The following is a 57,671-nucleotide window of genomic DNA, read 5'->3' on the forward strand; positions in this document are numbered from 1 at the left end:
GATTTGCTGTGGTGAAAATTTACTCTTTCTCATACTGCTTAAATTTAAGATTTTTATTCTACTTTTAAACAGTTCGGTTTTATGGGAAGCTTACACTAAAATGTCTGCGAATTGGCATAATATATTTTCAGTTTATAATATAGAAGAAGAAAAAAAATTATCCAAAGAGCTAATTGAATTTATTAATAATAATTCAAATGAATTAGCAAAGACAAAGATTGACAAAGATTACCCAGACACAAAATCAGCACAAGACTTTATACGTACAATACTACTTGAGAATAATTTCAATAATGATAGTTATAAAGATTTACTAAAAGCTGTCCCTTACATTTATCCATCTTTAGATTTTGGGCAATTATCTCTTGAAAAGGCTAAGTCATTAGTCCAAAATAAAACTCTAATTGTCAATAGTGATAACTATAGACTTCTTAAAGATAATTTTGGAGATTATTACATTTCATTAATTGAAAATGACATTGAAAAATTTATTGAAAAAATAGATACTTTCCAACTTGATAATTCTGACAGATTATTGATTTTAGAATCAGAAAAAATCTCTATAAATCAAAAAGTTGAATTTATAAATTATCATACTCAAACTGTTTTCACAACAGAAATTGAATTATTAAATCAATTAGGAAATTTGTTGAGTTCAAATTTAGAATTGAAAATTGATAAGGAAATTATTAATTCAGTTTTACTTAAAAGCAATTTAAAAGCCTTAAGCAAAATAAAAATTTTTAATAAATACAATTCTTTATTTAATAATAGTGAAATTGAATTATTTCTTACGTCACTTGGTGAACCATACTCAACCATAACTGAAAACGGTAAAAGACCATTAATTGAATATAATGATTCGAATGAATGTTTTATAAAAACATTGGTTCAAAAAAAATCTATATCCAAATATGAGGTTGAGAAAAGAGGAATTAGAATATCAACATTTAGAAATAAGTAAAGTGCAAATCGAGTAGACGGCTCCGACTAAAATAGTAGGAGTTCGCCTCTCACACCAACGTACGTACGGGTCGCGCCTGCCTGACGGCAAAGGTAGGTATACGGCGGTTCACCAGATTGTAGTCTGCACCTAATTTATATGCACTTATAAAACTTCTCCTATATAACTGCCTTATAACAATGACGTTTGGAAAGTCTTTTTTAGAAATGTATTTTTAGGCTTCTTTGATGAGAGACATCTTAGAAATAAACAACAATCGACAAGGTTAGAAACTAATTTAGTGTAAACTCTAATCTTTAACTTGTGTAAAAGATGTCCCTAAACGAACGGCTTAAAAATGAATAATACTCAAAAAACAATATTAATATATTTTTTACTCCTTTGGGTTTCCAAAGAAATGATAGCTTGTACTTGTGGATTATCTAGATTATCCGAAAAGCAGAAATGGGCAATAGAGAATTCGGAATGTATATTCATTGGAGAAGTTTTTGAAATCGATAAACATAATCAAACATACAAAATAAGAGTATCGGAATCATTAGATGGTGGAGATACTCCTAATAATATCTATTTAGGAAAAAATTGGAAAACTTGTACTCCCTATATTAATGAAGAAGGAAAATGGATAGTTTATGGGTCTATGGAAGATGGTTTTTTAAGATTGAATCTTTGTGGTATAAGTAGAAGTTTTAATTATCCTGTGATATATCCTACGCCACCTCCGCCTCCTGAATTAAACGAAAAACCTAAAAGTAAAATAGAACGTAAAAATGACTATCAAAAACGAAAAGAAAAAAATATCGAAAAAGGACTAGCTGAATTGAATGCGGAAATTGATGCTTTGCGAAAGTTAAGGGATAAAAAACAGTAGCCAGCTGGTAACATTATATATGAAATCAGAGCAATTTAGTGCCAGATCGAAAGGTCATTTCCTTTGTGCAATGGCGCTAAAGTTTTATAAAAAATAAAAATGCGCAGATAAATCAATTGGCTCAGGTGTAATTGCCTTGCTCCGATTCATATATTTAGCTTTTGTACAACCTAAACAAACCAAATGAAAAACCAATTTTTGATATTAATTTCAACTCTACTGTTATTAAGTTGCGGTGGACAAGAAAAGAAAAAAGCAACGGTTGACAACGATACTGAGATAGTTGAGAATGCAAAAGAGCAAATTGATTCCTTGACAACGTATGAAAATCATAACTCAGTTGGCAATAATATTATTGAAAGATACTTCCCTGAAGAAAAGGAGATAGCAGAATTTGACACAATAATTTCTGAATCCAACTTAAAAATTTCAATTCAGAGTAAATATCTTGATTCATATGTGACAAACGAATTTGAAATTGAAGGATTTAAACATATCGACAAATATAGAGACAGCGAAAAACACTTACTAATCAAAAAAACAAATGAAATCCTTATTGACACTGTTTTCAAGAAACGTGATTTTATCGAACTGACCGGACCGGAATTTTTAAAAATTGCTGACTTTCACGGTTATTGGTTCAACAAAATTAAAAATGACACGATTGAATTATTTGGAGTGATTAGCAAGCCAGAAACCGATTGGTCAGTAGCATTTTATCACTATCTCGATCTGCGAACCAAAACTTTTGAAACCAAAGAAGATATTAACGAAGAAATATAAAAAATGCAGCACACAATCGAGTAGACGGCTCCCGCTTCGTAACCTCTGCTGACTTCACGCATAGTATCAAAACTATAACAGCTACAGACTCAAAAAAATATGTAGTTTAGTGATAATTTAAATCAAAAACCTCACTCCGGTTAGTAACTATGTGTTACCTCTTACTATTGATATTAAAGAAAGCTAGTTGCCAAAGATTTTTATTTTACAATATTTAGTTATCTTAAGGAATACTGTGGTGTACTCCTAGAGTATTCTTCAATTTTTCATACTAAAAACAATATAGTGATTTATTTTATCTACTATGTATGTACGTGTGTTACCTTCTAATTTAACAACTTACTGGGTAGATACCCCAACTGTCTTTTGAAGGCAACTGTAAAATGTTGAGGGTTTTTATAGCCCACCTCATAGGAGGCTTGAGCAATCGTATATCCATGATTTAAGATCAGCTCTGTTGCTTTTTCGATCCTCAAAGAAGTAATATACTTAAACACCGGGATTCCATAAATTTGTTTAAAAACGGTTTTAAACTTGGAGGTATTAAAACCTGCTAATTGAGATAGTTTCTCAATGGTTAAGTCTTCTTTTAGATTTGTCCTAATATAATCTTCTATGCTACTTACACGCTCTTTATCTTCATCTCGTATTTTTTTACGCGAGCCCAACGATCGATTGGATGTTAAGGACACCAAAAGTAATTCTGCTAACTTAGATTCTATATAAGATTGTCGAATAATACTCTCAAACGAACAGGTAAGCAAATCTTTAATAATATTTCTAAGTTGATTGTTAATCATCAAACCATCATCAAAAAAAGAGCAAGGCTGGTCTTTTTTTAAAGCTTTTTGGTATTTTTTCGAACTTTTTAAAATACCTGTTCCCATTTTACTCTCCAAAAAAGATTTAGTAAAGTAAACATTCAGTACTTGGCTTTTATCGCTAGAATATTTATATACATAAGTGGATTTCGGAATGTAAAATAGGGTATATAAATTTTTACCTAAAGTAAGCGCTGTGGATGCATCTTCATGTAAAGCAACATGTAATTCTCCTTCTAATACATATTGAAGTAAAAATACGGGTTGATTTTGAACTACTTGTACAGTATGACTTTCAATATCTGTGGAAGTATAATCTTGAAAAAGTACAAACGTCTTATCTACGTGAATTTCTTTGACAGTGCCAGTGACACCACCTGTAAACTCTGAATGTTCACCTTCTGACAAAAAAGAAATTTTAAAATCTTTATTAAAGCTCTTCACCAATTCTTCACCAATACATGTTGAGCTTTTGAACCGAAATTCCATTTCATCTTTTTACGTTATAATAAGTTCTTTTTACGTTATTAAGAATTAATCTAAACAACATACATTTGCAAATATAAAATTATTTTTATTAAGTCTAAATAAGTGAATTTAAAATTACTCCTTTTCGCCTTTACAAGTACACTATTTGTATACTCACAAGGTAATCGCAATCGTGTCTCAGGTCAAATTTTTGATAGTTTAGGTCAACCCCTATTTGGAGCAACGGTTGTTCTTGATAAGAATACTAAAGCAACGGTCACGAGTGATGATGGTTTTTATGTATTTAACAATTTATCACAAGGCACTCATGTATTGAAAGCTTCTTTTATGGGATTTTTTTCTAAATCAATAGAAATACGTTTTGAGGCAAATGAAATAAATCAAGAGGTTACACAGAATTTTTTTTTAAAAGAGAATGTTGAAGCACTGCAAGAAGTAAATATTCAAAGTAAAACAGAAAAACGCAGAATAGAAGAAAAAGGATTTTCTGTTAGTGTTTTAGAAACTAAGGAAGCGAGTCAAAGAAATATTCAAACTAACGAATTATTAAAAACTAGTGTGGGTATAAATATTCGTCAAAATGGAGGGTTGGGTTCAGATGTACAATATAGTTTAAATGGTTTATCTGGGAATGCTGTACGCATATTCATTGACGGAATTCCCATTTCATTATACGGTTCTTCTTTCAACTTAAACAGCATCCCTCCTGCTATGATTAAAAGAATTGAGGTATATAAAGGTGTAGTTCCGGGATATTTGGCTGATGACGCTTTGGGCGGTGCCATTAATGTTATACTTCATAAAGGAACTAAAACCAACTTAAATACTTCTGTTTCCTATGGATCCTTCAATACATTTACAACTAATATGAATGGATTGTATCGTTTTAAAGAATCTGGATTCACTGTTAAAGCTTCTGGATTTTATAATTATTCTGATAATGATTACAAGGTTTCTGGTAGAAGCATTGTAGTAAACGGTTTAGGTGGTGTACAAACTCCTATAACCGCTAGAAGATTTAATGACGCCTATAAATCAATTGGTGCTGTGGCTCAAATTGGTTTTACTAATGTAAAATGGGCTGATCAGTTTTTTATTGGTATAACGGGTTCAGACGATTATAAAGAGATTCAACATGGTGTCTTTATGACTACGATCCCTTACAAAGGCAGGTTTATGGAGTCTGATGCACTACTTACAAGCCTTACATATCAAAAGAAGAATATCTTTTTAGACGGCTTAGATTTTAATGTACATGGTTTATATGGTAAGAGAAATCGTGTAGTAAATGATACCACCGCTATAGCCTACAGTTGGAATGGAGAACGCGCTATTGATTTTAGAGGAAATGAATTTGAATATGCTTGGGGTTCTCAACAAGAAGGCGGACCCACATTAACCAAAATAGAAAGAAATGTAGCCTCGGTTAGAACTGGTCTTTCATATGCAATCAATGAGCATCATAAAATTTTGATTAATCATTTTTATAGCCAAATTGATCGCGAAGATAGTGATGCTCTGCAGTCTGTTTTAGAAAACACTTTTGTCGGTACGAGAGACCTTCAAAAAAATATATTTTCTGCGACATACGAAGTGCAAGCATTTGCGGATAAACTAAAGGCAAATTTGTTTGGGAAATACTACCAACAAAAAACGGTAAATATTGATCCGTCTATTGTATCTGATGCAAATGGGAATAACCAAATAGTTGATGAAATTATCACCAGCAGCACTACTAATAATGGATATGGTTTTGCTTTATCCTACACATTTTTACCCAACATCACGATAATTACTTCGGCAGAAAAAGCCATTCGTCTGCCTGATGAAACTGAAGTATTTGGTAATGATGGAGATAACGTTGTTGCCAACCCTAGTATAAATCCTGAACAAAGTGATAATTACAATTTTGGGTTTAGATTTGGAAGGTTTGAAATAAAAAAACACGACTTCTCTATAGCTACCAATTTCTTTACCAGAAATATAAAAGATAGAATTGGTTTACCTATTGAAAATTCTTTAAACGTCAATGACGAAACTATACTATATGTAAATCAAGGAAGTGGTACCTCAAAAGGAATAGAAGCACAAGTAAACTACGTATATGATGCTAATTTTGGGTTCAATTTTAATGTTTCTCGTTTTGAATTAAAGGTAGTAAACAAGGGAATAGAGATAGATGCTCCTAACACTCCATTCTTTACAATGAATGCAGGTATGCGTTATTCGATTAAGAATTTTATCAAAAAACAAACGCATTTAAATCTTTTTTACAATGCATACTTTACAGAAGCGTTTTCCTTTTTGCCTCCTCAGGGAGAAAATACTTCGGGAGCTGAGTTTTTCGAAGTTCCGCAACAATTAGCACAAGATATAGGTGTTAGCTATACATTTCCTAAAAACAATTTTGTACTAAGCTTTGATGTTAAAAACATCTTTGATGCTACCCTATACGATAATTTATCTGTGCAAAAGCCAGGTAGAGCATATTACCTAAAACTGAATTTTTTTATAAATAAATTTTAAAAACAATCATATTATGAAAATTAAATTTTTCAACCTCAGAACGATATCCGTAGCTTTAAGTACACTAGTACTTACCGTTAGTTGTAGTGATGATGATTCGATTTCTATAGAAGAAGAAAAACAAGAAAATAATAGATGGATAACCGTTGCCGCCGCAAGTATGGGAGATAACCCAGGAGACGGGAACGGTGGAACTTTAATATATGCATTGAATAGTGAAGATGCTAAGGATCCTACAAAATCTATTGCTCCTTTTGATAATGGATTAATAGTACCCTCAAACAGAACAGCTAGATTGCAATCATCCGAAGATGGTAATACTATCTTTAATATTAGCTACGCAGGAGACACAGGGGGTAACTACACGAAGTATGAAGTTAAGGGTAGGAATGAATTTACACGCGTTGGTTCTGAAATAAACATTTCTCAATATGTAGGATCTGCACCAAGATGGGTGAAATTATTTGATGGAGATAAAACGGGTGCTGCTGTATATGTCTCTACAGAGAATATAATTGATGATAAGGGCACTGATGATGTCACTGATGATACGTATGTACGTACAAATGCAAAAATTGGAGTTGTTACATTAGATTTAGAAAATTCTTTAATCAAAGAATTTCAAGAGCACGATGTCGCTTTAAGTCCAGAGGAAGAAGCTGCTGGGTATTATATCTCAAGGATTGACATGCCTGTTTTAAATGAAGCTGGTGATAAATTGTATATAGGAGCACGTGTTAGCAAAGTAGATCCGTTAACTGCTGAGCGTGATACGGATTACGAGATTTTAGGTTCTAAAACTATTGTATTGGATTACCCTTCCTTATTAAACCCATCGGTAATTACATCTACCGTAGGTATTGGCAATACAAATGGATACAGAAGTATTAATGCTTTTCTATACAATGGTAGCGTATATCAAGCAAATCAAGCAGATCCTAATGGTTCTCATATCTTAAAGATTGATTCAAACAATGAATATGATAACTCATACATTTTCAATCTTGACGAGGCTTTAGGAGTACAAGATGCTTATATTCTTGCATGGAGACCGGCAGCTAATGGTAAAGCAGTAATTGCTTATCGTCATGCTGGATCTGCAGAAGGTGTTGCTGGTGCACAAGGATTTTTTGCTTTAGCTGACTTAAATGCTAAAACAGCACAAAAAATTGAAGCCATACCTTATGATCCTGATTTTTACCTATTTCAATACCAAGGTTTTGTTGTAGATGGAACAGAAATCTATCTTACACAAGCTCCTGTAGGTAAGAACGGAAATATTTACGTTGTAGAGACCGAAACTGGCGAGATAACCAAAGGTGCTGAGCTGGTTAATAAAGAAGGAAGCCACTTTATTGGAACTTTTTAAGTCCGTACCAAAATTTTAATTTATAAATTCCTTTCTATTCACAATCAGAAAGGAATTTAATCAATACTAAGTAATATGAAAAAATCCCTTGTTCTGCTGCTGATAATTCCAGTTTTTATCTTTGCGCAAAAACAACAAAATACCAACGAACTTCACAACAGGTCGTTTTGGAAAACAAAACCAGATGTCACAACTGTGAAACAAAAAATTGACGAAGGCAATGATCCAGTAACACTTAATGCAGCTGCTTTTGATGCTATTTGTTTTGCGATTAGATCAAAAGCTCCTGTAGCAACGGTCGAATATTTACTATCCATAGCGGGAAACGACATAAATAAACCTACGCATGATGGAAGAAGCTATTTGATGTGGGCAGGTGCTACTGGGGATATTGACATGATGAAATTATTGATTAAAAAAGGTGCCGATACAAAGATTGTGGGTAGCCATGGTTTTAATTGGTTTACGTTTACTGTAAATGCAGGTTATGATACATTCGAAATCTACGACTTAATGGTATCCAATAATGTAGATTTAAAACAAACTAACCGTGCTGGAGCCAATGGGCTTTTACTAATTGCACCGCATGCTAAAGATGATAAAATCATCAAATATTTTCAAGATAAAGGCTTAGACATCAGCGCTACGGACAAATTTGGAAATAACATACTTTTTTATGCTGCCAAAGGAGGAAACACCACACTTATTAAAACCTATATTGCTCAAGGTATTGATTACAAAAAAGAAAATACACTTGGAGAGAACTTGGTACTATTTGCAAGTCAAGGACGTAGAGGTTACAGCAATCCTATAGGAGTTTTTAAATTCCTTGACAGCTTGGGCATTGATATGACTAAGACCAATCACCAAGGAGAGAATGCATTACATAATATTGCATCTAATACTAAGGATGCTAATATTATAGATTTTTTTATTGATAAAGGGGTAAATGTATATCAAAAGGATAAAGAAGGTAATACCGCTTTTCTAAATGCAGCTAGAGGAAACAATCTTTTGGTTTTAAAAAAATTAACCCCAATCATCAAGGATATCAATCATCAAAATGCAAAAGGATATGCTGCCATTACCTTTGCAACGCAACGCATGAATGTGGAAACGTTTCAATTTCTAAAAGAAAAGGGAGCAAATTTAAATAGTACAGATACCGAGGGTAATAATTTATACTATCATTTATTTAATGCGTATAACAAAAGAAACAGTAAACATTTTGAAACGTTTGCCAAGGCTTTAACTGATGCTGGAGTTTCACTTAAAAATGCTTCTAAGAAAGAGCATCCGTTACATATCGCTATTGCCAAAAGAGAAAACAAATTGATTAAGAAAGCGATAGCGTTAGGCGCAGATGTAAATCAACAAAATAGTGATGGTTTAACTCCTCTACACTTAGCAGCTATGAAAGCAAATGATATCATGGTTTTAAAACTTCTTATTAGCAAAGGTGCAGATACTAAAGCACTTACTGATTTTGAGGAAAGTGCCTATGATTTAGCTTTAGAAAACGAACTACTCAAGAATAAGGATATTACTTTTTTAAAATAATTTAAAATAATACAGTAACATGAAATTTTATAAATATATTTTTTTCGTAGTTTGCTTATCATGCATGGCATTCACTACCCTAGAAAACACAGCACCAAAACCAAAATACAAATGTATGGTTCAGTTAAAAAACTATGAAGGTGAAGGTGCTTATGTTGTGGTTTCAGTGATAGATAAGAATAATAAATACATAAAAACATTACAGATTTTAGGTGATGATAAAAAATGGTATCCAGATCTTCCTACATGGTGGTCCTTTTTTGAAACGGTTAAGGATACCAACGTAGATGCTACTACAGGTGCAACCATTGCAGGTGGAGAACGTTCTATATTTTCCTTTGAACTAAACGAAGATGATTTACAAGCTGGTAATAAATTAAGATTTGAAACCGCTGTAGAGCATCAGGAATACTATGAGAAGGATTTAGAAGTTTTGTTAGAAAACAATAACTTAAAAAATAAATTCGAAGGAACCGGATATATTCGTTACGTTAGAATACTACCAAATTAATTATAAATATGCTTAACAAGTTATGGAGATACAGTCATTTAGGCTTGACTGTATCTTCTTTTCTATTTTTACTATTAGCAACTATAACGGGTTCTTTTCTGGCATTTGAACCCATTTATGACAAACTACAACCTTATCACATTAACGAAGGTGAAGATGTAACTTTATCAGAATTAATAACAAATCTACATAATCAATATGATGAGATTTTAACTATTCAAGTTGATAAAAATTACTTTATAAAAGCTAGTGTATTCAGTATGGATGAAGCTGGTGGCGGAGAATTCTACATCAACCCATTTAATGGAAATAAAATTGCCGACATACCCCCAAAAAAGCCATTTTTTGAGTTCTTAACCAATTTTCATCGCTCGTTATTTTTAAAAACTCCAGGAAGAGTTTTTGTGGGTATTACTTGTTTTTTTTTGTTTTTAATAGCTATTACAGGTTTAGGTTTAGCCATAAAAAGACAAGGAGGCTTACTAAAATTTTACTCAAAAATTATTAATGATAAGTCTATACAATATAATCATGTCGCACTAGGGAGATTCCTGCTGATTCCTATTATTGTTATCGCCTTGTCAGGTACGTATTTATCAATGGATAGATTTTCATTGCTACCCACGGTAAAAGAAATTGCTCATCAACATACGCTGGCTACTAAGGATGCCCTCCCCTTTTTCGAATTTCCTATTTTTAAAAATACCTCCTTAAAAGATATTCAAAAATTAGAATTCCCTTTCTCTACAGATGAAGAAGATTTTTTTGTGCTAAACCTACACGACAAAGAAATAAAAATCCATCAAAAAACTGGTGAAGTCGTAGAAACAATCAATTATCCCATAACAAAAATGATCGCAATATTAAGTTTTGATCTCCATACAGGTGTAGGAAGTATCTTTTGGTCCGTAGTGTTATTTATAAGTTCGCTTTCTATACTATATTTTCTATACTCTGGGAGTATCATTACTTTTCAGAGATTACGATCTTCGATTAGTAATACGTTTAAATTCAATCAAGCTACTATTATAATCCTTGTAGGATCAGAAAATGGAAATACAAAACGTCTAGGAAAAATTTTGCAACAATCACTGGTAAAGGCTGGTAAAAAAGTTTTTTTAGATACCTTAAATAATTATCGACAATATGAGAATATCGATCAACTACTAATTATAACTTCTACTTATGGACAAGGAGAACCCCCCAGTAATGCCGGTTTATTTTTAAATAAACTACAAAGCATTAAAATTATTAAACCTTTTAGTTGCCATGTCATTGGATTAGGGTCCTATTCATATCCGCTATTTTGCGAATTCGCCAAAAAGATTTATAGCAAAGCTTTATTGCATAATGATATTAATGTTCCTTCATCAAATCCTCTATTAATTCACAACCAAAACTATCAACAGTTTAGAAAATGGGCTTTAGATTGGGCTTCTTCTTTAAAAATCAACTTAGAGCTCCCCATGGAGTTAGCCACTAAAAAAGAAAAAGAAACTAGTTTCAAGGTTATTGCAAAACAGAATGTCATCGACCCCTATGATGAGACGTTTAGACTAACCTTAACGACCAAAAAGCTTAAAAAAGTTATTCCTGGGGATTTGATAGGATTTACACCATTTGATGAAACGCAAGAACGTTTATATTCAGTTGGTAAATGCAGCAATGGGGATTTGTTATTAAGTGTAAAAAGACACCCTAGCGGCGTATGTTCTAATTTTCTAAATGAATTAAAAATAGATCAAGAAGTAAAGGGGAAAATTAAGAAGAATGAAGATTTTTATCTCCCAACAAAGAGCCCACAAATAGTATTGATCGCTAACGGAACTGGAATTGCACCTTTTCTAGGTATGATTCATCAAAAATCACAAACTCCTATACGTTTATATTGGGGAACAAGAACCAAAAAATCTGAAGAATTATACAAGCATCAAATCGATAAATCTTTACAAAAGAATAGATTGTATCAGTATCACGTAGCCTATTCTAAAGAAGACAGCCCTTATAACTATGTTCAGGATTTAATTTTGAGAGATGAAAAAACAATGGCTACACTACTATCAAGTGGAGGCACTATAATGATTTGCGGATCTATTATCATGCGTGATTCGATTTACACACTTTTAGAAAAAATTTGTAAAAAATACTCACTTCAATCTCTAGAGTTCTATTTAGGTAAAAAGCAAATTGTAACTGATTGTTATTAAACTGTACTTTATTAATATAATGCACATTACGCAACAGCCTCTACAAAATAGTGAATATCTAGTGTTTTGTAGAACGGGTATCATCTTGTAAAAAGTAAGCGAAGTTAATTTTGACATAACTCGAGTTTATTGAATTCGCATGACGGCCTCGGTACATTTAAACCATGGACTTATATAAGTTATAAACCAGTAAATTTAAAAAAAATACAAGCACTTGCTAGTTGTATTAACCCAAAAACTTACCTAACGAAGCGGGTTGCTGTAGTAACCATCCGGTAAGGCTGTATCGTGGTTTGTTGGATGCCACCACACGATGCGGGACATCAGCACTCTTAAACATAACACACCTTGCTTCAATAGGTTCGACAAGCAACGATGTGCCGTCTTTTAGAAAAATTTCCAACTCACCCCCATCTCCTTTTTGCCAGCCTTTATTTAAGTACATGACCATACTAATCGTTCGATTGCTTCGGGTATTAAATTGATCTATGTGTTTTTCATAATAGCCACCTTTAGGATAATGTGCTAAATGAAACTCATATCCAGATAAACCGAGAAAACAATACCTGTTATAAATATGCATAGTTTCATCAACCAAATTCCAAAATTCATTTACCTCAGTGTCTCTTTTTCGGTCAAGCCAATACGTATAGTCACCGCGTATATCCTGCCGAATCACATGCTCTCCCATTGCTCCTATTCCAGCCTTGTTAAACGCTTCAAGGTGAGATAGAAAAAATGATCGAATGGTATTAAACCTATGTGGATCCAAAAAATTATCTACTATTACATAATCATTATGAGAAAGCTCATCCATCCAGGAGAGCCAATCCTCTAGCTTGTGGTAATTGTTCAATACATCAAAAAAGTCCGTAAATATACAGTATTATCAAATAGAAAAATCAAAAAATGCACCTATCGCGATATCTATCCTATGTGAAGCACTCTCCTAAGTTCTCAACTATGTTATTTCTATCTTAGTTACCTCATAGTAGTGATTTTACCCAATTGAAATACCTGACATTCCGCTTTACTATAGTTCATATATCAACAAATAAGTAACCCACACAGTCAAAATCTCCCAACGTCTCAGCATACTATCCTAACACTAAAATTATTGATTCAAAATAATTATGTAATTTATAGAGTACTGTACATCATCTGGTTTCTCTATAGATGTTGTCACCAAAAAAGTTGAATAAATAAACTGTACCTTTAGCAGACATCGAATATATAACACCAATAAAGCTCTTTAATAAATGAAACAAAGTCTATCCTATTATATTACGTTGTTGGTGATCAAGTTAAAAGGAATAAAGAATAGTTTTAGCAAAGATCCTATAAATGTAAAAAAGATCAGAAAAGATGATGTTTATTCCCAAAAAAGCAAGTTTTTTAGAGAGAATACACTCTCCGTTTTTAAAGTTTCGGACACTTTAATTACCGAGGTTGGATTAAATAAAAATTCTCCAAACTTAATTATATTCATTCACGGAGGCGCCTTTATCTCCGGTCCGGCAAAACATCATTGGGATACAGTAAAAGCAATTGCCAAACAAACCAATCACAAGATTTGGCTATGCCAGTATCCAAAAGCACCAGAAAACAAGATCACAAAAATATCAGCCAATATAGATCATGTGTATACCCAAGCTATAGAAAACTACGCGCCCGATAAAATTTCGCTAATTGGAGATTCAGTCGGCGGAACCTTAGTGACGACTTTAATTCAGCGCCTAAATAGTAAAAATACAACATTGCCCGGCAAAATAATTCTTATTTCGCCTGTCATGGATGCAACTATATTCAACTCAGAGATAGAGAGCATAGACCCGATCGATCCAATGTTGTCTAAAAAAGGCGTGCTGAGTGCAAAAAAAATGTGTGCTGGCACAATGGATTTAAAGAATGTGATGATGTCACCTCTTTATGGTTGTTTTAATAACTTTCCGAGAACTGTATTATTTCTGGCACAGAATGACATTACCTATCCCGATCAAAAAATAGCAGCGCAAAAATTAATCGAAGCAATACGAAGGTGGAGATAATTTTAGGATCAAATATGCCTCACATCTGGCCATTACTTCCTATAATGAAAGAAGCAAAAAGATCGTTACAGCAACTGATAAGGATTCTCAAAAATAATGCTTCATAGCAAAATACATCTTTAATAGTCTGAATCGTAGGCCTCTCTAAAAAAACAACATGATTATCGGTAATAAATAACATACTTTCCTCTTTTGAAAAAAATGAATGCTAGCCTCTATTGAAAAAATTCAATTTAAATGTTTAATTTTAAAAGAAAACAGTAACGATGATTGTTCTCTTCTAATCCAAAAATATACAATGAGAATTCTAGACGGCAAAGGATTAAACGATTGTGTTTGTGGACAATCAAAACGGATGCCGAATTGTGATGGCTCTCATAAACAAATAGCAAAAGCATTGTAAATTTGCTACATAACAAAACAGTTCAACAGTAACGCACTGTACCTAACACCAAGAAACATTGATATTTGAAAATCACATTTTAGAAAAACCATTAGCAGCATATATTGAATCTATATTCTACTATAAAGGGTATAAACCTGATCATTCCGTCGAACGGGTTGTGCCCACGGGACACGTTTTTATCATATTTGAATTGAATGGCTTTGAATATCATACCTTTGACAGCGACACGCTACAACCCAATGGTAGTTATAAAAACGTTTGGGTTTCCGGGATGCACAAAGAGTACTTATCGATTTCTGCACATCAAAATTCTGAGATGTTGGTGATTCAGTTTAAAACAGATGGCGCCTATCCATTTTTACAATTGCCAATACATAAATTAAACAACAAAGTTATAGCGGCTCAAGAGCTATTTGGAGCAGAAATCTTAGTACTAAGAGAACAGATTTTGAAAGCAGAGAACGCCACAGAAAAATTCAACTGGGTTGAAGCCTGGTTAACCCAAAAAATTGCCGTGAATAAAATACCTGATGGCACTGTGGTAAATGTTCTTAAACAACTTAAAACTAAACCCCTTACTGATAGTAGGGAGATTATTGCTTCCTATCCTAATACTCAAAAGCATCTTATTCATCAATTCAAAAAGTATTTCGGCTTAACACCAAAAGTGTTTCACAGAATTTTTAGATTTAACGAACTACTTAAAAAACTACAAAACAAGCAACCGCTCATATGGGCTCAAATTGCCTACGAATTTGGGTATTCTGATCAATCACATTTTATAAAAGAATTTAAAGAGTTTTCAGGATTTAATCCACAAGAGTTCATCAAATCAGGATTTCATGAGGAAGAAGAAACAAATTTCTTTCCTTTAGATAGAAAAGGTTAATTTTTTACTATTGCATCCTTCAGGATTTTTATAATTTGTGAGCTGTAAACTAAAAATCATGAAAAAACTGTTACTTCAACTAATTCTCGCTTGCCTACCTTTGGTAAATATCGCACAATCCTCAAACCAAGTTATTGACGACCGAATCATAACGGTTGTGGATTCTTCGGACACCAATAATATGGTGTTAAAACAGTCTTTTGAAGTCAATGTACCTCTCGATTCTGTTTGGAATGCCTACACTACGAAAAAAGGCTGGGAAAATTGGGCTACAGCCATCGCTGATGTTGACTTTAAAATAAACGGAATTGTAAAAACCAACTATAACGAAAATGGCAAAATTGGAGATGAATCTACGATTACCCTCCACATCATAAACTACGTTCCAAAAAAAATGCTCACACTACAAGCGGAACTCACCAAAAATTTCCCCGAGTTTATGAAAGAAGATGAAAAAGATTTATTTAACATGATACTCTTTGAAGAAAAAGGCCCTACTAAAACTAAAGTTATTTCATATGGTATCGGTTATAAACTTAACGAGAAATATAAGTCTTTGATGAAATTTTTTATACAAGGCAATGCGCAATCCTACCTCAATCTTATATCCTATTTAGAAACCGGAAAACCTTCTGTTAACTATTAGAAGCTATCGAGAATAATTAGTATGCATAACGATTCGATAAACGAGTAAGAGTAAGAAAAACGCATAAAGACTGTACTTTATTTATGCACAGCTTTAGATTTTTTTTTAGGATTCACCAAGTAAAGCCAAAGTTTCCTCACTCCATCCAACACCAGCAGTTCACTGAAAATGAAGGTCCTTAAAATTGTGTATTTTGTACATTGTTAAAAAAAATTGCAACATTCTTGATCAGCAACAATGCTTCAACAATATTGATAGAAACTAACTAACAATTCGCCTGATAATAAAAATTGGATTTCACTCCGCCAAGTCTCCTGACCTCCCGACATAGTATTTATACATTTAAAGCTACAGATTCCAAATAAGTCTCTGGTTTAATCATGATTCAAACCATATTTTCACTCTGCTAAGTAAGCTCGTATTGTTGTAAGTACTCAAAAAGCAAGTCAACCCTTATACAGAAACTATTATTTTATACATACTAAATAAGATTTTAACAGGTTTATCTGATAATTTGGTATTGCTTGTATAAAAAAGAATATATTTAACAAAATTTAACTTTCCATCAATGAAAAAATTTATCACCTACATTGCGATTTTTTGTTTATTAAGTTGCTCGAGCGATGATCAAGACAAGCAAAACTCTATAAGTATTCAGCTTAATTTCGATCAAATAAGTGAATATGCAAACGATTATACTTTTTCTGATTTTAAAATAAAAATATATTCTACGAAAGAAGATTATTTTAATGAAACGAACCCTGTCTTTTCTGGTGATTTTGATACCACCGGCGCTATATCAATATCAGAAAATATAGCAGCCAAAAGTTATTATGTGGATATCTATTCCACCGATAAAGTGTTGAGTAATTGGGAGCCCAGTGATCTGGATGTAGACAGTTCGAATATCATTGTCTTTTATCCCAGTAATGGTGGTACCGATTTTTTTCAAACAGTATACATAACAGATACTATAAAAGTTATGGGTACTTGGAGCTTTTCTACGTACGACTATACGAATTCTGATAACCCGGAAAAAACTATTAAAACGAGCTTGTCAATAAACAAAGATTTTACGGTGCAATCCCATGAAAGTTACAATGATATTGATTTGGTGTTAAATTTCGAATTAGAATCTTACACATCTCTTAATATTACCAATATTGAACCTGATGATCAAAGCTATCCGGCCTTATATACTAATAGAAATGCGCTATCGCTGCAAGTCGATGAACTGGGTTTCTTATATTTTTACAACTATGCCGGTGAAAATACTATATATTCAAAAAATTAATAACTTGTACACAAAGATTCACTACTTTACTATATAGTATTGTGGTATAAAAGTTATACACTAAGAAATAAGTAGTTTACCTATAAATATGATTAAATCTTCAATACACTTACCAGCCTTGGGATGCATAAGTGTTCAAGTATGAAAAAATATAGTTGCTATCCTATCTAGATGCTATTACTAAAACTAACTAAAAAAACAACTGACTGATGGAAAAAACCTGGATCCTAGTACTATCGCTTTTTTTAATCATCACTTTTTTTTTCTGGAAATTTACCCACGGATATTTCAAAAAAGAATATGGCAAAAGGCTCTGGAATCAGTGGACTACCCGACTTTTTTATTGGCAAGGTGTGATATATACCAGTACCGGAATCACAATTTTACTATTCTTTATTCTTAAATGGTTGAACGTTGTGACTTTCTAGCTCTTTTTAGAAATAAAAGTAATGATGTGCATCTACTGGCTGTTCTATAAAATATCAACTCAACGTTATATTTCCATTGTACAAGGTCTGCTCACTTGACGCCATAGTATCTGTATATTCTCCAAAATTCAAAGAAATTATGTAGTTTAGTAGTCATCAACTGTATAATTTTAAAACCCTCGATTTCCATTGCAAAATTTAAAGAGTATATATGGGACATAAAGAAAACATTTACTTTGTTTAGCCCCGATGTAAAATTAGATCTTCAGTAATTATACTTCACTACGAACTACAATTGAAAAACACCATCATCTATACAGTTATTTCAAATCCATAAACAATCCCATTTATGAAAAAACATTTCCTTTTCGTATCATTAGTAATACTTGCTTTTGCTTGCAAAGAAGAATCAAAACCAAGCGCTTTTGTATGGACATCATACGATGAATCAAAAGAATTGACTGAAAATGCGGACCATGAATCTGTGAGAATGCAATTTAAACGAATACAGTCAGAATTACTCGACAAAAACAAACTGCTCAAAACCATTTCAAATCAGCTTGATACATTTGCTGAAGAAGACTACCAACAATTGAAACCGCTAATTTTTGAACAGGATATTGTTACCATACAGTCACACATTAAGTCCGGAAAACTTACATATGAATTGTTGACTAAATGGTATCTGTATAGAATTGCTAAGCATGAGAGCGATAAAAATAAAATGCTGAACGCTGTCGTAGCTATTAATCCAAATGCGGTTAGCGAAGCACGCGAAAAAGATAGTTACAAAGCTGCCAATAATCACCCCATTTACGGAATGCCAATTTTATTGAAGGACAATATTAATACAGACCATATGCCCACCACGGCGGGAACGCATTTACTAAAAAACAATCGTCCAGCTGATGCATTTATTGTTGAAAAAATTAAAGAAAATGGCGGAATTATTTTAGGTAAAACAAACCTAAGCGAATGGGCGAATTTTCTATTTTTAGGTGGGCCTAACGGGTACAGTGCCGTAGGAGGCCAAACCTTGAATGCTTATGGTCGCCGAGTTTTTGATACGGGTGGTTCCAGTTCGGGTAGCGGAGCTGCGATGGCAGCCAATTATGCGGTTGCTGCTGTTGGTACCGAAACGTCAGGCTCCATCTTGTCACCGTCAAGCAGCAGTTCGCTTGTAGGGCTCAAACCCACTGTAGGGTTGTTGAGTCGTAGCGGAATTATACCTCTATCCAGCACCTTGGATACCCCGGGCCCAATGACCAGAAACGTCATTGACAACGCTATTTTACTCTCAGCTATGAGTGGTGAAGACCCTAAAGATGCGGTAACTAAAAATAACCCCAAGAACAGATCCTATTTAGACAATCTTAAGTCGGGAACATTAAAAGGATTACGCTTTGGTGTTATTACTACCTTACTTAACGATACTGTTTATCAACAAGCAATATCAAAACTGGAAGCACAGGGTGCTATTGCTGTCGAATTTGAACCGATTGAAGTCAATTTTGATGGGTTTGGAGATTTACTAAGTGCCGATATGCGTAGAGATCTACCGGCGTATTTGAATACCTATGCCTCTGATAGTATAAGTGTGCGATCTATGAAAGAAATTGTTGCATACAATAAAACGGATTCTGTAAATAGAATTCCGTACGGTCAAGCCCGCTTTTTGCGCGCGACTACGGTAGATCTTACTGATGAAGAACTAGATCAGTTACGCACACGATTACACGAAGAAGGTAAACGTTTTTTTGACACGCCCATGAATGAGCATTCCCTGGATGCCATTTTATCAATTGATAACCAAAATGCGGGATATGCCGCTGCGGCCAAATATCCTTGCCTTACCGTTCCTATGGGATATAGAGAAACCGGTAAACCAACAGGCCTTACTTTTATCGGAAAACGATATGAAGAAGATCAACTTTTAAAAATGGGCTATGCTTTTGAGCAAGCTACTAAAATGAGAAAGGTCGCAAAAACGTATGAATAGAACATGTTGTCGAGTATTGAGAAGTGTTATCAAGAAATACTAATCTTTTTGATCCCTATCAATTAGACAATGAAATTTAAAAAGATTATAACATCCTCTATGCAAAATAAACTTGTTCTTTTAATTATACTAAGTACAACCTTACTTTCTGCTCAAGATAAACCATCGGTTTTTAAAAAAAATCCTTTTAAGCAGGTAACCTTACATTTTAGAAATGGCGATACTCTCAAGGGTATCGCCAAATTGAATAATTTTAATAAGATAATATTTAAAGAGAACGTAGACGATAAAAAACAGATTTACGATCATAAGAAGATTCGAGGTGTAACTATTTATATGGATACGGTTATAAGAAACTTTGAATACAAAATTATAAGAGAAAAAACTATTCGAGGAAAGGCTGACATCCGCTACAATTTATTAGAACCAGTAATGCAAGGAAAAGTTTCAATTTATATTAACGACTATGAAGCTAAAAAAGGAAATCTTCTAGGGAAAAATATAGGGTATACTAATTACGATACGGTTCATAGTTTTTACATAGGCAAAGGAACATCCGATGTTGTTGCTCCTTTAGGCAAAGTTGTCAGCGCATCACATTGGTTGAATTTTGGTCAGGGTACTACCGTTAGAAGTTCAAATGCTTTTCTTAAATCATTTAATTTAAAATTTTTTTACTCAAATTCGGTTTACACAATAAGTGATCTGGATATTAACCCAAATTCAAAATATTTTAAGAAAATTGCCAAACAGTACTTTAAAGATTGTCCAGAGCTTATTTTTAAAATAGAATCCGGCTTTTTTGATAAAAATGGGTTAGTATCTGTCTTGAATTATTATAACAAATCTTGTGAAAATTAAAGTGGCCTAATTATCATATTACTAACTAATTAAAAGCCTCATAACTTGTCGACTACTATTCTGTCATAGATCCAAAAACCCAAAAGTCTTATAAATAAAAACCCAACCCATTTCTCTGAATGGCTTGGGCTTTATAATATCTTATAAATATGTGTTTTTTCTAATTTAAATAGTCTAAAACGTTAGTCTCTATCCGTTTTTCAATCGCATTCACATCTGCTTTCTCAAAAATTTCTCCGGTGATTTTTTCATACAATTCAATATACCGATCTGATACAGATTTAATATACTCCGCTGTCATTTCAGGAATCTGCTGACCTTCTTTTCCTTGAAAATCATTTGCGATTAACCATTGCCTTACAAATTCTTTGGATAACTGCTTCTGTGCTTCTCCTCTTTCCTGTCGCTCCTTGTAACCATCTGCATAAAAGTAGCGAGAAGAATCCGGTGTATGGATTTCGTCTATCAAAACAATCTCATCATCCTTTGTTTTTCCAAACTCATATTTTGTGTCTACCAGAATAAGTCCTCTTTCTTTTGCAATAGCAGTACCTCGCTCAAACAGCTTACGTGTATAGTCTTCCAATATTAGATAATCAGCTTCACTTACAATCCCCTTTGCTAAAATAGCTTCTCGCGAAATATCCTCATCATGCGCTCCATTGTCAGCTTTCGTAGAGGGAGTTATTATCGGGGAAGGAAAACGATCGTTTTCTTTCATCCCTTCGGGCATGGCCACACCACAAAGTTCACGCTTACCGGCTGTATATTCGCGCGCAGCATGACCTGAAAGATAGCCACGTATAACCATCTCTACTTTAAACGGGGTGCATGCTTTCCCAACGGCAACATTAGGATCCGGAGAGGCAAGCAACCAGTTAGGGACGATGTCTTCGGTGGCTTTCATCATCTTAGTCGCAATCTGATTTAAAATCTGACCCTTAAACGGAATCCCTTTTGGCATCACTACATCAAAGGCTGACAAGCGATCAGTGGCAATCATAACCAAGAGATCATTGTTCAAAGTGTATACTTCTCTAACCTTTCCTTTATACACGGATTGCTGTCCGGGAAACGTATAGTTTGTATCTGTAATTGTGTTCATGAATAGTAAAAATCTATGGTGTTGTGTTGTTGTTTAGTAAGCTGTTTATTCGTTGCGGTGTTCAATTTCTTTATACGCGGCAATTACCTTTTTCACCAATCGGTGGCGTATCACATCTTTATCGTCCAAATGGATGATACCAATACCTTCTACATTTTTAAGCACCAGTAACGCTTCTTTAAGTCCCGAAATGACACGACGTGGCAAATCAATCTGTCCCGGATCCCCCGTGATAATAAATTTTGCATTTTTACCCATTCGCGTTAGAAACATTTTCATTTGAGCATGTGTGGTATTCTGCGCTTCATCTAAGATCACATATGCATTATCAAGTGTACGACCACGCATAAAAGCCATCGGTGCTATTTGAATCACTCCTTTCTCAATAAAACTCTCTAACTTCTCGTGCGGAATCATATCCCGTAGCGCATCATACAAAGGCTGCATATACGGATCTAATTTTTCCTTAAGATCTCCCGGCAAAAAACCAAGGTTCTCACCTGCTTCTACAGCAGGTCGAGTTAAGATAATACGCTTTACCTGCTTTTCTTTTAATGCTTTTACAGCCAATGCGACACCGGTATAGGTTTTCCCGGTTCCTGCAGGACCAATGGCAAATACCATGTCGTTCTTAAAAGTTGATTCAACCAACTTGCGTTGATTAGCAGTCTGTGGTTTTATTAATTTTCCTCCGGTACCATGAACTAAAATCTCACCGCTGATGTCAGAAGTTTCATAATCCGCTTTGCTCTGACTGGTTAAAACCCGTTCGATTACATTTTCATCAATCTTGTTGTACTTAGCAAAATGCTCAGTTAGCATGGTAAAACGTGCGTCAAATTCTTCCAGTAAATCTTCATCGCCGTAAACTTTGATCTTACTCCCGCGTGCTACAATTTTTAGCTTCGGATAATATTTTTTGAGAAGTTGTATGTTACTATTCTGATCTCCGAAAAGCTCTCTCGGATTTATCTCTGTCAGTTCTATAATAAGTTCATTCAAAAGCTATAGAAATTTTAGTATGAATTGTTTGTTGGATTAACTAAGTTTGCTGAAGTTATTTGATGTTTTCTAAACCGAAAAATGTACAGTAAACCTGTTGTTTATAACGATTTTGAAAGCATTGCATAACTTCATAACAAATTTACATTTTTTTGAGCGCTTATAACTAAAAGATATTAACAATTCTCGCACATGCCGATCATAACTTTAACTACAGATTTTGGACTCAAAGATCACTTTGTCTCTGCGGTTAAAGGGGCTATCCATTCAGAATTGGATCAAATCACTATTGTTGACATATCACATGACATTTCGCCGTTCCATATAACCGAAGCGGCATACATTCTTAAAAACGCTTACAAATCCTTTCCCAAAGGAACCATTCATATCATCGGTATTGATAGTGAATTGAGTCCGGAAAATAAACATATTGCGGTATTACTAGACGATCACTATTTTATTTGCGCTAATAACGGCTTAATTAGTTTAATTGCATCAGAATATCGACCTGAAAAGACTGTAGAAATTAATATTCATGATGCCATTGGTACTAATTTTCCGGTTCTTGACGTTTTTGTTACCGTAGCCTGTCATATTGCTCGCGGTGGTACGCTTGAGGTAATTGGTAAAACCATTACGGATTTAAAAATGATCAAAGGGATCACACCCATTGTCAATGTGGGGGATAAGCAAATTGTCGCGAGTATTTTATATATTGATAATTATGGCAACCTGATTACGAATGTAACTCGCAAGTTTTTTGAAGATGTCGGCAAAGGACGTAACTTTAAAATAATGGCACGTACAGCTGTATTTGAACATATTTACGAGCAATATAGTGATGCGATAAATTTTGATATCGAAAAGAGCAAACGTGAAGAAGATGGTAAAAAGTTAGCGATATTTAATTCATCGGGCTATCTTGAGTTAGCGATATACAAGAGTAATCCAAGAACCGTGGGAGGCGCTTCAAGCCTGTTTGGCCTGCATTATCAGGATACGGTAAGTATCATTTTTGAAGAAGAGGACGTTTAAATAAAAGAAAGAAAATATGATTATCCGAATTGTAAAAATGGGATTCAAAACCGAAGGTATTGAAGAGTTTTTGGCAATGTTTGACACTAAAAAGGGCAAAATAAACGGTTTTGAGGGATGTACTCACCTTAAATTATTACGGGATATTCACAATACAGATCAATTTTTTACCTATAGTCATTGGGAATCAGAGGCTCATCTTAATGCGTATCGTGACTCCAAATTATTTAAGGATATTTGGGCAAACACCAAAAAACATTTTAATCAAAAACCTGAAGCCTGGAGTGTACAGGAATATTAATATACTTGCTCCATAACATTACAACGTTTCAAATCGTATGATCGCAATACTACAAAAAGAGTTTAATTCATTTTTCACCTCCACCATCGGTTATCTGATTATTGCAGTGTTCTTGACTATATCCGGACTTTTTCTCTGGGTATTTAAAGGACCCTACAATGTTTTTGATAGTGGTTTTGCAGATTTGACTCCTTATTTTGAATTGGCACCCTGGGTACTATTGGTGTTGGTTCCTGCAATCACCATGCGTAGCTTTGCTGAAGAAAAAAAACAAGGTACGTTTGAATTGTTACTGACCAAACCACTGACATTATTACAGATTGTGCTTGGTAAAGTACTGGGTAATTTCTTGTTAATCTTAGTCGCTCTACTCCCTACCCTATTGTATCTGTTTACGATTTTTCAATTAAAGAACAGCACAGACATTATAGATATCGGCAGTTTTACAGGATCTTTTATAGGATTGCTATTATTGAGTGCTCTCTATACCGGTATTGGTGTTTTCTGTTCCGCACTTACAGATAATCAAATTACTGCTTTTATATCCACTTTGTTAGGGTGTTTTATCATGTTTTTTGGTTTTGATGCTTTAGCCTCTTTGATAAAAACAGATGACTTTACGTCTATCTTTAATCTTATCGGGATTCAATTGCATTATGATCGTATTAGCAGAGGGGTATTAGACACGAGAGATATTCTCTATTTTTTAAGCGTGATTGTTGCTTTTGTGTGGGCGACCATAGTAACCATTTCTAAAAGAGGTCCCGGTAAAAAAATCAAATTGATTGCAGGAATTGCCATTGGACTCGTAGTAATAAATACCATAACCACTTCTTTCTACCAACGTTTTGATTTGACATATGATCAGCGTTTTACCTTATCGGAAGCAACTACTAATTTGTTGGAAGATACTGCGGGAATTGTAACTATTGATGTTCTTCTAAAAGGCGATTTTCCTTCGGAATTTAAGCGACTGCAAGCTGAGACTCAACAACTCCTCGAAGAATTTAGTGCACATACTAACAACTTACAGTATGCTTTCACCAATCCGTTGGAAGAAGTAGATTTTCAAGCTGAAACATTACAGCAATTACAGGAATTTGGATTAACTCCCATGGAAGTGAGCGTACAGGAAAATGGTAAAACTAATATTGAAACACTCGTACCTTGGGCTATATTGAGTTATCAAAATAAAAGTGTAAAAGTTCAGTTGATCAAAAACACGATCGGAGCCACCTCAGAAGAGCGTGTAAATGCATCAATACAACAATTAGAATATACCTTTGCCGATGCATTAACCAAACTATTACACCCTAAAAAACATAAAATTGCCGTGTTAAAAGGAAATGGGCAATTGCCCGACGTGCATGTTGCAGATTTTATTAAAACGCTTCAAGAATATTATTTTGTTGGCGCCTTTACCCTAGATTCTGTAAGCAGTAATCCTCAAAAAACGCTTACCGAATTAAAAGAATTTGATCTGATCATCAATGCCAAACCTACAGAGGCATTTACAGAAAAAGAAAAGTTGGTGATGGATCAATTTGTCATGAATGGTGGTAAATCTATATGGCTAACAGAGACGGTGTCAATGGAGCTGGATAGCCTTTTTAATCCATCAGGCAGTGCGCTGGCCATGATTCAGGATCTGCGTTTAGGCGATATGTTTTTCTCTTACGGAGCACGTATCAATCCGGTCTTAGTGAATGATTTGTATTCAGCTCCGATAGTACTCGCTGCAGGAGAGACGAATGAAACACAGTTTACTCCCTATCCCTGGTTTTTTAGCTCGTTGACCAAACCCACCTCAGAGCATCCTATTGTAAAAAATATAGAAGCTGTCAAATTTGAGTTTTCAAATCAAATTGACACACTGGCCAATGCGATCGATAAAACTATTTTACTTAGCAGTTCTGCTAAATCAAAATTAGAGGGAATTCCACAAGTAATCTCTTTAGATATAATTCGTCAAAAACCTAATCTGAATACCTATACGGAAGGGCCACAAAACCTTGCAGTATTGTTAGAAGGATCCTTTAAATCCACTTATAATAACCGCGTTAAACCATTTACCTTAGATTCAATCAAAGAGCAAAGTGAACCGACTGCTATGATTATCGTTGCCGATGGTGATGTTATTAAAAACAGTACACGCAAAAATCAACCCGTCCCGTTGGGATATGATCCCTACATGAATTTGCAATATGGGAATAAGGAATTTTTACTCAATGCTGTTAATTATCTATTGGATGATTCCGGTTTAATGACGGTGAGAGGTCGTAAAGTAAATGTGGCATTTCTTGATATCGAGAAGGTAGTAGCAGATAAAACTACCTATCAGCTGCTTAATCTTGGTTTACCTTTGTTGTTATTAGCTAGTTTCGGCTTCCTGTTCTCTTTTCTTCGTAAACGAAAATACCAACGATAAAGCTCTACTACCCATATCATTTTCCATGAAAATATAGTATATTGATACGCATTTCTTTATAAGTAATTTACATGGAAGATTTAGAATGAATTATAAGTATTAAGAAGCAATTTAAATACTACAAAGCATTGGGCGACAAAGCTATTGATCGGGTTTCAAACGCTGATCTGTTCGAGCGACCGGATTTTTTTTCTAATAGTATCGCTATAATAGTAACATCATTTAAGCGGCAATATGACATCTCGTTGGACTGATTTTTTAACCAGTGATGGTGAAAAACCTTGGAGAAATCGGGATATAGAGTTTGAGGATGTTTTGAAAACTAAAGAGGAAGTACTACATCATTGGAATACCGGCTGGCATTGTTTGTTTGAAGCCATCGATTCAATTACCCAAACAACAATTCACACCCCCATTTATATCAGAAATGTCGCACATACCATTCCCCAAGCCTTAAACCGACAACTCGCCCACTATGCCTATCATATCGGACAAATTGTATATCTGAGTAAACTCTCCCAAGGTAACGCATGGCAATCTCTTTCCATTCCAAAAAATGCGTCTACGTCGTATAACAAAACCAAATTTGCCAAACCTCGCCATACGGGTCATTATACAGATGATTTCCTCGGATATCAATTCGAATCAAAAATTAAATACTTTTTAATCAAAAAAGTAAATAACTCCCCAAGGTTTGTTAATAACTATGCTTTTATCCATACCAAAATCCTTACAGATTACAATTATATTTGCGTAAATCGTACATAACACGTCACACATGAAATTTATAGTATCGAGTTCATACTTATTAAAGCAACTTCAGGTATTAGGTGGAGTCATAAACAACAGCAATACGCTCCCAATTTTAGATAATTTTCTATTTGAATTAGATCAGAACAATTTAACGGTTTCCGCATCAGATTTAGAGACTACCATGTCTGCGAAATTGGATGTAGAATCTTCAGATACCGGTACAATTGCAGTACCCGCAAAGCTACTTTTGGAAACCTTAAAAACTTTTCCAGAACAACCCTTAACGTTCGTATCAGGAGAGAATAATACGATTGAGATCAGCTCTAATCACGGTAAATATGCTCTGGCCTTTGCTGATGGCGAAGAATTTCCCAAAGCAGTTGAATTAGAAGATCCTAGTTCGACAGAGATGTTGGGTGATGTACTGGCTACAGCGATTAGTAAAACAATTTTTGCTACCGGTAATGACGATTTAAGACCGGTTATGAGTGGCGTATTCTTTCAGTTTTCTACCGAAGGCTTAACTTTTGTTGCTACAGATGCGCACAAGTTGGTAAAATATACCCGAGAAGATATTAAAGCGTCGCAAGTAGCCGAATTTATCATGCCTAAAAAACCTCTGAATCTTTTAAAGGGAATTTTAGCAGGAAGTGACAGCAATGTAGTGATCGAATATAATGAATCAAATGCAAAATTCACGTTTGATGAAACACAGCTGATTTGTAGGCTCATTGATGGAAAATATCCGAATTATGAAGCCGTAATTCCTAAAGAAAATCCAAATAAATTAACCATTGCCAGAAATCAATTCCTGAATTCTGTACGCAGGGTTTCTATATTCTCTAATAAAACAACACATCAAATCCGTTTAAAGATTGCGGGTGCTGAACTTAATATTTCAGCAGAAGACATCGATTATTCAAATAAAGCCGAGGAGCGATTAACCTGTGATTATCAAGGAGATGATATGCAGATTGGTTTTAATTCCCGATTCTTAAGCGAAATGCTTAACAATCTTAATGCCGATGACGTACAGTTAGAGATGTCACTTCCTAACCGCGCAGGCATCCTTACTCCTGTTGATGGTCTGGATGAAGGTGAAACGGTAACGATGCTCGTTATGCCCGTGATGCTTAACAGCTAAACGTTTTATAACATATCAAAATTAACAAAAGGTTCAATCACACTTATGATTGAACCTTTTTAATATGTGATATATTGTAAGTAACAAAATGACTTGCCCGGTATATTATTTATGATCCTTCCTTAAAACTTTATATCTTTAGTGTTTAAAAAATTCATTTTGATATGAAACTTTCAATTTTTAAGTACTTTATAGGTGTTTGTATACTTACTACAAGTTTTTCTATGCAGTCACAAAACGTATATAAAGATCAATTTGCTCATACCTATTCTATAGTTGCCAGAGATATGGTTACAGGTGAGATGGCGGTGGGTGTTCAAAGTCATTGGTTCTCTGTTGGCAATCTGGTATCATGGGGACAGTCGGGAGTGGGTGTGGTCGCTACACAATCTTTTGTGAATCCAGCCTTTGGTCCGGAAGGACTAGCCCTAATGAAAAAAGGTACCTCAGCTACCGATGCTCTCAAAGAACTCATTGCTAAGGATAGCGGCAAAGCCTATCGCCAGGTTGCGTTTCTCGATGCTTCTGGAAATGTTTCTGCCCACACGGGAGATAATTGTGTGGAATCAGCGCATCATATTGTTGGAGATAATTTTTCGGTTCAAGCCAACATGATGCTCAATGATAAAGTTGTTCCCGCAATGGCAGAAGCCTATAAAAATCATGCTGATTTACCGCTAGGCGAACGTGTTTTAAAAACACTGCAAGCAGCTCAAAATACCGGCGGAGATATACGTGGAAAGCAGTCAGCAGCATTGATCGTTGTCAATGCCAAGCCCGCAAAAAATTCGTGGCAGGATAAAAAAATTAATTTACGTGTAGACGATCATCAAAATCCATTGCAAGAACTGGAACGTTTGTTAAAAGTACATACTGCTTATGAGTATATGAATCAAGGGGATTTGGATATTGAACATGGTGATATGGATAAAGCTATGCAATCCTATGGTGCTGCTGAAAAGCTATTTCCAGAAAATCTTGAGATGAAGTACTGGAAAGCCGTGGCTATGGCAAATAACAAACAATTAGAAGCCGCCCTGCCTATTTTTAAATATATTTTTGAGCAGGATGACAACTGGAGAACTCTTACCAAACGTTTACCAAAAGCGGGCTTATTAACTATCAGTGACGACGAACTTAAGAAAATTTTGGATTTATAGCTTGCGGTAATCCTCGTGATATAAAATGTATAAAAAAGTTTTTAAGCTATCTCATTGATAAATAATTAGGGAAATGAAATTGAATCCGCAAGAAATTTTGGAGACTCATAAACGTATTCTGCCTTATGTCCATAATACGCCCATGCTTACCTCACAAACAATAAACAGCCAATCCGGTGCCCAAGTTTTTTTTAAATGTGAGAATTTTCAGAAAATGGGAGCGTTTAAGATGCGAGGTGCTGTGAATGCTATACTACAACTATCTGATGAAGAAAGAAAAAGAGGCGTTGTTACACACTCCTCTGGAAATTTTGCACAGGCTTTATCATTAGCAGCAAAAAGTCTAAACGTTCCTGCATTTGTCGTGATGCCCAATACCGCACCACAAGTGAAAAAAGATGCTGTCAAAGGCTATGGAGGAGAGATTATTGAGTGTCCGCCTACCTTAACAGACAGAGAACATGCGGCAAATCAAATTGTTCTCGATAAAGGTGCTACTTTCTTGCATCCATCTAATAATTGGGACGTGATTCTTGGTCAGGGAACTGCAGCGCTGGAACTTCTTTCTGAAATTGCTGATCTTGATTACATTCTTACTCCGGTAGGTGGCGGCGGACTTGTCGCTGGGACAATTTTGGCAACCCTTTCTAAAAATCCGAGTTGCAGAGTAATTGGAGCCGAACCCAGTGAGGCAGATGATGCCTATCGCTCACTAATTAGCGGAGAGATTGAAACTAATACTTCAACCTACACCATAGCAGATGGTCTTAAAACACAACTAGGCTCTTTAAATTTTCCCGTTATACGCGATCATATTGACGCTATAATTCGTGTGGAAGAAACTGAAATCATTGCAGCTATGCAACTTATCTGGGAACGTATGAAAATTATTGTAGAACCCTCCGCTGCCACTACCCTCGCAGTATTGCTCAAAGAGAAAGAACGTTTTGCAAATAAAAAGATTGGTATCATACTATCCGGAGGCAACGTAGATTTAAAGAAGTTACCTTTTTAAATCCGGAGTGAGCGATTTTATCTAATACTACGTAAGCCTTCATATACTACGATACTCACGGCATTTGCTAGGTTTAAACTACGAATATGTTCGCTATACATAGGAATGGTAAACAACCGCTCCTCATTGTTTTCGGTAATCTGTTGAGACAAACCTGATGATTCCTTCCCAAAAACCAAAAACATACCATCCTCAAAATCAATTTCATAATGTGTTTTAGTACCGTGACTCGAGAGAAATGCCATTTTTTCGTTCTGATGTGCTGTAAAAAATTCTTCGGTGCTCTCGTAGATGTGTAAGGAGATATGTTGCCAATAATCCAAACCGGCCCGTTTCACTCTTGAATCACTCAGTTCAAAACCAAATGGTTTGACTAAATGTAAACTTGAGCCTGAGGCTAAACTTAGGCGACCGATGTTACCTGTATTTGTCGGGATTTCTGGTTCGATAAGAACAATATTATACGCCATGGATTGGTATCTACTGGAATGAAAATCGTTTGAACCGTCAAAGATATTAAGATAAAAGAAATTTTCATGTATCACCTTATTAGAACTTCAATAACTGTACGTTGCTTCACATAGTTTAACAATAGCTTCTAAGAACCTTAAGACAGAATTCTCATGACAACGTGTATCTTCGAAAAAAAAGAGAAAAAAAAGATATGATTAAACCAAGAACAAAAGTACCTGAACTCGAGTTAGACTTAATAAACGATACCAAATGGTCACTAGCTGACCAAAATCCCGATAATTATTCTTTACTTGTTTTCTATAGAGGGCTTCATTGTCCAGTTTGTAAGAAATACTTGGAAGATCTTACTACACGTCTTGATGATTTTGTCAAACGCGGAGTAAATGTAATTGCAATTAGTGGAGATAGCGAAGAACGCGCAAAAAAAACAGGCGACCAATGGAAAATTCCGTCGCTACCCGTAGGTTATGCGTTATCAATGGATGAGGCCAGAAATTGGGGATTATTTGTGTCAGAAGGTATTAGCGATAAAGAACCTGAAAAATTTTCTGAACCCGGTGTATTTCTAGTAAAACCGGATAGAACCCTATACTTTTCTGCCGTACAGACCATGCCATTTGCCAGACCTTCTTTTAAAGATATTTTGAATGCTATTGATTACATTCAAAAAGAAGAGTATCCGGCTCGCGGAGAAGCGTAAAACAAAAAACCTTCAGCTCCTATTAAATAGAGCTGAAGGTTTCTTTTTGCCGTACCTAAGTTTTTATATGCGTGGCAAATCTCCTTCACCCTTCCGTGGTAAATTAGAAGACCCCATAAGATGTTTATCTATATGATAGGCTGCTTCACGGCCCTCAGAAATTGCCCAAACGATCAAGGATTGTCCGCGACGGGCATCTCCTGCTGTAAAAATGTTTGACGCACTCGTTTTATAATTTTTCGGGGATGCTTTATAATTAGAACGCTGATCGGTAGCTAAACCAGCATCTAGCGCCAATTTAGGATCGGGACCTGTAAAACCAAGTGCCAACAAAGCCAGCTCACACGGCCACTCTTTCTGTGTATCCGGAATTTCCATCATCTCAAACCGTCCTCCCTTCTTTTTCCATTGAACCTGTACCGTGATCAATCTTTTCAAATTTCCTTCTTCATCAATTAAAAATTCTTTGGTGGCAACAGCCCAATTACGCTCCACACCTTCCTCATGGGAACTACTGGTACGCAACCTCATTGGCCAGTAGGGCCATGGTTGATCCTTGGGACGAATGGTAGGCGCTTTATCCATAATTTCAAAATTAGTTACCGAGGCAGCACCTTGACGTATCGAGGTTCCGATACAGTCTGATCCGGTATCTCCGCCTCCGATCACAATTACATGCTTACCGCTTGCCAAGATATCCTTTTCATCAAACGGTTGTCCGGCTACACGTTTATTATTTTGTGATAAAAAATCCATTGCTGGTACGACCGCTTCATTTTCAGCTCCGGGAATATTCAACAATCGTGACTGATTAGCTCCCGTACATAACAATACAGCATCAAAATTCTCTTGTAATTGAGTGGTGGTAATATCCGCACCAATAGTACAATTGGTTTTAAAAAGTACACCTTCATCTTTAAGAATACGTATTCGTCGCTCTATAATATGTTTTTCGAGTTTAAAATCGGGAATGCCATAGCGTAAAAGCCCTCCCACATGAGCGTCTCTCTCAAAAACTATTACTTTATGCCCCGCATTGTTAAGCTGTTGTGCAGCAGCCAAACCTGAGGGGCCTGAACCAACGATTGCTATATTTTTTCCAGTCTTTAAAGATGGTATTTGAGGTGTTATCCATCCTTCATCGAATGCACGTTCTACAATATTTTTTTCAATCATCTCAATAGCCACCGGATCCTCATTGATTCCTAAAACACATGCTTCTTCACACGGTGCAGGACAAAGTCTTCCTGTAAACTCAGGAAAATTGTTTGTTGAATGTAGAATTTGCGAAGCCTCTTTCCAATTTCCTTTATACACTGCATCGTTAAAATCAGGAATTAAATTTCCCAAAGGACAACCGCTATGACAAAATGGGATACCGCAATCCATACAGCGTGCTCCTTGGTTTTTCAAACTTTTTTCGGGGAGCGGTTGTGTAAATTCCTTGTACGTTTTAGTACGCTCAGCAACATCCACATATACTTCAGTTTCTCGCTCATATTCTAAAAATCCTGTTATTTTTCCCATGGTTTATTTTTATGCGTTGGCTAATTCTTTTTCCTTTTCCAAGCGTAACAATGCTTGTCTATACTCTTCGGGTATCACTTTTTTGAAATATAAAATTTCTTTCTCCCACGATTGTAATATGCTTTGTGCTCTGGGACTTAGTGTTGCCTCAAAGTGTTTTTCTATCAGATCTTTTAAAACTATACGATCTTCTGCCAAGGTCACTTGCTCAATAATCAATTCTCCAGCTCCACATTGGTTTAAAAAAGTGTTATCTACATCATACACATACGCAACGCCTCCGGACATTCCGGCTCCAAAGTTTCTTCCTACCTCTCCAAGAATAACTGCTGTACCTCCTGTCATATACTCACAGCCATGATCCCCTACGCCTTCCACAACTGCCAGGGCACCTGAGTTACGGACACAAAAACGCTCTCCGGCTTTACCGTTTATGTAAGCTTCTCCGCAAGTTGCGCCATACAGAGAGACATTCCCTGTAATGACATTTTCTTCAGGTACAAAAGTGGTACCCTCCGGTACACGAATCACCAGCCTGGCACCCGATAAACCTTTACCCAAATAATCATTAGTCGTTCCATTGACTACTAACGTGAGGCCTCGTGTGGCAAAAGCACCAAAACTTTGACCTGCAGCTCCTGTAAATTTAATTTTCAACGTATTTTCAGGTAATCCACCGGCGCCATATATTTTAGAGATTTCATTACTTAAAATTGCACCAACGGCTCTGTCTGTATTTTTTATTTTATGTGTTAGCGTTAACTTTTCCTTCCGGAAAATTGCCGTATGTGCTTCCTCTATAATTTTGAAATCCAACGCTTTTTGCAACTCGTGATCCTGCGAGGTAGTATGGTATAGTTTTACGTCAGAAGGTACTGCTACTTTATGTAAAATCGGAGAAATGTCTATTCCTGATGCTTTGTAGTGATCTACGACTGACAAGCTGTCTATTTTTTGTACCTGACCCACCATTTCATCAATCGTTTTAAACCCTAATTGTGCCATAATTTCGCGTAACTCTTGTGCAACGAAGTACATATAGTTGATGACATGCTCGGGCTTCCCTTTAAATTTCTTACGTAATTCAGGATTTTGAGTGGCTATCCCAACAGGACAGGTATTCAAATGACACACGCGCATCATAATACATCCCGATGCGACTAAGGGTGCTGTAGCAAACCCAAATTCTTCGGCTCCCAAGAGACAGGCAATGGCTACATCCCTTCCTGTTTTAAGCTGTCCGTCACATTCTACTACAACACGATTACGCAAGTCATTTCCCACTAATGTTTGCTGTGCCTCTGCAAGCCCAAGCTCCCATGGTAACCCTGCATGCCGTAATGAAGTAAGCGGTGCAGCTCCTGTACCACCATCGAATCCTGAAATCAGAATAACATCGGCTTTTGCTTTGGCAACGCCGGCAGCAACTGTACCCACACCCATTTCTGATACCAATTTCACATTGATTCGCGCAGCTCTGTTGGCAGATTTGAGATCATAGATCAATTGGGATAAATCTTCTATAGAATAAATATCATGGTGTGGTGGTGGAGAAATCAATCCTACATAAGGTGTAGAATTACGGGTTTTAGCAATTTCGGCATTAACTTTTGGTCCCGGTAAGTGTCCGCCTTCACCCGGCTTTGCCCCCTGAGCCATCTTAATCTGAATTTCACTGGCGTTAGTCAGATAGTTCGAAGTGACTCCAAAACGTCCGGAGGCTACCTGCTTAATGGCACTATTTTTCCAATCCCCGTCAACATTTTTATAAAAACGCTCGGGATCCTCGCCTCCTTCTCCAGAATTACTTTTACCACCTATACGATTCATCGCAACCGCAAGAGTTTCATGAGCCTCTTTACTTATAGAACCATACGACATGGCTCCGGTTTTGAAACGTTTAACAATCTCGGTCCAAGGTTCTACCTCCTCTATTGAGATGGGGTCGTAATTGGAAAACTCCATCAGACCGCGAATAGTCATCAACTGTTTGGATTGTTCATTGATTAATTCAGAATATTCTTTGTACGTTTTTGGATTATTATCTCTTACAGCTTGCTGTAGTTTTGCAACAGTAAGCGGATTAAATTGATGTTTTTCACCTGTACGTCTCCATCGGTATTGCCCACCAATCCCTAAGGTGCTGTCAATAGCACTGTTTGATGTAGAAAAAGCTTTGTTATGTCGTTTCGCTATTTCTTTTTCAATTTCTTTGATACCTATTCCCTCAATCCGGGATACTGTATTCTTAAAATAGGTAGCTGTAGTTTTGACGTTAATTCCTATACATTCGAATAGTTGAGAACCTCGATAGGAGTTCAAAGTAGAAATTCCTATCTTATTCATAATTTTAAGGACTCCTTTACCGACAGCAAGGTTAAAATTAGCTATCGCTTGCGCTGCTGTGTGCTCAGGGTTGGGATGATTCTCTACTTCTTCGGTAATAATCTCATTTACCAAATATGGATTAATTGCACTGGCTCCATAACCAAAAAGCAATGCAAAATGATGCACCTCTCGTGGTTCTGCTGATTCAATTATTAAACTTACTTTGGATCTTTTTCTTAGCGATTGTAATCTACTGTTTACATAAGAACATGCTAGTAACGCTGGAATTGGCGCTCTATGTTTACTTACTTTACGATCTGATAAAATAATGATATTAGTTCCGTTATCAATGGCATCGGATACCGTTTTCATAAGGACTGCTAAAGCATTCTCCATCCCATTGAGACCTTTATGTATGTTATAAAGTATCGAAACTTCGGTCACCTTAAACCCCTTTTGGGTATACGTTTTAATTTTATCTAAATCTTCTTTTGAGATTACAGGATTCTGAATTTTTAATTTATTGCAATGCGCTGCTGTTCTATCAAAAATATTAGTGTCTGCTCCTAAGGTAAGGCTAATGTCGGTGATCAAGGCTTCACGAATCCCGTCTAAGGGTGGATTCGTTACTTGTGCAAACAGTTGTTTAAAATAATTATATAGTAGCTGTGGTTTTTCTGATAAAGCAGCAATCGGTGTATCTGTTCCCATGGATCCGATGGGCTCTTTTGCCTGTTCACTCATTGGAAGGATAATACGATCAATATCCTCAACGGTATAGCCATAGATTTGTTTTCTTTTTGCCACAGATTCTTCTCCTATAAATAAAGGACAGGTATTATAAGGGATATCCCTAAGGTGTACCATATTTTCATGCAGCCATTCTCGATACGGATACGCCTTTACAATTTTATCTTTGATCTCTTCGTCATCGACGATACGACCTTGTACCATATCGACCAGAAACATTTTACCCGGTTCTAACCTGCCATGTTTTAAAATATTCTCTGGTGCTAATTCCAGCACGCCGGTCTCTGATGACATCACTACAAAGCCGTCTTTGGTAACCGAATACCGAGAAGGTCGTAATCCATTTCGATCCAGAATGGCTCCGATATAATTTCCGTCAGTAAACGGAATGGATGCGGGTCCGTCCCACGGCTCCATCATACAGGCATGGTATTCGTAAAAAGCACGTTTAGCATCAGACATTTGAGTATTCTTTTCCCAAGCTTCGGGAACTAATAACATCATCACCTCAGGAAGAGATCTACCGGACATTACTAACAATTCTACGACCATGTCCATGGATGCAGAATCCGATTTACCAGGCAGTACTACAGGCAGAATTGCTTTGATTTCTTCTCCAAACCATGCGCTTTCTAAAAGTTCTTCTCTTGAGCGCATACGCGAAACATTCCCACGTAAAGTATTAATCTCTCCATTATGACACATATACCTGAAAGGTTGTGCTAAATCCCATGTTGGAAACGTATTGGTTGAAAAACGTTGATGTACCAACGCTAAGCGTGTAACTACTCTGGTGTCTAATAAATCCTTATAGTATAACTTAATATCCTCGGGCATTAATAACCCTTTGAAGATTAAAGTTTTGGTAGAAAGACTCGGTACATAAAAAAATGATTGCTCCGATAGTTTAGAACTGTAAATTAATTGTTCTGCTTTTTTGCGAAGTACAAATAATTTTAAAGTAAATTCGAAAGCATTCAAGTCTGTCTTACCCTTTCCTATAAAAATTTGTTTGATATTAGGTTGTGTCTTCGCAGCTATTTTTCCTAAGCAAGTAGGATCCACCGGCAGATCTCTCCAACCAAGCACTTCTAAACCCTGCTCCTCAATACAATTTTGAAGAATTTGGATACAGAAGTTTAATTGATTTTCTTTTCTCGGTAAAAAAACATTGCTCACTGCATACTCTCCTGTTTCAGGTAGTTCAAAGGGGCAAACTTCTTTGAAGAAGTCATGCGGAATATCGATTAAAATACCAGCACCATCTCCTGTCTTTCCGTCAGAACTTACCGCACCTCGATGTTCGAGTTTATCTAAAATTTCTAAGGCTTTATGAATTATAGTATTAGAGGTTTCTCCTTTTAGACTGCAAATAAATCCTGCTCCACAGGCATCGTGTTCAAATTCTGAACGATATAATCCTTGTTGTTCCATACAAATGAGTTCGTTTTTTATCCTATCCTGATGCTTAAATTAGTCAAACTGCTTGAAAAACAATATAAAATTGATCTATTCACCTTCATTTTTCTGAAGTTTTTAAAAAAGCATAACGCAGAATATTGAAATCACAAAATGTACTGATCAAAATGCGATATTGATAATGCTTTTTTTTGAAAAAGCCACCTATACTCAGTGCGTACCTCTACTCCGTTAAGAAATTCTCTTTATTTATATTAAAAATTACCATACCCTAAATATTAATAGGTTAATAATTAATATTACGTAAAAATACAATAGACACCCCTATTTTTTATGGGGTATAAATTAAAATTATATAGATTTATCGAGAAATAACGATAAAATAAACTTTATGAAAAAGATTGAGGCTATTATAAGAAGGTCTAAGTATCGCACAGTAAAAGAAGCATTGCATGATGTAGGTATAACTTTTTTCTCCTATTGGGATGTCACCGGGGTCGGTAACGAAAAGAAAGGCAGTGTTTACCGTGGCGTATCATATAGCACTACCGATATACAACGCCGTTTTATATCACTTGTTATTCCAGATGACAAAGAAACTGTGGCCATTGATGCAATTCTTACTGCTGCAAAAACAGGTGAAATCGGAGACGGTAAAGTCTTTGTCTCAGACATTACTGAAGCATATCGCATACGTACTGCCACTAAAGGGGTAGAAACATTATCCTAAACCAAAAACTATTTAACCACACAAAACTTATAATTCATAATGGAAATACTTACAATTAATAATGTTTGGATGATGATTTGCACTGCTTTAGTCTTCTTTATGCATCTGGGCTTTTCTTTTCTGGAAATTGGTTTAACCCGCCAAAAAAATACGATTAATATATTATTTAAAAATCTTTTTATAATATGCATTGGCTTGTTATTGTATTGTTTAATCGGTTTCAATTTAATGTATCCGGGATTTGAAGCTGACGGCTTAGGAATTTTAAAATTTGCCGGTTTCGGATTAGATTCTCCTATGACAACTGAAGGCTTACTTGATTTATCCTATAACTCAGGATATACCTTTTGGACAGATTTTCTCTTTCAAGGCATGTTCGCCGCAACAGCAGCAACGATCGTTTCCGGTGCTGTAGCTGAGCGTATAAAACTGGGAAGCTTTATGCTTTTTACGATTCTCTATATCGGAATCGTATATCCCATCGTAGGCTCCTGGCAATGGGGAGGCGGCTTTTTGTCTACCCTCGAAATTGGGAAAGCTACGGGTTTTCACGATTTTGCAGGTTCTACTCTGGTACATTCAGTTGGTGGTTGGGCAGCATTGATCGCTGTTTATTTTTTAGGCTCTAGGTTAGGTAAATTCAGTGAAAATGGCCATCCACAAGTAATACCCGGTCATAATATTCCCATGGCTTCTGCGGGTGTCCTGATTTTATGGTTGGGATGGTTTGGTTTTAACGGAGGGTCTGTATTATCTGCCGATCCGGCAGCTACTTCGTTGACTTTGGTTACTACGTCATTAGCCGCTGCCGCCGGAGGAGTTACAGCCTTTATTTTTTCAACTCTACTTTACAAAAATTATGATATCACTATGTTTCTTAATGGTATTCTGGGAGGGCTGGTTGCGATAACCGCCGGAGCAGATCAAATGAGTCCGACAGATGCTATTTTGATCGGGCTGCTCGCGGGTATTGTTATTGTGCTTGGCATTAAACTTGTCGACAAGTTACAACTTGATGACCCTGTGGGAGCAATTGCCGTACATCTGATTTGCGGAATCTGGGGAACCCTAGCTGTGGGCATATTTGGTAACAAAGCAGGCATTGATCAACTTGCAATCCAGGGAATTAGTGTATTACTTATCGGAGTGTTTTGTATTTTATTTTCTTTATTATTTCTGGGAGCAATCAAATTTACATTAGGATTAAGAGTCTCTGAAAAAGAAGAAATTGATGGTTTGGACAGCCACGAGCACGGTATGGAAGCGTATTCAGATTTTAGGACTAACCAACATTAAAATTAATTCTGATCTGCTATGTAATACTATCGTATTTTTATTATTGCCTGTAAAATTTATGTAATTTTGCATCCATGATTTCAAAAGATACGATAGTAGCATTAGCTACAGCTTCCGGCGCGGGAGCAATTGCCGTTATTAGAGTTTCGGGTGTAGATGCTATCTCAATTGGAGCCTCTATATTTAGATCCGTACATGCTAAGGATTTACGAAAACAAAAATCTCATACGATACATTTAGGTCATATTGTGGATGGTGATCGCGTACTGGATGAAGTCTTGATTTCTATTTTTAAAGGCACCAATTCATATTCCGGGGAACCGACTATCGAAATTTCGTGTCACGGATCAAGTTATATTCAACAAGAAATCATACAATTACTATTGCGTGAAGGCTGCCGAATAGCGCAAGCGGGAGAGTTCACACTAAGAGCTTTTATCAATGGCAAATTAGATCTATCTCAGGCAGAAGCTGTGGCAGATTTAATCGCATCTGATTCTGAAGCTTCACATCAAATTGCCATGCAGCAAATGAGAGGCGGTTTTAGTAGTGAGATTAAACAGCTTCGCGATGAATTACTAAATTTTGCTTCTCTGATAGAATTAGAACTTGATTTTTCTGAAGAAGATGTTGAATTTGCAGATCGTACACAATTCGAATCTTTAATTTCTAAAATCACCACTGTTTTAAAAAGGCTCATAGATTCCTTTGCTGTTGGTAACGTAATCAAAAATGGAATTCCGGTCGCTATCGTCGGAGAGCCCAATGTTGGAAAATCAACACTACTCAACGCCTTACTCAATGAAGAACGTGCTATTGTTTCTGAAATTGCCGGTACCACCCGGGATACTATTGAAGATGAGATCGTAATAGGTGGGATTGGTTTTAGATTTATAGATACCGCAGGTATTCGCGATACCAAAGATATTGTTGAAAGTATTGGAATTAAAAAAACATTTGAAAAAATTGAGCAAGCACAAGTTGTCATATATCTGTTTGATAGTTCATCGCTAACCGATGACCGTTTAAAACTGCTAACAACTGAAATTGGTAAAATCAAAAACAAATATCCACTTAAACCTTTACTAGTTGTTGCTAACAAAATTGATGCACTTGCCAAAAATGAACAAGATAAACTTTTGGACGAAATCCCTGATCTTCTCTTACTTTCTGCGAAACAAAATGTTGGTATCGAAGCACTTAAAACACACTTATTGGACTTTGTAAATACAGGAGCACTACATAGTAATGAAACTATTGTTACCAATTCAAGACATTACGATGCTTTGCTAAAGGCCTTAGAAGAAATACAAAAAGTCCAATACGGTCTAGACTCCGGCTTATCAGGTGATCTTATGGCAATTGATATACGCCAAGCGCTCTATCATTTTGGTGAAATTACCGGCGAGATTACTTCTGATGATCTGTTAGGTAACATCTTTGCTAATTTCTGTATCGGGAAGTAAGTATACTAAACAAACAAATATCAATCACACAATAAACCCTATAAACTATTGATTATTAAACATAATTGTTAATAATTACTATTCCTCCGTTAATATCTATTACCCGTTTTTTACGCATTGATTTGTACCTTTGTTGTACTTCGAAGTATTTGAGGTACAAATTTTAAGTATTAATGTTAAAATATGACACCTACAACTCCTTAATACTACTTAGGACTTCTTATTTTATTAGGATGTCTCGTCCTAACATTACAAGCAAATACTTAATGACTAGATATTTAAAAAACCCCGACTTAGATTAAGCTGGGGTTTTCTAAAGATTTTTTTGCTACTTCAAAGGATTAGAATATAAGAATTTTATTTCTTATCACGCTGTTGCTGGTTTCTTTGCTCCTGACTATCTTGTTTTTGATCCCGCTGTTGTTGATTCCTTTGCTCCTGGCTACCTTGCTTCTGATCTCGTTGTTGCTGGTTTTTCTGCTCCTGACTACTTTGTTTTTGATCTCGCTGTTGCTGGTTTCTTTGCTCCTGGCTACTTTGTTTCTGATCTTCTTTTGGCTGGTTTTTTTGCCCCTGATTTCGACTTTCTGAACTCATGATATTAGGAATTTAATTAATAATTAGCTTATGTTTAAATCATATAAATATAATCAAAATAAAAACCTAAAATATTGAAAAACAGTTTTTTAAGCAACTTTTAACCTTTATGCTTTTCCGAAGATTCATTAATGATAAAAAAGTGAATCTTTAATCCTTAGTGCTGTACATTTTAAACCAAAAGAAAATTGCATTTAAATGATTTCTTTTCGTACTTTACATATGTTATTTTGCAGAGTGATCAAAAACTTAGAAGCTGGAAAAATGCATAAAGATTGGAGAAAATTGCTGGATAGACGGAATTTGGAGTTATGGAATTACCTCCTCAAGCAGTATAAGATACATCTAAAGAAGAGTTCGGAACAAAATTATATTACCCGCTATACCAATGATACCGTGACCATTTGTATTAATGAAGATAATATTCATCCCGCACCATTCACACACGAGCTGTTACACATTTACTTAAAGGTCAAGAAAATTTTAATCGCTTCAGATTTTATAAATAAAATAGAACAGTATCCACAGCTCTATTTTTTGTTTTCTAATTCATTAAAAAATCATATCGGCAATTGTATGGAACACAGCAAAATACTTCCTATTTTCATAAAATTAGATTTTAAAAGAGAAGATTTTGTGAGTGATTATGATGAGATAATTATGGATGAGGAACAAATGGAAAAACTTGAACTAGATTTTTTAAAGGATAATATTTATAGTAGACAGGCCATTGATGTTTATATTGGAAAATTTTTCAGCATTAAATCCAATAGCAATGAACAATATGATTATCAAACTTATCTTAATGCTTTTGAAAAATTAGAGCCGTCTTTATTTAAAATTTTGAATATTTTTTGGACTAATTGGTCTCAATTCGATATTGAAAATGCTGATGGCTACGAAAATTTTTTAGATGTTTTTTTGAAAAACTTAAATAAATGGATGCAACAAGAAACAGTAATTTAGACTGGAGAGTATCCTATTTGTACCTCATTCCCCATCAACACCTATAAATACTCATAAATACTTTCTGCATAAGGGGAAGCTTACATTGAATGCGTACGAACTCCATTTTATAATTCTGACATATATCTCTTCTCAATAATATGAGAGGACTTTCATATGGAGAGGTCGCCGATATGCTTAGTATCTCTGAAAAGACTGTAGAGAGTCATATCGCGCGAGCGTTAAAACGCTTACGCACCGTTGCTACAGAAGTAGATTTATTCTCAATTTTTGTTTAGAATCTAATTTCATTCTTATACACGATAGTTCTCGTTTTTCCTAATCATCAATTCCGAATACAAACACACTGGTATTTTCATAGACTTCTCCTGCTTTCAAAAGTGTTGAAGGAAAATGCGGGTGATTCGGTGCATCTGGATGTTTTTGATTTTCGAAACAAATAGCAGGAAAATCATCATACATCGCGTGGTAAGCATACTTCCATTGTGGAAGCTCCTTAGGTGTAAAAATAACAACAGCTGGCTGGTTTGTAAACACTTCCATTTTGATCCCGGAATGCAACGATTTTAGTACAGCTTTAGGAAGCGCTGTATCCTCGTATATGAAAGTATCGTCTAACCCTTCGATTGTATGTAATTTATTCAACGTTGAAGGTTTTCTAAAATCATAAGCCGTGTTTGCTACAGGTTTTATTATTCCTGTCGGAATCATTTTTGTGTCTACTTCAAGCATTTCTCTACTACTAAGCTGGAGTTCGTGATTTTTAATCGAACCTGCTCCATCCAGATTAAAATACGCATGATTCGTTAAGTTTATTACAGTATCCTTATCAGAAGTTGCTGTATAAATTATCTTTAACTCATTAATCTCTGTTAATTGATAGCTGGCTGTAATTAATACATTACCGGGATAACCCTCTTCCAAATGTTCACTCTTATATTCGAAAACGGCCCTCAAAGTATCGTTATCAATAGCTTTAACTTTCCAGAATTTCCCATCCAAACCATGTTTGCCTCCATGCAAATGAATCCCGTTTTCATGATAAATGGGAAACTCTTGCTCATTGATTCTCAGCACATCGGTTGAGATACGGCCTGCATACCGCCCCACCGTTGCTCCAAGTAAAATGGATTCTCCATTGATATATTTGTCGATATAAGCTCGTGATGATGCTAATCCTACAATAACATTTATTAGCTTTCCTTCTTTATCAGGAGTTTCAAAACTTAGTATGGAAGCTCCGTAATTAGACACTGTTAAACGAGATCCTTTTTGATTCTCAAGTACCAGCGTTTTGATCTCTTTGCCTTTATAGATAACCTTTATATCTTCAATAGTATTTTGTTTCATTAAGAGATGTTACATAGTACAAAACTAAGTACAAATTTACTTCATTAGAAATAACTAAAATATTTTTAATCATGTATTTGAAGTAACATCTTATCAATTATCGATAAAGTTTGTTAATAATCGTATAATCCCTTAGAAATAAACATGATAAACAATTACCAATTGTAATTGTTATACTTTTGCGCCATGCAGTATTTAAAAGACACAATTTTCTACCAAGAAGCTATTCAAGAAATTAACTATGATTTTGGAAATTATTACTTATTCGAAACCTTCGTAATCGGCGAGGTCAATGAGGATGTCGTATATACGTGGAAACATCATGGAAAAAAGGTAGTAGAGGAGTTGAGCCACATATATGACAACAATGGCAAAAACTTAGTGTATATTACTAATAGAGTAAACGCCTACTCTGTTGTACCCAGCGATTGGATCAACTTTTTTAGGCTCAGCTATTCTTTAAGAGCATATGCAGTAGTTAGTAACAACCCAACCACACTATTTAATAGTGCTTTAGAAAAGCTTTTTATGCGAAGTAGAATGAAAAAATTTAAATCTCTCGAAGAAGCTATTGTTTGGGCCAAAAATTTAGCTTCGGAAGATAAAAAAACCGCATAGACTCAAAACATAAACCGTTATTTCAATTTTTTACTTAGGCGTCCGGAAAATCGCGAAAATATCAGAAGTTTTTTCTTTGTATTAATAAAATATACTCCTGTAAGTAATACAACTGCTGCAATCATAGACTGTACGGTAATATTCTCATTTAAAAAGTACCACCCTAAAGTGAGTGCGATGATCGGATTTACATAGGTAGAAGTTGCCACTTTCTCTGGTGATACAACCTTTAGCAAATAGTTAAAAGAAGTAAAGGCCACAATACTTCCAAACACTATTAGTAAGATCATCGTATACTGTACAGGTGTACTCCACACCATTGGTGAAGTCCATGTCTCTCCGAATATAAAGCTTGTAAGCAATAATAGAATGCCTCCGGTAACCATCTGGTATCCTGTATTCACAAAGTAATTCGAAGGTAGATCTGCTTTTGATACAAACAGGCTTCCATACGCCCATGATAACATACACATAAAAATCATAATCATTCCTGCAATAGAATTTTCCTGATTAATAATCGCTTTCTGACTTACCAGTAAATAAACTCCGATGATTCCTAGAATCACCCCTATCATTGACATCAACTTTATCTTCTTGCCTTGTAATATCCGCATTAACAACAGTACGATTAGAGGTTGTGCAGATATTTCGAGTGCCGCAAATCCACTATCCACATAGCGAAGTGCCCATACTACCACACCGTTTCCAAAAGTCAAAAACAGAAAACCCGCAATTACAGTGTTCAAAAATTGCTTGCGAGATATAGCTAGGTTAATTCCTAAAAATTTTGCCAATATAAAAATTAGCACTCCTGCCGTTGTAAACCGAATAGAAGCTAACATAAAAGGAGGTAATTCGGTTACCGCGATTTTATTAAGTAAATAGGTGGATCCCCATATTACATAAATAGAAAAAAATGAAGCTATGATTAAAGTGGGATTACCAGATTTACTCATAGTCCAATAGTGTTATACCGATTTATGTAAATAATCGTTACGGATTTGTTGACCATATACTTGAATTTGTTATCATTACTCTACGGTTCAATTTCAATTGAGCAAGAACCAGCTCTGCTATATCCTCGGGTTGCATAGCGGTCTCAGGGTTCCCATCTGTTAGATTTAAGTCCAACGCCATATCAGTGGCCACCGTACTGGGCAATAATGCACTTACACGAATGTTATGTTTACGTACTTCTTGCATTAAAGATTCTGTAAGTCCAAGAACTCCGAATTTAGAGGCGCTGTATGCACTCGTCATAGCATTCCCTTTGACTCCGGCTGTTGAGGATACATTGAGAATATCACCTGTCTTCTTTTCTATCATAGTAGGTAAAAAAGCACGGGTGACATAATAAGTACCCATCAAATTGATTTTTATAATATCCTCCCATTCGGTAGTGGTTAGATCCATAAAGTTTCCGAATTTCCCTATGCCTGCATTATTTATCAAGATATCTATTGAATTAAAAGCTTGTAAAACTTTTTCTGCTGCCATATTTACCGAATCCATAGAGCCTACATCTGCCGTTACTAGTACCGTATCAACGCCATAACTTTTTGCTTCTTCTGCTACGTTTTCTAGATCTGTAGCTGTTCTTGATAATAAAGCAACATGGACACCTTCTTTTGCCAGAGCCAAGGCTATAGCTTTACCAATTCCCTTACCTGCACCTGTAATTAATGCTTTTTTACCTTTTAAAATTTCCATAATTTATTTTTAGAAAATTGACGAAACTTTATCTTATTTTTTCAAAAGTACACTAAACTTTTAGAGTGCATATTTGTTCGTAGTTTTTTTAGCATATTCTTATACTTTATAGTCTCCAATGACTTGTAAAAAAAAATTGCATAGAAGTTTTATCAACTTAACTGTACCTTTGTATAAAAATCACAAATTTGCATCCAGATAATATTCATCAGAAACCGTACGATTTTAAAGAACTCATAAAAAGTTATGAAGTTTTAAGCTCATTTATTATTACCAATCCAGTAGGAACTCAAACGATAGATTTTGCAAATCCAGATGCTGTATATGCGTTGAATAAAGCACTTTTAATTAGCTATTACGGAATCAAAGCATGGGATATTCCGTCAGGATACTTATGTCCTCCTATTCCGGGTCGTGCGGATTATATCCATCATTTGGCTACTTATTTAAAATTGGATAAAAAGTTAATCAAAGGTTTAGATATTGGCGTGGGCGCTAATTGTGTGTACCCTATTTTAGGTAATCATTTATATCAATGGCAGATGGTTGGTTGTGACAGTGACGCTACGGCAGCAGAAGCGGCTCAAAATATCGTTCGGCTAAACCCCCACCTACAAGATGCTATTCAAATTCGTCATCAAGATAACAAATCAAATATTTTTGAAGGAATTATTCATACAGATGAGTATTTTGATTTTACCATGTGCAATCCACCGTTTCATAGCTCAAAAGAAGAAGCGCAAAAAGCCACCCAGAGAAAAACACATAACTTAAAAATTAAATCCACCGATACGTTAAATTTTGGCGGACAAGCAAACGAGCTTTGGTGTAACGGCGGAGAAGCGCTATTTCTAAAACGTATGATCAAACAAAGTAAATCATACTCAAAACAAGTAGGAGTTTTTACGAGTTTGGTTTCTAAAAAAGAGACCTTACCTAAACTAGATAAACAACTTAAGAAATTAGGAGCTTCTTATCAGATTATTGCTATGGAACAAGGCAATAAGAAAAGTCGATTTATCGCCTGGAAGTTTTCAGCTTTGTAATAAAATTTAAAAAAAACGGACAAAGCTTCACAACCTTGTCCGTCACTGGATAATACAAAAACTCAAACTTACTTTAAGTTAAAACTAAGCCTGGCAAAGAGAAATCTTCCCGAATAGCCAAATTGCTTAGAACGTCTTGAGAACCTAAATCTTCCTCCTGACTGAAATTCTTCGTCAGATTCGTCAGGATATATATCAAAAATATTATTAGCACCAACGGTAATTTTAGTACTGGCAGCTAGTTTAAAACCAACTGCTAAATCCGTAATTACTCTACCAGAATATAGTACATCGACATTTGGATCTACTATATTGGTTGCCTCTTCTACCTCTCCAAAATAGGAGTTACGAAGAAAGAAATTCCATTTGTCCCCAGTTACAAGGTTATGAGATAGATTACCATTCGTATTTGGCACAGCAGATTCTGCAAAGACACGACTCGTATTACTGAAATAGTTTTCAGAAAGACCGGCATCCGCAATTTTATCAGGAATATTAACGGTAGTCACCTCCGTTTCTGAAAAAGTAACAGCTAGAATATTACTCAATTTTGTAGAAGTCCCGATAGAAACCGAGTGATCAACAATAATATCTACCCCTTGAGTTCTTGTATTTATAGTATTTGCAAAAAACTGTGCTCTGGTAGCATTCGCTTCCTCAAACCTTTGTATAAGCTCATCTCCACTAGCTGAAAATTCATCGGTAAGTACTACCCTATCATCAATATCCACACGATATCCATCCAGTGTAAATTTCATACCTAAAGCAGGAATTTTAGCAGTAATACCAGCAGTAAACCCTAAAGAGGTTTCTTCTTTTAACGACTCGATACCAATTAATCTGGCGATTCTCGACGTATTAGAGAAAGTTGCCACCTGCTGTGGTACACCATTCGTAGTAATTGTTGAAGTAGAATTAAAATAAATCTGATGCAAGGACGGAGCTCTAAAACCGGTTTGTACCGAACCACGCAAACTGATAGCTTTCGTAGCTTTTAAGAGAGAAGCAATTTTAAAATTGAGTGTACTTCCAAAATCAGAAAAATCTTCAAAACGCACTGCTCCAGAGACTCTAAACTTCTCAGTGAAATCCGCTTCGATATCTGCATACCCGGCAATCGAATTTCTGTAGACATTAACTTCATTTTGAGGCCTAAATCCAGGAAAAACTTGAATTCCTGCATTGCGATCTCTTCCATAAAAATCTACCGGAACTGTAGAGGTGGGATCTGTGCTATCATGTGGTTTTCCATTTGTATTGAATAGTTCATACGAAACCTCATCCCCTGCATTAATCTGATAATTCTCAATTCGATATTCGGCTCCAAAAGCTACATTCAGCCCTGCAAAAACGTCTTCATAAAACCTGCTCAAATCCAAGTTACTCGTATTCTCAGCATAGCGAAATCCTCCAGCATCGGCCTCAAAAGGGGTTGCAGTTTGCAGCGATGCGTTAGAGGAATTCGTAATTCTGTATGCAAAGTCATTAATTCCTGTAGTATTACTGATATCAATATGCCATTGATTAAGCTTTCCGGAAATACCAAATGACAGTGATTTATCAACAATATTCGAGTTAATTTCAGGTAAAAACCCATTAAGATATACAGGCGTGTATGTTCTCGATTGATTGGGTAGTCGGTAGAATCCGGCAGAATTTCCATTTTTGAAACCTAAACCACCAAAAGCGTATACTTTTACGTTTTCGGCAAATTCATACTCCATATTTCCAAAGAATTCACCTCCCTTTAATTGAGATTGTCCAAAACGAATATTGTAATCACTACGCTCTTGATTTCTTTGTTGTAACTCCACGTCAGTATTATCAAAATCCAACGCAATTCTCATTTCCTCTATTGTATTCGCAGCATTTATATCTGCCAATCTTGCTCCGAGGTTAGCATCTGGAGCAAAGCTTTTAATAGCGTCCAGATCGGTTGGCAATACGATCAGGTCAAAATTATTTTGGGCCGCTACACGTTCTATCGAATTATAACCATTAAAAATGTTTCCGGTAAATTCCTGCATTCTATTAGTTGCGCCTCTAAAATTGAAATTACCTGTCAGGTTAATAAATCCTTTATCGTTTAACGGAATGCCGTAATTGATACCTAGATTATATTTTTCTCCATCTACATTGTTGTCCGGACTTATCTCATCGGTAAAATTTGCACCGGCAGTGAGTTCCAAACTAAGCTCATTGGTCACGTCTTTTAAAACTATATTAATTACTCCTGCTATGGCATCTGAACCATATTGAGCTGCTGCACCATCTTTCAAAATCTCAATACGCTGTATGGCATTGGTAGGAATAGAAGACAAATCTGTCCCTACGTTACCTCTACCAAAACTACCATTAACATTAACAAGGGCAGATTTATGACGTCTTTTCCCATTAATCAATACTAACAACTGATCTGGACCTAAACCTCTTAACGCTGCCGGTTGCACATGATCAGTACCATCGGCTATAGCCTGTGCATTCGATGTGAACGAAGGAGCTGCATAATTCAAGATTTCGTTGACAGTAATTTGTGGAGACGACTGTTTAATCGTGCTTATATCAATTACATCAACAGGTATGGCCGTTGCAACTGTCGCCCTGCTTGGATTTCTAGAACCTACCAATATAACATCCTCGAGTTGTGCAGCTGCGTGTTTCAATTGTATAGTCACTTCATCCTGCCCTGTTACATCCACCTTGGCTGTTTCAAAACCAAGATATGAAACCAATAATATAGCATCCTTCTCAGGTACCTCAATGGCAAATCGCCCGTCAAAGTCAGTTATCACTCCTTTGGTCGTACCTTGTATTTGAACATTCGCTCCGGGTAAAGGATTATTATAAGGATCCAGCACCAATCCCTTTATTTCCCGATACACCTCTTCATCTTCTTTCTTCTGTATATACTTCTTTAATACCACTTGTTTGCCAAGAATAGAATAGGTAATGTTGGTGTTTTTAAAGAGTAGCGGTAATACATTTTCTAACGCTTCCTGCTCAACCTGGATACTTATCCGTTGTTGTAAATCAATCTCCTCATTGATATAAAAGAATTTATATTGAGTTTGCTCCTTTATTTCGGCGATAATCGAAGTAATGGGGGTATTATCAAAACGTAAATTAATGTTGCCTTGTGAAAATCCAGTAGCAGCAATCATTTGAAAAATTGAAAAACTAAACAGAATAAAGGTAATTCGCATTTTTAAAGAGGTGTCGTGACACACTACAGTAAAGTTATGCAGTGCATTAGAGTTTTTTTTCATAATTTTGAAAATATTTGATTGTTAGTTCCTTTTTTAAATAATGATCAATTTTTACTAAGAGAAGTGTTGCCGCACTTCTCTTTTTTATGGATGTATAGTAATTTTCTTTTCTTTTATCGTATACGTAAAATTTAAGGTTTCAGAGAACGTTTTTAGAATTTCATAGATGCTTTCTACATCAAATTCTCCCGTAAATTTAGTTGCCGCCAATACACTATTGTGATTGATTATTTTTACATCATATGCGCGCTCTATTCTTCTAAAAGCTTCTTCAAACGATTCATTCTGTAACATTATTCTTTTCTTCATCCAAGAAGTATAAATGTCCGTGTTAACCTCTTTTTTGTGTATTACGCTATTATTTTTATTATATACTGCCTGATCATTAGGTTTTAGAAATACTTTCTTATGCGGCATATCAGAGCTTGCCAATGCTACAGAACCTTCGACCAAGGTAGTTTTAATCAAAGTATCCTCTGTATAAGAAGAAACATTGAACTGAGTTCCCAACACATTAACATCAATACCCTTTGCTTTTACTATAAAAGGTTTCTCCTTATTTGTTTTCACATCAAAAAATGCTTCGCCCTCAAGATACACCACACGCTTTTTCTCTGATGAAATGAATTTTTGAGGAAATTTTAAGGTACTCCCTGCATTCAACCATACCTGAGTTCCATCAGATAGTACCATCTGAAATTGTTTGCCTTTTGGAATATAAACTTCCATAAACTTTAAGGATTCAAGACCAGCGTCTGAAGTTATCCTAAGTTGATTTTCTTCCTTATTCCCAATAGGATTTCCGTTTTTATCAGTAAGTATTCCATTTTCTGAAGGGTCAATCGTGGTAATGCTACCGTCCGCTTGTTTAATTAGTATCTTATCTTCTGCTATAGCAGCTGTTGAAAACTTTACAGACTTTTTATTCTCAGTTAATGGACTTTCTTGATTTTTATAGAGGTAGATGCTTCCCAAAAGTAAAACTAAGATCGCAGCATATTTTGAAAAACCCTGAATTGTTCGCAGACGAATCACAGATTTTGACCTAGCACTAATTCTTTTAATAAACTTAGCATGTGCTTCGCTTGTATCCACGCAAAGTGGTATTGTCTTACTATATCTTTTTTTGATTGCTTCTTTGAAAAGCGTTCTATTATGAGTATTCAAATCCAGCCACTCATTCAGTTGCATTCGCTCTCCTGAAGAAATTGTACCGTTTAGGTATTTTTGAATTAAGGTTAAAATACTGCTCATATATGTATGCTTTCTATATATATGATGCAGAAATCATAAAAATCCCCTACTTTCTTTTTATTTTTTTTATTTTAGTCGTCGAGTTACGTATGAAAAATAACAACATTCGCATACAAGAATCATTGATTAAAGGGCTTAAAGATGGAAATAAACGGAGTTATCAACTTCTGTTTGAAAACCATTATGCAGACCTCTGTGATTATCTATACAAACTTTCTTCTAATGCCTCATTAGCAGAAGATCTGGTTCAAAATATATTCTTAAGACTCTGGGAGCAACGAACATCCATTCACATAAAAACTTCGTTGCAAGCATATCTCTTTAAAAGCTGTTATAATGAGTATATGACGTATTTGCGTACTCAGAAAAAACAAACCGATTTAGTTACATCTTTAAAGCACGAAGCGGTATGTGAATTGTTTGCAGATTCTCAAACAGAAATAAAAGAAGAAAAAATTGTACAGCTAGAGACAGCTATAGAAACACTTCCTTCAACTTGTAAAAAAGTTTTTAAGCTCAGTAAACTGGAACAGAAAAAGCACAAAGAGATTGCCGAACTTTTAGGTATTTCTACCAAAACAGTAGAAAATCATATTACCAAAGCTTTTCGGTATTTGAAAACAAGTTTTGGCTCGTTTTTATCTTTCTAAATAAGCAAATCATATCTGGTCAAGGTAAGCGAAATACAAAAGATCCTGGTAAGCTCTATATGATCTTATCCTAAAAAAACAACGAAGTATTACCTATCGGAAGGACGCGGTATAAAGCATTGAAAAGTGTATTGGCGATATAGGGAACTTAGTGATTTTATGACCTCCTCCCGTTACACTAGACAGTTGAAATTTTAACTTAAAATTCGTCATTCAAAATTCATAGTTCCGCATTCAAAATTGAAAGACTACCCTTTCCGACCACGCATTGCTTGGTCATCTTTCCTTGCCAAGGGAAAGGAGCAATTTATAGGATAATCTGATTCGAAATCAAATTCTTATGTATACCTTTTTTGTCAGGTCGAGCCCTTCGTCTGCGCTCAGGATAAACTAGAGTCGAGACCTAATTATTTTAACTATAATCAACCTCTCGACTCCGCTCGAGGTGACAGTGAGATCTCAAAGCAGCTTGTCTTGAGCGCAGCCGTAAGGTTCGAAGTTACATGAAACAAGATTCTCCAGTCTTCTACCAAGCTTATAGTAGGGTACATTCAAAACACTTTTACATTTAGTATTTTACATTTGTAATTTTAACTTCTAGATTCAGTGTTCGATATTGATTACGTACCCTTACCGACCGCGTGTTGCTTGGCCACCTTTTCCTGCCAAGGAAAAGGAGCGGTTCTTAGGTGTTTAGATGTAGAGTTAAATTTTAACAAAAATCAACAAACTCAGTGATAGCGTGATTCGCAACTTATGTAAAGTCATTTCGCAATAGGACGAAGCCTTCCACAACCGATGCAAAGCCCTCTGAAATAAAACAGAACCGTCCGCAACTGATGTTTCTATTTTTTTTGCTGATAGCCTAATAAGCGTAGGGCATTTATAACCACAACCAAAGTTGAACCTTCATGAATGGCGACTGCAACCCCTATATTTGCCCAATTTAAGATCGTCGCCGGAATCAACAAAGCAACCACTCCCAAACTAATCCATATATTTTGTTTGATAATTATATGTGCCCGGCGGCTAAGGGCTATAGCAAATGGTAAAATTTCTAATTTATCTGCCATAAGCGCAATATCGGCGGTTTCTAAGGCGACTGCGCTTCCCGCGGCTCCCATAGCAATACCTACCGTACTATGTGCCATTGCCGGAGCATCATTGACACCATCACCTACCATAGCAATTTTGTTTTCTTTTTGTTTTAGTTTTTTAATAGCTGCCACCTTTTCTTCAGGTAACAAACTACCAAAAGCTTCAGTAAGTCCAATTTCTTTTGCTACCGCATCCGCTACATTTTGATTATCACCTGTGAGCATAATCATCTTACGTATTCCTAATGATTTCAACCTTTTCAACGTTTCCTTTGCCGATTCCCGTGCCGTGTCCATTAATCCTAGAATTCCGATAAACTGATCGTCTCTTTTGACCAGCATGGTAGTTTTACCTTGCTTTTCCAAAGATTTTACATTTTCAGAAATTTCTTCCGGAATTGCTACTCCAAGTGCTTGATACAAATCCAGATTACCAATAAAAATATCGCTTCCGCGAAAGCGTGCTTTGATACCTCTTCCTTGTACCGCCTCAAGATCTTCAGCAATCAAATTTGGATTATTAGTTTGTACTATTTGGGAGCCATCGCGAACTACAGCTTTTGCCAAAGGGTGGTCACTTAACTTTTCAACAGCAATAACAGCCTCTAGCAGTGTGATCTTATCAATTTCTGCTAACGGAAATATATCAACCAATTTCGGTTTCCCCTCGGTCAGTGTACCAGTTTTATCAAACGCAATAGCTGTCAACGATCCTAAATCTTCCAGTGGCTTGCCTCCTTTAATCAAGACGCCCCCCTTTGCTGCACGTGCTACTCCGCTCAAGACTGCAGACGGTGTAGATATTGCCAGTGCACAAGGACTCGCCGCAACCAAAACAGCCATCGCTCTGTAAAAACTATCCCTCCAGGATTCATCTATCACTAAAAACGCAAAGTTCAAAACAATCACCAACAAAATTATTGCGGGAACGTATATTCGCTCGAACTTATCTGTCAAGAGCTGTGTAGGTGATTTTTGGGCTTGTGCCTCTTGTACCATGGTTACCAAACGGCTTAAAGTGGAGTCTTGTGCCTCTTTTAGCACACGTACTTCTAGGACATTATTACCATTAATAGTTCCCGAAAAGACTCGACTCTCTTTGGGAATATCGTTTTCGGAATTGTATGTAACAGTTGTATCTGCTATCGCTCTTTTATCTACGGGGATACTCTCCCCTGTAATGGGTGCTTGGTTAATACTACTTTCTCCTTTAATAACAACGCCATCTGCAGCTATTTTACTATTGGGTCGAACCACCACTATATCGCCAGCTTTGAGTTCACTAATGGCTACTTCTTTCGTTTCTCCATTGGTTTTAAGCAGCGCTATTTTTGGAGCTAAATCTGTAAGCGCAGCTATTGATTTTCTGGCTTTACCCATAGCATAATGCTCTAAAGCATGACCCAAACTAAAAAGAAATAACAGCAAAGCACCTTCTGCCCATTTATCTAAAAAAGCTGCGCCTGCCGCGGCTACAATCATCAAAAAGTCAATTTCGAATTCGCCATGTTTGATTTTCTCTAAAGCTTCTTTCACCACGTAGAATCCTCCAAAAAAATAAGCTAAAATATAGAGAATTAGAATTAACAGATCAGGGAGGTTAGCGAATAGTTCTAACAAAAACCCGGTACCTAAAAATACTCCGCTTGCTAAAGAAAAATGGAGTTCTGTGTTTTTTCCTAAAATGCCATTATGTTCTTGCTCACGACTGCAGCCCTTTGCTTCTTTCATATTATTCTTTTACTGTTTTAATAGGTCCTCTAAAATTACTTAATCTTATGGTATGCTAGTGCATGTATCACAGGTTCCTTTAATCACTAAATTTACATTATTTGCTGTAAAACCTTCGGGTAAATTAATTTTCGGAATTTTATGATCGGTCAGGCATACTGTTTTTCTGCAGGCTGAACAATAAAAATGCATATGCAGGTCCTGTCCCACCTCACACTTACAATGTTCTTCACACATCGCATATTTTACTACGCCACTACCATCATCAATAGGATGTACAATTCCTTTATCTTCAAAGGTTTTTAAAGTTCTATAGAGGGTGGTGCGATCTGATCTGTCAAATGCTTGTTCAATATCCGAGAGCGAGACTGCAACGTTTTTCCTATTTAAAAAACGATAGACCAACAACCGCATGGCGGTAGGCCGTATTTTTTTATCCTGTAATTTTTTATCAATTGAACGCATTGTATTAGTGACTATGGGCTGCATCTCCTTTTTTCATTTCTGCCATCAGATAATAGGCATTGTTCTGCACAAACAGTGTTTCTTGAGCTATCGGTTCTAAAAACTGAACACCAACCCATTCTCCATCTCGCTGTCCGAGCAGCACTTCTTTAGGTTTAAAGCTCCAATCAATGCCTTCTCGCTCTGCAGTAAATACGTAATAGCGATCGCCATCTTTACTTACTGCGCTTTCCGGTAGTGCAAGTGTTTTTGAAACACCTACTTCTATTCTCCCCTGAATATACATACCCGGAATCAATTTGTCTTCTTTGTTTTCGATCTCGGCATGCACGTGTACCGCTTTGGGCCCTTCCTCAAAAGTTTTACTGATGGAATAAATTTTTGCGCTTAGCTCAACACCGGGTAAGGATTGCACTTTGAAACGAACTTCCTGACCTTTACTGACCTTGTGCACATCTCTCTCAAATACCATGAGGTCCGCATGTACATGATGCGTATTTACGATTTCGATCAAATTGGTTTGCGGCTCTACATACTGTCCAGTTTTTATATTGACCTTTTCTACAAAGCCCTCGATGGGACTTCGCAAAGCGATACGCTGATAAATAGTACCATTACGTACGCCCGTGGGATTAATATTGTATTGTTTTAATTGCGCTTCAAGACCTTGTACCATCCCATTAGCCGCCATATATTCTGATTTTGCATTTTGATAGTTCATCCCTGATCCTACTCCCGCATCATATAATTTTTTTTGACGGGCAAACTCAGATTTTAGAAATTCACTTTTAGTATACGCATTGAGATAAGTCGTTTGTTTTTCGATCAAATTAGGATGGGATACATACGCCAACACCTGATTTTTTTTAACCTGATCGCCCTCAATCACAGCTATGGATGCGATATTAGCACCAATCATAGCCGTTACATTTGCCTCATTTTGTGGTGGCACTTCTAACTGTCCGTTAGCCTCAACAAAACCGGTAAGGCTTCTCTCACTCAGCGTATCCAATTTGAGCTGTAAGGCATCAAACTGTTGCGCGGTAAACATCGCTTCTTTAACATTGTTGCGAGGGGCTGTCTTTTTTTCCTGCGTCATGACAGTAGTCTCCCCAGAAGACGGATCTTCATCTTTTTGTTGTCCGCAAGCACATAACAGTAGTATTACTGTTGCTAGCGGAATACGTATATATATAAAATGTTTCTTCATGTTGTTATTTTTTGAAATAGTGTAGTTCAAATAGTGCCTCTAAATACTTACTAAGTACTTGTAATGATGATTCTTCTGTTTGTATCGCTTCCCGAATCAACAATGTAAATGCCGAATAATCCAGTGCACCTTCTTTATATCCCAACAAAGCTCCTTTGCGCTGTGCTTGGGCTAAAGGAACGGCTTCTGTTGTATAAAAATCTTGGGTAGCCTTCCATTTTTCAAAATTTTGAAGCGCTTGTCGCTGTCGTGATTCAAAGTGTCGCTGACTAAAGGCTGAAGATTCCTGAGCGATATAGGTATCAAGTTTTGACGCTTTTATAGTTGACCGGTTTTTGCCATCGAAGAAAGGAAAGGAAAGTCCTACCTGATAACTATAAAAATTGGAAGTTCCATTAACTTCTTG

General features: G+C 35.9%; 48 protein-coding genes and 1 pseudogene (1 of these 49 running past the window's edge). 32 read left to right on the plus strand and 17 right to left on the minus strand.

Features of this window, described 5'->3' with window-relative positions; genetic code table 11:
• The 3 genes and pseudogenes from BD809_RS15630 to BD809_RS10885 all read left to right on the plus strand — a co-directional run.
• Positions 1-964: pseudogene (locus tag BD809_RS15630) on the plus strand (P-loop NTPase fold protein); the annotation flags it as partial.
• A gap of 337 nt (positions 965-1,301) precedes the next feature.
• Entirely contained in the window at positions 1,302-1,835 is a 534-nt protein-coding gene (locus BD809_RS10880) for a hypothetical protein (RefSeq protein ID WP_148783007.1), read from the plus strand.
• A gap of 183 nt (positions 1,836-2,018) precedes the next feature.
• Positions 2,019-2,618, plus strand: coding sequence for a DUF4738 domain-containing protein (locus BD809_RS10885; RefSeq protein ID WP_148783008.1), 600 nt, complete (start codon positions 2,019-2,021; stop codon positions 2,616-2,618).
• 326 nt (positions 2,619-2,944) lie between these two features.
• On the opposite strand, the gene BD809_RS10890 is transcribed toward BD809_RS10885, so the two are convergent.
• Positions 2,945-3,928, minus strand: a complete 984-nt coding sequence (locus BD809_RS10890) for a helix-turn-helix domain-containing protein (RefSeq protein ID WP_148783009.1) — start codon at positions 3,926-3,928, stop codon at positions 2,945-2,947.
• A gap of 102 nt (positions 3,929-4,030) precedes the next feature.
• Here BD809_RS10890 and BD809_RS10895 point away from each other — a divergent pair, with 102 nt between their 5' ends.
• From BD809_RS10895 to BD809_RS10915, 5 genes are all read left to right on the plus strand, one after another.
• Positions 4,031-6,454 (plus strand): TonB-dependent receptor, encoded by a 2,424-nt coding sequence (locus BD809_RS10895; RefSeq protein WP_148783010.1) that lies wholly within the window; start codon positions 4,031-4,033, stop codon positions 6,452-6,454.
• Between the two features lie 13 nt (positions 6,455-6,467).
• The gene (locus BD809_RS10900) at positions 6,468-7,823 is read left to right on the plus strand and encodes a hypothetical protein (protein ID WP_148783011.1); all 1,356 of its coding nucleotides are present in this window, start codon (positions 6,468-6,470) and stop codon (positions 7,821-7,823) included.
• 75 nt (positions 7,824-7,898) lie between these two features.
• Positions 7,899-9,383, plus strand: a complete 1,485-nt coding sequence (locus BD809_RS10905; protein ID WP_148783012.1) for an ankyrin repeat domain-containing protein — start codon at positions 7,899-7,901, stop codon at positions 9,381-9,383.
• A 19-nt stretch (positions 9,384-9,402) separates the two neighbouring features.
• The gene (locus BD809_RS10910) at positions 9,403-9,894 is read left to right on the plus strand and encodes a DUF2271 domain-containing protein (protein WP_148783013.1); all 492 of its coding nucleotides are present in this window, start codon (positions 9,403-9,405) and stop codon (positions 9,892-9,894) included.
• 8 nt (positions 9,895-9,902) lie between these two features.
• Positions 9,903-12,101 carry a PepSY domain-containing protein gene (locus tag BD809_RS10915; RefSeq protein WP_148783014.1) on the plus strand — a complete coding sequence of 733 codons (2,199 nt, stop codon included), beginning with the start codon at positions 9,903-9,905 and terminating at the stop codon, positions 12,099-12,101.
• A gap of 226 nt (positions 12,102-12,327) precedes the next feature.
• On the opposite strand, the gene BD809_RS10920 is transcribed toward BD809_RS10915, so the two are convergent.
• On the minus strand, positions 12,328-12,957 hold the full coding sequence (locus BD809_RS10920; protein WP_148783015.1) for a 2OG-Fe(II) oxygenase: 630 nt from the start codon (positions 12,955-12,957) through the stop codon (positions 12,328-12,330).
• Between the two features lie 403 nt (positions 12,958-13,360).
• Here BD809_RS10920 and BD809_RS10925 point away from each other — a divergent pair, with 403 nt between their 5' ends.
• The 7 genes from BD809_RS10925 (at position 13,361) to BD809_RS10960 (ending at position 20,672) form a co-directional block, all read left to right on the plus strand.
• On the plus strand, positions 13,361-14,149 hold the full coding sequence (locus tag BD809_RS10925) for an alpha/beta hydrolase fold domain-containing protein (protein ID WP_246131510.1): 789 nt from the start codon (positions 13,361-13,363) through the stop codon (positions 14,147-14,149).
• A 298-nt stretch (positions 14,150-14,447) separates the two neighbouring features.
• Positions 14,448-14,552: a CDGSH iron-sulfur domain-containing protein gene (locus BD809_RS15860; RefSeq protein WP_246131512.1), complete on the plus strand. Its 105-nt coding sequence runs from the start codon at positions 14,448-14,450 to the stop codon at positions 14,550-14,552.
• Positions 14,553-14,610: 58 nt separating this feature from the next.
• Positions 14,611-15,444: a helix-turn-helix domain-containing protein gene (locus BD809_RS10935; protein ID WP_246131514.1), complete on the plus strand. Its 834-nt coding sequence runs from the start codon at positions 14,611-14,613 to the stop codon at positions 15,442-15,444.
• Between the two features lie 58 nt (positions 15,445-15,502).
• Positions 15,503-16,090, plus strand: coding sequence for an SRPBCC domain-containing protein (locus tag BD809_RS10940; RefSeq protein WP_148783017.1), 588 nt, complete (start codon positions 15,503-15,505; stop codon positions 16,088-16,090).
• A 568-nt stretch (positions 16,091-16,658) separates the two neighbouring features.
• Positions 16,659-17,384, plus strand: a complete 726-nt coding sequence (locus BD809_RS10945) for a hypothetical protein (protein WP_148783018.1) — start codon at positions 16,659-16,661, stop codon at positions 17,382-17,384.
• A gap of 777 nt (positions 17,385-18,161) precedes the next feature.
• Positions 18,162-19,811 carry an amidase family protein gene (locus BD809_RS10955; RefSeq protein WP_148783020.1) on the plus strand — a complete coding sequence of 550 codons (1,650 nt, stop codon included), beginning with the start codon at positions 18,162-18,164 and terminating at the stop codon, positions 19,809-19,811.
• Between the two features lie 99 nt (positions 19,812-19,910).
• Positions 19,911-20,672, plus strand: coding sequence for a hypothetical protein (locus BD809_RS10960; protein WP_148783021.1), 762 nt, complete (start codon positions 19,911-19,913; stop codon positions 20,670-20,672).
• 160 nt (positions 20,673-20,832) lie between these two features.
• Here the strand turns inward: BD809_RS10960 and BD809_RS10965 are convergent, their stop codons facing one another.
• Positions 20,833-21,777: a phosphoribosylaminoimidazolesuccinocarboxamide synthase gene (locus BD809_RS10965; RefSeq protein ID WP_148783022.1), complete on the minus strand. Its 945-nt coding sequence runs from the start codon at positions 21,775-21,777 to the stop codon at positions 20,833-20,835.
• A gap of 45 nt (positions 21,778-21,822) precedes the next feature.
• Entirely contained in the window at positions 21,823-22,779 is a 957-nt protein-coding gene (locus BD809_RS10970) for a PhoH family protein (RefSeq protein ID WP_148783023.1), read from the minus strand.
• A gap of 192 nt (positions 22,780-22,971) precedes the next feature.
• Between BD809_RS10970 and BD809_RS10975 the strand changes: the two genes are divergently transcribed.
• From BD809_RS10975 to BD809_RS11005, 8 genes are all read left to right on the plus strand, one after another.
• On the plus strand, positions 22,972-23,814 hold the full coding sequence (locus BD809_RS10975) for an SAM hydrolase/SAM-dependent halogenase family protein (protein WP_148783024.1): 843 nt from the start codon (positions 22,972-22,974) through the stop codon (positions 23,812-23,814).
• A 16-nt stretch (positions 23,815-23,830) separates the two neighbouring features.
• On the plus strand, positions 23,831-24,115 hold the full coding sequence (locus tag BD809_RS10980; protein WP_148783025.1) for a putative quinol monooxygenase: 285 nt from the start codon (positions 23,831-23,833) through the stop codon (positions 24,113-24,115).
• Positions 24,116-24,152: 37 nt separating this feature from the next.
• Entirely contained in the window at positions 24,153-26,543 is a 2,391-nt protein-coding gene (gene gldG / locus BD809_RS10985) for a gliding motility-associated ABC transporter substrate-binding protein GldG (RefSeq protein WP_148783026.1), read from the plus strand.
• Positions 26,544-26,671: 128 nt separating this feature from the next.
• Positions 26,672-26,797, plus strand: a complete 126-nt coding sequence (locus BD809_RS16010) for a hypothetical protein (protein WP_317130869.1) — start codon at positions 26,672-26,674, stop codon at positions 26,795-26,797.
• On the plus strand, positions 26,778-27,311 hold the full coding sequence (locus tag BD809_RS10990; protein WP_317130870.1) for a DUF1572 family protein: 534 nt from the start codon (positions 26,778-26,780) through the stop codon (positions 27,309-27,311). The genes BD809_RS16010 and BD809_RS10990 overlap by 20 nt, the downstream gene beginning before the upstream one ends.
• A gap of 10 nt (positions 27,312-27,321) precedes the next feature.
• Positions 27,322-28,440: a DNA polymerase III subunit beta gene (dnaN, locus tag BD809_RS10995; protein WP_148783027.1), complete on the plus strand. Its 1,119-nt coding sequence runs from the start codon at positions 27,322-27,324 to the stop codon at positions 28,438-28,440.
• Between the two features lie 224 nt (positions 28,441-28,664).
• Complete coding sequence (locus BD809_RS11000) at positions 28,665-29,600, plus strand: DUF1028 domain-containing protein (RefSeq protein WP_246131515.1); 936 nt, start codon at positions 28,665-28,667, stop codon at positions 29,598-29,600.
• Positions 29,601-29,673: 73 nt separating this feature from the next.
• Positions 29,674-30,615, plus strand: a complete 942-nt coding sequence (locus BD809_RS11005; RefSeq protein WP_148783029.1) for a pyridoxal-phosphate dependent enzyme — start codon at positions 29,674-29,676, stop codon at positions 30,613-30,615.
• Between the two features lie 17 nt (positions 30,616-30,632).
• Here the strand turns inward: BD809_RS11005 and BD809_RS11010 are convergent, their stop codons facing one another.
• Positions 30,633-31,085: a tRNA (cytidine(34)-2'-O)-methyltransferase gene (locus BD809_RS11010; protein ID WP_148783030.1), complete on the minus strand. Its 453-nt coding sequence runs from the start codon at positions 31,083-31,085 to the stop codon at positions 30,633-30,635.
• Between the two features lie 194 nt (positions 31,086-31,279).
• Here BD809_RS11010 and BD809_RS11015 point away from each other — a divergent pair, with 194 nt between their 5' ends.
• Positions 31,280-31,789, plus strand: a complete 510-nt coding sequence (locus BD809_RS11015; RefSeq protein WP_148783031.1) for a peroxiredoxin-like family protein — start codon at positions 31,280-31,282, stop codon at positions 31,787-31,789.
• Between the two features lie 63 nt (positions 31,790-31,852).
• On the opposite strand, the gene BD809_RS11020 is transcribed toward BD809_RS11015, so the two are convergent.
• The gene (locus BD809_RS11020; protein WP_148783032.1) at positions 31,853-33,316 is read right to left on the minus strand and encodes a glutamate synthase subunit beta; all 1,464 of its coding nucleotides are present in this window, start codon (positions 33,314-33,316) and stop codon (positions 31,853-31,855) included.
• A 9-nt stretch (positions 33,317-33,325) separates the two neighbouring features.
• On the minus strand, positions 33,326-37,828 hold the full coding sequence (gltB, locus tag BD809_RS11025; RefSeq protein ID WP_148783033.1) for a glutamate synthase large subunit: 4,503 nt from the start codon (positions 37,826-37,828) through the stop codon (positions 33,326-33,328).
• 376 nt (positions 37,829-38,204) lie between these two features.
• Here gltB and BD809_RS11030 point away from each other — a divergent pair, with 376 nt between their 5' ends.
• From BD809_RS11030 to mnmE, 3 genes are all read left to right on the plus strand, one after another.
• Entirely contained in the window at positions 38,205-38,543 is a 339-nt protein-coding gene (locus tag BD809_RS11030; RefSeq protein WP_148783034.1) for a P-II family nitrogen regulator, read from the plus strand.
• A 39-nt stretch (positions 38,544-38,582) separates the two neighbouring features.
• Positions 38,583-39,839, plus strand: a complete 1,257-nt coding sequence (locus BD809_RS11035) for an ammonium transporter (RefSeq protein WP_148783035.1) — start codon at positions 38,583-38,585, stop codon at positions 39,837-39,839.
• A gap of 74 nt (positions 39,840-39,913) precedes the next feature.
• Positions 39,914-41,305, plus strand: a complete 1,392-nt coding sequence (gene mnmE / locus BD809_RS11040) for a tRNA uridine-5-carboxymethylaminomethyl(34) synthesis GTPase MnmE (RefSeq protein WP_148783036.1) — start codon at positions 39,914-39,916, stop codon at positions 41,303-41,305.
• 357 nt (positions 41,306-41,662) lie between these two features.
• Here the strand turns inward: mnmE and BD809_RS11045 are convergent, their stop codons facing one another.
• A complete protein-coding gene (locus BD809_RS11045) occupies positions 41,663-41,902 on the minus strand; it encodes a hypothetical protein (protein ID WP_148783037.1) in 240 nt (79 codons plus the stop codon).
• A 264-nt stretch (positions 41,903-42,166) separates the two neighbouring features.
• Here BD809_RS11045 and BD809_RS11050 point away from each other — a divergent pair, with 264 nt between their 5' ends.
• Together BD809_RS11050 and BD809_RS11055 are read left to right on the plus strand one after the other, a co-directional pair.
• Complete coding sequence (locus tag BD809_RS11050; RefSeq protein ID WP_211356715.1) at positions 42,167-42,868, plus strand: hypothetical protein; 702 nt, start codon at positions 42,167-42,169, stop codon at positions 42,866-42,868.
• Positions 42,869-43,008: 140 nt separating this feature from the next.
• Positions 43,009-43,146, plus strand: a complete 138-nt coding sequence (locus tag BD809_RS11055) for a sigma factor-like helix-turn-helix DNA-binding protein (protein WP_148783039.1) — start codon at positions 43,009-43,011, stop codon at positions 43,144-43,146.
• Between the two features lie 40 nt (positions 43,147-43,186).
• Here BD809_RS11055 and BD809_RS11060 read toward each other — a convergent pair whose 3' ends face one another.
• Positions 43,187-44,218 carry an aldose epimerase family protein gene (locus tag BD809_RS11060; protein ID WP_148783040.1) on the minus strand — a complete coding sequence of 344 codons (1,032 nt, stop codon included), beginning with the start codon at positions 44,216-44,218 and terminating at the stop codon, positions 43,187-43,189.
• Positions 44,219-44,404: 186 nt separating this feature from the next.
• Between BD809_RS11060 and BD809_RS11065 the strand changes: the two genes are divergently transcribed.
• Positions 44,405-44,836 carry a hypothetical protein gene (locus tag BD809_RS11065; RefSeq protein ID WP_148783041.1) on the plus strand — a complete coding sequence of 144 codons (432 nt, stop codon included), beginning with the start codon at positions 44,405-44,407 and terminating at the stop codon, positions 44,834-44,836.
• A gap of 17 nt (positions 44,837-44,853) precedes the next feature.
• Here the strand turns inward: BD809_RS11065 and BD809_RS11070 are convergent, their stop codons facing one another.
• Together BD809_RS11070 and BD809_RS11075 are read right to left on the minus strand one after the other, a co-directional pair.
• A complete protein-coding gene (locus tag BD809_RS11070; protein ID WP_148783042.1) occupies positions 44,854-45,792 on the minus strand; it encodes an EamA family transporter in 939 nt (312 codons plus the stop codon).
• Between the two features lie 37 nt (positions 45,793-45,829).
• Entirely contained in the window at positions 45,830-46,546 is a 717-nt protein-coding gene (locus tag BD809_RS11075; RefSeq protein ID WP_148783043.1) for a 3-ketoacyl-ACP reductase, read from the minus strand.
• Between the two features lie 188 nt (positions 46,547-46,734).
• Between BD809_RS11075 and rlmF the strand changes: the two genes are divergently transcribed.
• Positions 46,735-47,592 (plus strand): 23S rRNA (adenine(1618)-N(6))-methyltransferase RlmF, encoded by an 858-nt coding sequence (gene rlmF, locus BD809_RS11080; RefSeq protein WP_148783044.1) that lies wholly within the window; start codon positions 46,735-46,737, stop codon positions 47,590-47,592.
• 68 nt (positions 47,593-47,660) lie between these two features.
• Here the strand turns inward: rlmF and BD809_RS11085 are convergent, their stop codons facing one another.
• Positions 47,661-50,858 carry a TonB-dependent receptor gene (locus tag BD809_RS11085; protein ID WP_246131516.1) on the minus strand — a complete coding sequence of 1,066 codons (3,198 nt, stop codon included), beginning with the start codon at positions 50,856-50,858 and terminating at the stop codon, positions 47,661-47,663.
• Positions 50,859-50,942: 84 nt separating this feature from the next.
• Positions 50,943-52,112, minus strand: coding sequence for a FecR family protein (locus BD809_RS11090; RefSeq protein ID WP_148783045.1), 1,170 nt, complete (start codon positions 52,110-52,112; stop codon positions 50,943-50,945).
• An 89-nt stretch (positions 52,113-52,201) separates the two neighbouring features.
• Here BD809_RS11090 and BD809_RS11095 point away from each other — a divergent pair, with 89 nt between their 5' ends.
• Complete coding sequence (locus BD809_RS11095; protein WP_170251867.1) at positions 52,202-52,762, plus strand: RNA polymerase sigma factor; 561 nt, start codon at positions 52,202-52,204, stop codon at positions 52,760-52,762.
• An 845-nt stretch (positions 52,763-53,607) separates the two neighbouring features.
• On the opposite strand, the gene BD809_RS11100 is transcribed toward BD809_RS11095, so the two are convergent.
• The 4 genes in view from BD809_RS11100 to BD809_RS11115 are tightly spaced (at most 45 nt apart) and all read right to left on the minus strand, a layout consistent with a single transcriptional unit that may run on beyond the window.
• Positions 53,608-55,590 (minus strand): heavy metal translocating P-type ATPase, encoded by a 1,983-nt coding sequence (locus BD809_RS11100; protein ID WP_148783047.1) that lies wholly within the window; start codon positions 55,588-55,590, stop codon positions 53,608-53,610.
• A 45-nt stretch (positions 55,591-55,635) separates the two neighbouring features.
• Positions 55,636-56,055: a Fur family transcriptional regulator gene (locus BD809_RS11105; RefSeq protein WP_148783186.1), complete on the minus strand. Its 420-nt coding sequence runs from the start codon at positions 56,053-56,055 to the stop codon at positions 55,636-55,638.
• 4 nt (positions 56,056-56,059) lie between these two features.
• Positions 56,060-57,265, minus strand: coding sequence for an efflux RND transporter periplasmic adaptor subunit (locus BD809_RS11110; RefSeq protein ID WP_148783048.1), 1,206 nt, complete (start codon positions 57,263-57,265; stop codon positions 56,060-56,062).
• A 4-nt stretch (positions 57,266-57,269) separates the two neighbouring features.
• On the minus strand, positions 57,270-57,671 hold the final stretch of the coding sequence (locus BD809_RS11115) for a CusA/CzcA family heavy metal efflux RND transporter (protein ID WP_148783049.1). Its footprint extends 3,939 nt past the window's final position; the window shows 402 of its 4,341 coding nt (coding positions 3,940-4,341); its start codon lies beyond the right edge, outside the window; its stop codon occupies positions 57,270-57,272.

The sequence above is a fragment of the Aquimarina intermedia genome, assembly GCF_008124785.1.
Taxonomy (GTDB): domain Bacteria; phylum Bacteroidota; class Bacteroidia; order Flavobacteriales; family Flavobacteriaceae; genus Aquimarina; species Aquimarina intermedia.

What these genes read in the sequence shown, in the direction of transcription:
- BD809_RS10880 (WP_148783007.1), top strand. Translation starts at nt 1,302, where the DNA reads ATGAATAATACTCAAAAAACAATATTAATATATTTTTTACTCCTTTGG.
- BD809_RS10885 (WP_148783008.1), top strand. Translation starts at nt 2,019, where the DNA reads ATGAAAAACCAATTTTTGATATTAATTTCAACTCTACTGTTATTAAGT.
- BD809_RS10890 (WP_148783009.1), bottom strand. Translation starts at nt 3,928, where the DNA reads ATGGAATTTCGGTTCAAAAGCTCAACATGTATTGGTGAAGAATTGGTG.
- BD809_RS10900 (WP_148783011.1), top strand. Translation starts at nt 6,468, where the DNA reads ATGAAAATTAAATTTTTCAACCTCAGAACGATATCCGTAGCTTTAAGT.
- BD809_RS10905 (WP_148783012.1), top strand. Translation starts at nt 7,899, where the DNA reads ATGAAAAAATCCCTTGTTCTGCTGCTGATAATTCCAGTTTTTATCTTT.
- BD809_RS10910 (WP_148783013.1), top strand. Translation starts at nt 9,403, where the DNA reads ATGAAATTTTATAAATATATTTTTTTCGTAGTTTGCTTATCATGCATG.
- BD809_RS10915 (WP_148783014.1), top strand. Translation starts at nt 9,903, where the DNA reads ATGCTTAACAAGTTATGGAGATACAGTCATTTAGGCTTGACTGTATCT.
- BD809_RS10925 (WP_246131510.1), top strand. Translation starts at nt 13,361, where the DNA reads ATGAAACAAAGTCTATCCTATTATATTACGTTGTTGGTGATCAAGTTA.
- BD809_RS15860 (WP_246131512.1), top strand. Translation starts at nt 14,448, where the DNA reads ATGAGAATTCTAGACGGCAAAGGATTAAACGATTGTGTTTGTGGACAA.
- BD809_RS10940 (WP_148783017.1), top strand. Translation starts at nt 15,503, where the DNA reads ATGAAAAAACTGTTACTTCAACTAATTCTCGCTTGCCTACCTTTGGTA.
- BD809_RS10945 (WP_148783018.1), top strand. Translation starts at nt 16,659, where the DNA reads ATGAAAAAATTTATCACCTACATTGCGATTTTTTGTTTATTAAGTTGC.
- BD809_RS10955 (WP_148783020.1), top strand. Translation starts at nt 18,162, where the DNA reads ATGAAAAAACATTTCCTTTTCGTATCATTAGTAATACTTGCTTTTGCT.
- BD809_RS10960 (WP_148783021.1), top strand. Translation starts at nt 19,911, where the DNA reads ATGCAAAATAAACTTGTTCTTTTAATTATACTAAGTACAACCTTACTT.
- BD809_RS10965 (WP_148783022.1), bottom strand. Translation starts at nt 21,777, where the DNA reads ATGAACACAATTACAGATACAAACTATACGTTTCCCGGACAGCAATCC.
- BD809_RS10975 (WP_148783024.1), top strand. Translation starts at nt 22,972, where the DNA reads ATGCCGATCATAACTTTAACTACAGATTTTGGACTCAAAGATCACTTT.
- BD809_RS10980 (WP_148783025.1), top strand. Translation starts at nt 23,831, where the DNA reads ATGATTATCCGAATTGTAAAAATGGGATTCAAAACCGAAGGTATTGAA.
- gldG (WP_148783026.1), top strand. Translation starts at nt 24,153, where the DNA reads ATGATCGCAATACTACAAAAAGAGTTTAATTCATTTTTCACCTCCACC.
- BD809_RS10990 (WP_317130870.1), top strand. Translation starts at nt 26,778, where the DNA reads ATGACATCTCGTTGGACTGATTTTTTAACCAGTGATGGTGAAAAACCT.
- dnaN (WP_148783027.1), top strand. Translation starts at nt 27,322, where the DNA reads ATGAAATTTATAGTATCGAGTTCATACTTATTAAAGCAACTTCAGGTA.
- BD809_RS11000 (WP_246131515.1), top strand. Translation starts at nt 28,665, where the DNA reads ATGCAGTCACAAAACGTATATAAAGATCAATTTGCTCATACCTATTCT.
- BD809_RS11005 (WP_148783029.1), top strand. Translation starts at nt 29,674, where the DNA reads ATGAAATTGAATCCGCAAGAAATTTTGGAGACTCATAAACGTATTCTG.
- BD809_RS11010 (WP_148783030.1), bottom strand. Translation starts at nt 31,085, where the DNA reads ATGGCGTATAATATTGTTCTTATCGAACCAGAAATCCCGACAAATACA.
- BD809_RS11015 (WP_148783031.1), top strand. Translation starts at nt 31,280, where the DNA reads ATGATTAAACCAAGAACAAAAGTACCTGAACTCGAGTTAGACTTAATA.
- BD809_RS11020 (WP_148783032.1), bottom strand. Translation starts at nt 33,316, where the DNA reads ATGGGAAAAATAACAGGATTTTTAGAATATGAGCGAGAAACTGAAGTA.
- gltB (WP_148783033.1), bottom strand. Translation starts at nt 37,828, where the DNA reads ATGGAACAACAAGGATTATATCGTTCAGAATTTGAACACGATGCCTGT.
- BD809_RS11030 (WP_148783034.1), top strand. Translation starts at nt 38,205, where the DNA reads ATGAAAAAGATTGAGGCTATTATAAGAAGGTCTAAGTATCGCACAGTA.
- BD809_RS11035 (WP_148783035.1), top strand. Translation starts at nt 38,583, where the DNA reads ATGGAAATACTTACAATTAATAATGTTTGGATGATGATTTGCACTGCT.
- mnmE (WP_148783036.1), top strand. Translation starts at nt 39,914, where the DNA reads ATGATTTCAAAAGATACGATAGTAGCATTAGCTACAGCTTCCGGCGCG.
- BD809_RS11045 (WP_148783037.1), bottom strand. Translation starts at nt 41,902, where the DNA reads ATGAGTTCAGAAAGTCGAAATCAGGGGCAAAAAAACCAGCCAAAAGAA.
- BD809_RS11050 (WP_211356715.1), top strand. Translation starts at nt 42,167, where the DNA reads ATGCATAAAGATTGGAGAAAATTGCTGGATAGACGGAATTTGGAGTTA.
- BD809_RS11055 (WP_148783039.1), top strand. Translation starts at nt 43,009, where the DNA reads ATGAGAGGACTTTCATATGGAGAGGTCGCCGATATGCTTAGTATCTCT.
- BD809_RS11060 (WP_148783040.1), bottom strand. Translation starts at nt 44,218, where the DNA reads ATGAAACAAAATACTATTGAAGATATAAAGGTTATCTATAAAGGCAAA.
- BD809_RS11065 (WP_148783041.1), top strand. Translation starts at nt 44,405, where the DNA reads ATGCAGTATTTAAAAGACACAATTTTCTACCAAGAAGCTATTCAAGAA.
- BD809_RS11070 (WP_148783042.1), bottom strand. Translation starts at nt 45,792, where the DNA reads ATGAGTAAATCTGGTAATCCCACTTTAATCATAGCTTCATTTTTTTCT.
- BD809_RS11075 (WP_148783043.1), bottom strand. Translation starts at nt 46,546, where the DNA reads ATGGAAATTTTAAAAGGTAAAAAAGCATTAATTACAGGTGCAGGTAAG.
- BD809_RS11085 (WP_246131516.1), bottom strand. Translation starts at nt 50,858, where the DNA reads ATGAAAAAAAACTCTAATGCACTGCATAACTTTACTGTAGTGTGTCAC.
- BD809_RS11090 (WP_148783045.1), bottom strand. Translation starts at nt 52,112, where the DNA reads ATGAGCAGTATTTTAACCTTAATTCAAAAATACCTAAACGGTACAATT.
- BD809_RS11095 (WP_170251867.1), top strand. Translation starts at nt 52,202, where the DNA reads ATGAAAAATAACAACATTCGCATACAAGAATCATTGATTAAAGGGCTT.
- BD809_RS11100 (WP_148783047.1), bottom strand. Translation starts at nt 55,590, where the DNA reads ATGAAAGAAGCAAAGGGCTGCAGTCGTGAGCAAGAACATAATGGCATT.
- BD809_RS11105 (WP_148783186.1), bottom strand. Translation starts at nt 56,055, where the DNA reads ATGCGTTCAATTGATAAAAAATTACAGGATAAAAAAATACGGCCTACC.
- BD809_RS11110 (WP_148783048.1), bottom strand. Translation starts at nt 57,265, where the DNA reads ATGAAGAAACATTTTATATATATACGTATTCCGCTAGCAACAGTAATA.